Here is a 55,348-nt window from a genome sequence, read left to right on the forward strand (position 1 = left end):
GCGCTACCTGCTGTCGATGCTGCCGGACAACAACCGGCAGGTCCCTCCCGTCGTACCGGCCGGCGTCCCGGCCGACCCCTCGGGGGAGACGCTGCGCGGCCTGGTGCCCAGCGACGGCAGCCACCCCTACGACATGCGGCGCGTCATCGAGGAGATCGTCGACGACGGCGAGTACATGGAGGTGCACGAGCGCTGGGCGGCCTCCGTCGTCTGCGCCCTGACACGGCTCGACGGACACGTGGTGGGCGTCGTCGCCAACCAGCCGCAGTCGATGGCCGGGGTGCTCGACATCCACTCGTCGGAGAAGGCCGCACGCTTCGTGCAGTTCTGCGACGCGTTCAACATCCCGCTGGTCACGCTCGTGGACGTGCCCGGCTTCCTGCCGGGCGTCGACCAGGAGCACGGCGGCATCATCCGACACGGCGCCAAGCTGCTCTACGCGTACTGCAACGCCACCGTGCCGCGGATCTCGCTCATCCTGCGCAAGGCCTACGGCGGCGCGTACATCGTCATGGACTCCCGCTCGATCGGCGCCGACCTGTCCTTCGCCTGGCCCACCAACGAGATCGCGGTCATGGGCGCCGAGGGCGCCGCCAACGTGGTCTTCCGCCGCCAGATCGCCGCCTCGGACGACCCCGAGACCACCCGCGCCCAGCTGGTCAAGGAGTACAAGGCCGAGCTGATGCACCCCTACTACGCGGCCGAACGCGGCCTCGTGGACGACGTCATCGACCCCGCCGAGACCCGCGACGTGCTCGTCAGCGCCCTCGCGATGCTCCGCGAGAAGCACGCGCCCCTGCCCCTGCGCAAGCACGGGAACCAGCCGGCATGACGGACACCGAAGGCCCCTCGGTCTCCCGCCGGTCCCCCGGACTCCGCGTTCTGCGGGGACGTCCGAGCGACGAGGAGCTGGCCGCGGTGACCGCCGTGCTCGCCGCCCTCGCCGGCACCCGTCGACCCGCCGCGGCACGGACCGGAGGCCCACGCGGTGCGCTGTGGCCCGAACTCTGGCAGGGCGGCCGTTCCCCGCGCTCCTGGGCCACCCGACGGGGCGGACCGGCCGGGGACGGGCCGCCGCGCCCGCAGAGGTGACCGCATCCGTCTCCCCCGCGCGGGGGAGACGGATGGCCCCGTAGGTTGAGGTGCGGCGACGCCCCCGTGATGAGAATGGATCACATGCTGAGAGGGAACGTACTACCCGATGTCCCGCGCTGGGCCGCCCTCGCCGCCTACGCCGTGCCCCTGGCCACCCTGCCGTCGGGGTTGTGGCGGATCGCCCTGGTCGCCGGGGCCCCGGTGGCCTCGGATCCGGTCCGTACCGGCTGGGGCGTGCTGTACGTCCTGACCCTGACGGTGGTCTCCGAGGGGCTCGCCCTGATGACGCTCGGCCTGGTGCAGCCGTGGGGCGAGGTCGTGCCGCGCTGGATCCCGCTGATCGGCGGCCGTCCGGTGCACCCGCTCGCAGCGGTGATACCGGCGCTGCTGGGTGCGGCCGTGCTCTTCCTCCTGAGCATCGTGATCGGTGTCACCCAGTCCCACAGCCTGGCCTCGGGCAGTCTCACGGACTCCACGTCCCAGGAGGTCCTCCTCGTCGTCTGCTACGTCCCGTTGCTGGCCTGGGCCCCGCTGCTGACGGTGTCGGCGATCGCCTACTACCGGCGCCGGACGGCTGCGGCTCCCCTGCCGGAGCGCGTGCTCGAGCACCGCTGAGCGGTACCCCCGCGGCGCCGGGGTTTCCGGCGCCACGGTGAAACTCCATATCGAGGTATTCGATGGACGAATGCGCCACGACCGGTCGATATCTAGGGTCTCACCCATGTCGACTGAACTGCGCCGGCCCGAATTCCCCGTTCCCCGGGAGGGGGACGAGAGGATTTCGCACACCGCAGTGGCCCGGACCGAATACCTGTCGAGGAGGTCGGCCGGAGAGCGGACCGGCCCCCGCGAGGATGGAGTGGAATCCATGCAAGGACGCGTGCCGCCGTTCGCGGTGATTCCCGGCGCTCAGGTGGAACGGGCACTCTCCGGGAACGAGCAGCGGGTGACGGAACTCCACGTGGCCGCCGCCGGCGAACTGGTGGTCGCGCCGGACTTCTTCCACGAACGCAGCCGCTACGGGGCGGGGGGCTGAGACGTGCCCATCGTCGACGCCCCTGAGCAGTTCAACCAGGAAGACCTCTACCTCGACCTCCGCTCCACGATGGACCTCCCGGTCTACCTCAAGTGCGAGGGCGTCAACTTCGCCGGTTCGATCAAGCTGAAGGCCGCCACCTCCATGGTGGACGCCGCCGAGCGCCAGGGCCTGCTGAGCCCCGAATCCATCCTGATCGAGTCCTCGTCCGGAAACCTGGGCGTGGCACTCAGCATGATCGCCGCCAACCGGGGCTACGTCTTCGAGTGCGTCACCGACGCCCGGTGCAACCTGACCACGCGGCTGCTCATGGAGGCCATGGGCAGCCGGGTCAAGGTGATCACCGAGGCGCATCCGGAGCGCGGCCTGCTCGGTGCGCGGCTCGACTACGTGCGCGGACGCTGCGAGAGCGACCCCCGGTACGTGTGGCTGAACCAGCACGCCAACCCCAACAACTGGAAGGCGCACCACGAGGTCACCGCGCCCGCGATAGCGAGCAGGTTCCCGACGCTGGACGTCCTGTTCGTCGGGGCCGGCACCACGGGGACCCTGATGGGCTGCGCGCGGTACTTCCGCCGGACGCGGCCCGGCGTGACCATCGTCGCGGTCGACAGCGTCGGTTCCGTCACCTTCGGCGGTCCGGCGGGGCTGCGCATGATCCCGGGGCTGGGCGCCGGGGTGCGTCCGGCGCTGCTCGACGAGTCCTTCGTGGACCACGTCGTGCACGTACCGGAGGCGGAGACCGTCCGGGTCTGCCACCAGCTCGCCCGGACCGGCTTCCTGTTCGGCGGCTCCACCGGCACCGTGATCGCCGGCGCGCGCCGGTGGCTCGCGGAGCACCGGCCGACGGAACCGGTGACCGCGGTGGCGATCGCGCCCGATCTCGGCGAGCGATATCTCGACACGCTTTATCACAGCAATTGGGTGCAGGAATTCTACGGCCCCGACGTCCTGGACGGACTGAGCCCCCGCGAGCAGTACACGCATTGACGAAGAAGGAGACGAAAGACCATGACGAATCCCTTTGAGGACGACACGGCCGGTTACTACGTCCTGGTGAACGACGAGGGCCAGCACTCCATCTGGCCCGTGTTCATCGACGTCCCACGCGGCTGGACCATCGCCTACGGCCAGGAGTCGAGGCGGGCCTGCCTGGAATTCATCGAGCAGAACTGGACCGACATGCGCCCCAAGAGCCTCGTCGCCGCGTCGGCGCAGCAGGCGAGCTGAACCCCGTATTCATCGGGCCGGGCACGTCCGGGCGTACACCGACACCAGTCGGGTCACGCACCGACGTGCCCGGCCGCATGCGGGAAAACGGATTCACATGTCCCATCAGTGCCATTCATTTCGAAATTCTGGCACCCACCGGTCACGGAACACCATCATCGGCAGCGCGTGGAGCAGCATGAGGAATTCCGACCGTCTGAACGACAAGGGACTTCACATGCGCATATCGATCGCGGCCAAGGCCTCCGTGGCCGCCGCCCTGGCCGCCGCCTCCCTGGCCGTCGCCGTCCCGGCCGACGCCAGTGCCCGGGCGACGCTCACCGAGGTCCGGTGCAGCACCGACAAGGACCAGCTGACGTTCACCAAGTTCATGGGCTGGAGCCGCTGTTTCGAGGGCGTGGGCGACCTCGACGTGGAGCCCACCTTCAACACCGAGGCCAGCTGGGTGAGCACCGGCAACCACTCGGGCTGGTTCAGCTACGAGCCCACCCCCGGTGACGTGAAGGTCCAGTACTTCGGCAAGTACCAGTCCTTGACGGGCCGGTTCCACCCGCTCCGCCACATCCACGTGGACGGCTGAGCCGGCCGGTCCGCCGGCGCTCGGCCCCGCGGGGCCGAGCGCCGGCTCGTCCCCGTCCGGGACGGCGCCGGCTCACGCCTGGACGGGCTCGTCCGCCGGCAGGCTGTCCATGAAGGAGCTGACGGAGAAGACCGCGTTGCCGGCGCCGGGCGGGCCGTAGCCGGGGGGCGAGGAGAGGCCGAAGTCCTCCATGGTCTGCCGGTACGCCTGGAGCAGCCGGATGTGGTACTCCAGCGGAGCGCCGTCGGGGTTGGTCTTGCCGAGCGGGGTGGTGGGCTCGGGGCACCAGGTGGTGAAGCGGGGCGTGATGCCGTGCGACATGAAGAAGCGCAGGCCCTCGGTGGTGGAGGCGATGGCCTCGTCGACGGTCTTGAAGCCGAAGGGCTCGGCCATCTCGACGCCGGCGACGAAGTTGGGGATGACGTTGCGCGCGCCGAAGACCTCGGTGGAGTCGAGGATGCGCCGGTGCCACTCGTCGCGGCCGACGTAGCGCTCCTTGCCGGGGCAGTACATCTTGAACAGGTACTCGTCCCACACCTCGAAGTTGGGGTGGTAGATCTGCACGCCGTAGTCCTTGAAGCGCTGGACGTCCGGCTTGGGCAGGGCCTGGGCGACGACCTTGCCGATCCAGCGGCCGGGGAAGTGCTCCTCGATGGCCTTGGCGTACCGCCCGTAGAAGTCGGCCTCGTCCAGGCCCTGGACCTTCGACGTGATCGCGCCGCCGGTGAGCGTGTAGGCGGTGGAGATCTTCGCCGTGTCGTACTTGTTGATGATCTCCAGCGCCTCGAGGACCTCGTCGACGTCCTTCACACCGGTGTAGGGCCGCCCGGCCGCCTTGTGCTGGCGCCAGTTGTGGTTGATGTCGCAGTACTGGCACTCCTCCTTGGCGCCGAAGTACTGGCAGACGCGGAAGGCGGTCAGGTAGATCAGGTAGCCCCACTGGATGGTCGGGGCCACCTCCATGACCGACTTCCCGTTGGAGAGCTTGTGCCGGTAGTACTCGGGCATGGGCGGCACGCCGACGTCGGCGATCCGCCTGCCGTCGAGGTAGAGGCCGAGGACGCCGTCCTCGTTCGCGGCGACGCGGTAGGGGGAGGCCGGGTTCACGCGGACCGAGACCACGGTGCGGCGCAGGTCGTAGGGGCCGCCGGTGAGGATGATCTCCTCGGGCGGGCGGCGCAGCGCGGCCTCGCCCAGCTCGGGGAGCGTGCCGTGGTCGAAGGAGAAGATGAAGTACGACTTCGGCTTGACCTCGCCGTCCTCGTTGTCGCTCAGCGCGGAGGGGTCGAAGGCGACGCCGCCCCGCAGGAGGTCCTCCTTGAAGACGGCCTCGCGCGGCACGTGCGGGAACCGCTCCATCAGATCCTCGACCAGCGCGGTACGGCTGTCCATCCCGTTGTCTCCTCCCGGCTCAGGCGTTCGACTTCTCACGGTATGCCCCCGCCCGCGCGGCTTCCCGCCCGGGTCCCCTTCCGGCGCGCCAGGTAGGTTCTCCGGCGGAGGACTCCTGGTCCCCACGGATATGGAGGAAGGGCTGCGGGATGAACGACACCACCGTGACCAACTGGGCCGGCAACATCACCTACACCGCCGCGGAGGTGCTGCGGCCGGACACGCTGGACTCGCTGCGGGCCGCCGTGGCGCGGAGCCGGACGGTGCGGGTGCTGGGCAGCGGCCATTCCTTCAACGAGATCGCCGAGCCCGGTCCCGAGGGCGTCCTGTTGTCGCTGGCCTCGCTGCCGGCCGAGGTGGACGTGGACACGGCCGCCCGTACGGTGCGGGTGGGCGGCGGCGTCCGGTACGCGGAGCTGGCCCGGCTGGTGCACGCGCGCGGGCTGGCGCTGCCGAACATGGCGTCGCTGCCGCACATCTCGGTCGCCGGGTCGGTGGCGACCGGCACGCACGGCTCGGGCGTGGGCAACGGCTCGCTGGCGTCGGCGGTGCGCGAGGTGGAGCTGGTCACGGCGGACGGCTCGACGGTGACCGTCGCACGCGGGGAGGAACGATTCGGCGGCGCGGTCACCTCGCTCGGCGCGCTCGGCGTCGTGACCGCGCTCACCCTCGACCTGGAGCCCGCCTACGAGGTCGAGCAGCACGTCTTCACCGAGCTGCCGTCGGCCGGGCTGGACACGGCGACGTTCGAGACGGTGATGTCGGCGGCGTACAGCGTGAGCCTGTTCACCGACTGGCGGGAGCCCGGCTTCCGGCAGGTGTGGCTCAAGCGGCGCACGGACCGGCCGCTGCCCGGCTTCCCGTACGCCGTCCCGGCCACGGAGAAGATGCACCCGGTGCCGGGCATGCCGGCGGTGAACTGCACCGAGCAGTTCGGGGTGCCGGGGCCGTGGCACGAGCGGCTGCCGCACTTCCGCGCCGATTTCGTGCCCAGCAGCGGCGCCGAGCTCCAGTCGGAGTACCTGATGCCGCGCGAGCACGCCGTGGACGCGCTGCGCGCGCTGGACGCGGTACGGGACGTCGTCGCGCCCGTGCTCCAGACCTGCGAGGTGCGCACGGTCGCCGCGGACGAGCAGTGGCTGAGCCCCTCCTACGGGCGGGACACGGTGGCGCTGCACTTCACCTGGGTCGAGGACACCGCGGCGGTGCTGCCGGTGGTGCGGCGGCTGGAGGACGCGCTGGACGCCTTCGACGCGCGGCCGCACTGGGGGAAGGTGTTCACCACTCCGGCGGCGGTCCTGCGTGCCCGGTACCCGCGGCTCGACGACTTCGGGGCGCTGGTGAAGTCGCTGGATCCGCAGGGCACGTTCACCAACGCGTTCGTGCGCGAGGTGCTGGCCGGCTGAGGCGGCCGGCCCGCCGGACCGGGGGGCACGGGCCCGTACCTGTCCTAGGATGCGCGCTGGACATTCCGCGAACGCGAGCGCACCCGCCGGAGAGGTGGACCCATGCCCCGAGCCGGCCTCACGACCGAGCGCGTCGTCGCGGCCGCCGCGGACCTCGCCGACGAGGCGGGGCTCGAGAGCGTCACCGTCTCCGCGCTGGCCCGGCGGCTGGGGGTGAGGGACGCGAGCCTGTACACGCACGTCCGCGGCCTGCACGACCTGCGCGTGCGGATGGCGCTGCTGGCGGGCGGCGAGCTGATCGGGGAGATCGAGGCGGCGGTCGCCGGACGGGCCGGCAAGGAGGCGCTGGCCGCCTTCGCCGACGCCTACCGGGCGTACGCGCTGCGCCATCCCGGCCGGTACGCCGCGACCCAGATCCGTGTGGACCGGTCCCTCGCCGCCGATTCCCCCGCGCTGCGCCGCACCGCGGAGATCACCTACGGGATGCTGCGCGCGTACGGCCTCGACGAGCCCGACCTCACCGACGCCGTACGCCTGTTGCGCAGCACCTTCCACGGCTACTGCGCCCTGGAGGCCGCCGGGGCCTTCGGCGCCCCGCGGGACGTCCAGGCGTCGTGGGACAGGGCCGTGGACGCGCTGCACGCCGCGCTGGAGCACTGGCCGGCCGGCGGCTGACCCGCGGGCCCCGCGCCGTCGTGCTCAGGCCTTGCGCGCGACCCCGCAGACGGAGACCTCGACCGTGGGCTCCGGGGGCGCGGTGTCGTCCGGGCGCCAGGCGGCGGTCGCCACCACACCGGGTTCGACGAGGTCGAGCCCGGCGAACCAGCCGGCGATCTCCTGCGGGGACCGGAGGTGGTAGGTGTTGGCCGACTGCCCGTTGTAGGTCTCGACGGCCGTGTCGAGGGCGGCGTTGCCGCTCGTGCCGTCGCTCAGGGCGAGGTAACTGCCCGGCGGCAGTGCCGACATCAGCCGGGCGACCAGCTCCGCGGGCCGGTCCTCGTCGGCGACCTGTCCCATGATGCCCAGCAGGGTCAGGGCGACCGGCCGGTCGAGGTCCAGGGTCTTGGCGGCCTCGGCGAGGATCCGGTCGGGGTCGCGCACGTCGGCGTCGACGTAGGCGCACGCCCCCTCCTCGCTGCTGGTCAGGAGCGCCTCGGCGTGCGTCAGGACGAGGGGGTCGTTGTCGACGTAGACGATGCGGCTCTCCGGCGCGATGCGCTGGGCCAGCTCGTGCGTGTTGTCCGCGGTGGGCAGGCCGGTGCCGATGTCGAGGAACTGGCGGATGCCCGCCTCCCCGGCCAGGAAGCGCACGGCGCGCGCCAGGAACTTCCGTTGCAGCCGCGCGACCGCCGCGAACTCCGGGAAGGTGGACAGGATGACGTCGCCGACCTGGCTGTCGACGGGGTAGTTGTCCTTGCCGCCCAGCAGGTAGTTCCAGACACGGGCGGAGTGCGGGCGGTCGGTCTGCAGCCTGGCCCTGACTTCATCACGCGGGTGATCCATGGGGATAGCTTCACACAGTGCAATGCCCCAGGGGGTCAACTACCCAGTTTCCGCACGTCGTCGTAGGCCGGCACCATCCCTCCGGGAGCCCGCCCGGACCGGATGCCGGCCGCGGCCTCCAGCGCGGCGCCCAGCGCGCGCCGGTACAGCAGGGAGCCGAGGCTCACCCGGCGCACACCGAGGTCGGCGAGGTGGTCCGGGCTGGGACCGGCCGGCGTGTACAGGATGTTGAGGGGGATGTCGTCCAACTGCCGCACCAGGGAGGCGATCACGCGGGGATCGCCCAGGCCGGGGACGAAGACGCCGTGGGCGCCCGCCTCCCGGTAGGCGTCGAGGCGCCGTGACGTTCCCTCGCCGTCGCCGAGCCAGTACGTGTCGGTGCGGGCGTTGACGAAGAGGCCGGGGGCCGCCGATCTCACGGCGGCGATCTTCGCCGCGTGCCGGTCGACGGGGCCGAGTCCGTCCTCCAGGTTGATGCCGACGGCTCCGGCCGCCGCCAGCCGCCGCGCGAACTCCGCGACCCGGTCCGGGTCGTCGCTGAAGCCGTCCTCCGCGTCGACGGAGAGGAGGAAGGGCTGCGGGCCCAGCGCGAGGGCCAGCCGGAGCGTCTCGTCGCGGGTCGCCGACGCCCCGTCGGGCAGCCCGGCCGCGGCCGCGACGCCCAGGCTGGTCGTGCCGATCGCGGCGAAGCCCCGGTCGGCGAGCAGGAGCGCGGAGGCGTGGTCCCAGGCGCACGGCAGCAGCAGGGGATCCCCCGCGCGGTGCAGGTCCGCGAAGGCGGTCACGACAGGTCCCCCACGGCGTCGGCGTAGTACGCGGACTCCGTGACGTGCAGGGCGAGTTCGCGGAAGCTCCAGCCCTCCCCGGGCGAGTGGTCGAGCTGTTCGTCGGTGAGGGCGTCGAGCCGGACCGCCCAGATCCGGGCGAGCCGGGTGAGGCGGCTGCGGGCCTCGTCGAGGTCCTCCTGGGTGAACGGCGCGCGGTCCGCGTCCGTCGTGACCGCGGAGGCGTGCCAGTGGTCGGGCTGCGGCCGCCTCCCCGCCGACCGCGCCTCCATCTCCGCGAGATGGTCGATCAGGTGGTCGGCGACGCGCCGGACGGCTTTGTGCGGGGTGTAGACCCGGCCGTCGACGTGGGCGGGCTCCCCGTCCCAGGCGGTCCAGGTGGCGGCCAGGGCGAGGACGTGGTCGACCATGCCGGTGACGGCGTCGGCGGGCGTGCGGGGCGCGGTGGCGGTGTGCGTGTCGTTCATGTCCCCGACGCTAGGGGCCCGTTGCTTCGGTCCCCGCCGAAGTGTCCCGAGTCCCCGGGCGGGTATCCGGACGGTCGTCCGAAGTCGTCCGCTCCTTCGACCGACCGGAAGGTGGACATGGCAAGCACCGAACGACGCGACGGCCGCCCCGAGCGGCGGTGGCAGGACGGGTTATGGGTGATCGGGCTGTTCGCCCTGGCCGTCGGGTTCCTGACCCGCATGGCCTTCGGCGGGGCGTCGGGATGGCTGTCGGCCCTGGTGGGCGCCGCGCTGATGAGCCTCTACACCGTGTGGCTGGTACGCCGCCGCCGGCGGCACGACGCGCGGACCACCGGCGCCTGCCCGGACGACGTGCCCGCCATGGAACGCCGGATCCTCAAGGGCGCGCCGCCGCCCGAGGACCCCGGACGGCGGCGGGCGATGGCGGCGCTGGTCGACTCCCGCCAGCAGCGGCTGCGGCGCCACCGCTGGTGGTCGCTCCCCCTCCTCGCCGTGCTCTTCTTCGGCACCGCGGGCCTGTGGTTCGCCTCCGGCGAGAGGGTCGCGGGCGGCTGGATGCTGGCGGTCGCGGTCGTCTTCATGACGTGGATGGTCTGGTACCACTTCCGCTACGACCGCCGGCTGTCGCAGATGCGCCGCCGCCTCCAGGGCTGAGCCGCGCGCCTCGCCCCGCACCGCCCGCGGGAACCAGGCGCCGGGAGTTCGCGCGGGGTCTCAGGCGACCAGGCCGTGCCGGTAGGCGTAGACGACGGCCTGGACGCGGTCGCGCAGGCCGAGCTTGGTGAGGATGCGGGACACGAAGGTCTTGACGGTCTCGTGGCTGATCACGAGGACCGCGGCGATCTCGCTGTTGGACAGGCCGTCCGCGATGAGGCGCAGGACCTCCAGCTCACGGGGCGTCAGCGGGATGTCCTGCGTGCTTCCCTGCGCGGGCCGGATGCGGGCGGCGTACCGGCCCACGAGCCGACGCGTCACCTCGGGGTCCAGCAGCGCCGCGCCCAGGGCCACGGTCCGGATGCCGTGCAGCAGCCGGTCCGGCGGCGCGTCCTTGAGCAGGAATCCGCTCGCTCCGGCCCGCAGCGCCTCGTAGACGTACTCGTCCAGGTTGAACGTCGTCACCACGAGCACCTTCACGGGGTGCTCCACCCCGGCTCCGGCCAGCAGACGGGTGGCCTCGATGCCGTCGAGCACCGGCATGCGCACGTCCATCACCACGACGTCCGGGCGCAGCCGCCCGGCCAGTTCGACCGCGGTCCGCCCGTCCCCGCACTCGCCCGCCACCTCCATGTCGGGCTGCGCGCCGATGATCGTCGACAGCCCGGTGCGGATCAGCGCCTGGTCGTCGCAGACCAGGACCCGGACCGGCGCGCTCACACCGGGCTCCCCGCGGGTATCCGCGCCCGGACCAGGAAGCCCCCGCCCGCGCGGGGGCCCGCGCTGAAGTCGCCGTCCAGGACGCCGACGCGTGCGCGCAGGCCCTCCAGGCCCCGCCCGCTGCCGCCGGGGGACGCGTCCCGCGTCCCGGAACCGTCCGTGCCGACCTCCACGGTGATCTCCCTCTCGCCATGGCGCACCAGGACCGAGGTCCGGCCGCCGTGGTCGTGCTTGAGCGCGTTCGTCAGGGCCTCCTGCACGATCCGGTAGGCCACGAGGTCGGCGCTGCCGGTCGAGGCCGGCGGGGTGCCCTCCTCGGTGAACTCCACCGGCTGCCCGGCCAGTCGCGTCTGCTCGACGAGCGTGAGCACCCTGCCCACGGGCGGCGTCCGGTCCTCACCGCCGTGGCCGGTGCCGTGGTCGGGGTTGAGCAGGTCCAGCAGGTGCCGCAGATCGGTGATGGCGCGCCGGCCCGTGTCGCTGACGGCGGTCAGGGCCTGGTCGAGGCGGTCGGGCGCGGCGGTCAGGTACCGGGCCGCCTCGGACTGCACCACCATCGCCGTCACGTGGTGGGTCACGACGTCGTGGAGCTCGCGGGCGATCCGGGTGCGCTCGGCGCTGCGGGCGTCCTCGGCGACGCGGCGGCGGCGTTCGGCCTCCGCGGCCCGGACGGAGCGCATCCACGCGCCGATGCCCCACACGAGGGCCAGCACCAGGTAGAACGTCACGAACTCGATCGCCGGTTCGCCCGGCCCGCGACGGTGGAGCTCGACCGCCAGGGCCGCGAACGCCACGGTGGCCGCGACGAGGGTGGCGCGACGGTAGCGCTCCGTCCAGGACCCCGCGCTCAGCAGTGCGACGGGCAGCGCGGTGCCGGCGACGAGGTGGTAGCCGCGCAACTGGTCGAGGGCGAAGCCGCCCGACACCAGGGCGAGGCAGACGAGCGGCCACCGCCGGCGCACGGCCAGCGGGAGGCACTGCAGGACCGCCGCGAGGACCGCCGGCGCGTCGGCGGGCCGGGTCGGCAGGCCGCCGATCTGCGTGCCGTCGCCGTGGAAGACGGGCATGAGCGACGCGACGAGGAGCAGCGCCCCGAGCGGCAGGTCCCGGACCGTGACATCGAGGCGGTGCCACGCCTCCAGGAACCGTCGACGATCGATCACCGGGGCAGTGTAACGGCGGAGTCGGCCTTCGCGGCACGCCGGGCGCCGAACCGCACGATGTTCCCGCGCCGGTGGGCCAGCCACAGGAACACCAGGGTCAGCAGCGCCCCGAAGGCCACCGCGTACACGCTGCCCTCCGGGCCGAACTCGCCGCCGGTGAGCAGCTTCGGGCCCGACGTCGTGGTGTCCAGCAGCCCGTGGTTGGTGCCGTTGCCGGAGACCTCCGAGCTGAAGATGCCGGCCAGGGCGAAGTTCCAGCCGAAGTGCACGCCGATCGTCAGCCACAGGCTGCGGGTGGCTGCGTAGGCGGCGGCGAGCATGAAGCCGGCCTCGACGGCGATGGCGAGGGCGCCCCACAAGGTCGCGTGCTCGTTGAGCAGGTGGGAGAGGCCGAACACGAGGCCGGTCAGGCCCAGCGCGAGGTAGGTGCCGATGTGCTCCTCGATGATCCGGAACAGCACCCCGCGGTACACCACTTCCTCCGCCACGGCGGCTCCGGCCATGAAGCCGGCCAGCCCCAGCGCGCCCGTCACCGAGCCGAGGCCCTCGACCTCGGTGTACCCGGAGGAGAGGAGGTTCGTGATGACGGCGCTGAACATTCCGACACCGATCAGGACGCCCCAGGCGGTCTTGGACACGGCGCCCTCCCGGGCGACGTCCTGGGCGGGCCGGTGCTCGGTCCGCCGGACCACCCACGCGTACACCAGCACCACCAGCGCGGCCCCCGTGAAGCCGAGGACCAGCGTGAGTCCGTCGTTGTCCTTCACCGCGTTGATGGCGTTGCCGGTGATGGCGTACATCACCATCACGGCCAGGAACTGCCAGACAAACCTCACGGGGATCCCCTTTCCTCGGGCCCGCGGCCGAGTGCCGCGTGCTGTACCGGACGCTACGGATCCGGCGGCCGAAGATCGTCACCTCACGGTGGACACCTGGCTGTAGCTCGCACGGGGGACAAGCGCCCCCGGGAACGCCCGGGCACACTGGCTAACCTCGTCCCATGACCCACGACTTCGCCGACGCCCTCGTCCGTGGCCGGCCCCTCGTGCTCGACGGTGGCATGTCCAACCAGCTGGAGTCGGCGGGCCACGACCTGAGCGACGCCCTGTGGTCGGCGCGGCTGCTCGCCGAGCGGCCCGAGGCGATCACCGAGGCGCACCTCGCCTACTTCGAGGCGGGCGCGGACGTGGCGATCACGGCGAGTTACCAGGCGACCTTCGAGGGGTTCGCGGCACACGGCATCGGCCGGGAGCGGGCCGCCGGGCTGATGGCGCTCAGCGTGGAACTGGCTCGGGAGGCCGCCCGCCGGTCCGGCGCCGCCCGCCCGCTGTGGGTGGCGGCGTCGGCCGGACCGTACGGGGCGATGCTCGCGGACGGCTCCGAGTACCGGGGCCGGTACGGGCTCACCGTCGCCGAGCTGGAACGCTTCCACCGTCCCCGGCTGGAGGTGCTGGCCGCCGCCCGCCCCGACGTGCTCGCGCTGGAGACCGTCCCCGACACCGACGAGGCCACGGCACTGCTGCGGGCGGTGCGCGGACTCGGCGTGCCGGCCTGGCTGTCGTACACCGTCGCGGGCGGCCGCACCCGCGCCGGCCAGCCGCTGGAGGAGGCGTTCGGTCTGCCGGCGGAGGCGGAGGAGGTCGTCGCGGTCGGCGTGAACTGCTGCGCTCCGGCGGACGTGGACCACGCCGTCGCCGTCGCGGCCCGGGTGACGGGCAAGCCGGTCGTGGCGTACCCGAACAGCGGGGAGTCCTGGAACGCCGGCGCCCGGGCGTGGACCGGCCCGTCCGCGTTCGACGCCGGGCGGGTGCGGGGGTGGCGGGCGGCCGGGGCGCGGCTGATCGGCGGCTGCTGCCGGGTGGGGCCGGACTCGATCGCCGGGGTGGCGCGGGCTCTGGCCACCCCGGCGCCGTAGGGGCGTTCAGCCGAGGTCGACGGACTCCCCCGGGGTCAGTCGGTGGTACCGGGCGCCGATGCCGGGGCCCTGGTCGCCGAGGAAGCCGCCGACCATCGCGGTGCCGATGTCGTTGAGGGCGCCGTCGTGGACGGCGTAGGCGTCGCGCGGGGCGACCTCGCGGACGTAGTCGATCAGGTGGCCGACGGTGGACCAGGGGGCGTGGACCGGCAGCAGCAGTGTGCCGACGGGGGCGGCGGGGACGGTCAGGGCGTCTCCGGGGTGGAAGAGGGTGCCGTCGACGAGGAAGCCGACGTTGGGGATGCGGGGGATGTCGGGGTGGAGGGCCGCGTGCCAGGTGCCGTGGACCTGGACGTCGAAGCCGGCCGCGTCGAAGGCCGACCCCTCCCCGACGGCGGTGACCCGGGTGCCGAGGCCGTCGAGCCGGGCGGCGACGGCGGAGTTGGTCCAGATACGCAGGTCCGGGTTGTGCTCGGCGGCCCGGCGCAGGGTCTCCTCCGAGAAGTGGTCGAAATGTTCGTGAGTGACCAGGACCGCGTCGGCGCCGTCCAGCGCCCGCGGGTCGGTCAGCCCGCCCGGGTCGACGACCAGGCGGCGGCCGTCCCGCTCGACGCGGACACAGGCGTGGCCGAACTTGGTGAGCTGCATGACTGACACCTTCCAGAAGAATACAAGTAGGTTGTACAAATTAATTGTACGACTGATCTGTACAACTGACCTGTCCGTGTCTGCGTAGGCTGGGGGCATGGACGAGGACACACTGGCCGAGGAGCTGCGGCAGTCGATCGGGGAGCTGGTCCGGGCGGTACGGACCGTGGACACCATGTCGCCCGGGGAGGCGGCCGTCCTCGGGTTCCTCGACCGGAGCGGCCCGCTCACCACGGCGGACCTCGCCCACCGGCGCGGCGTCACGCACCAGTCGGCGGCCAAGTCCGTGAAGGACCTGACCAGCGCCGGCCTGGCACGCACCGAGCCGCACCCCGGTGACGGTCGCAAGCTCCTGGTACACATCACCGACGCCGGCCGCGCCCGCCTGCGGGACGAACGCGACCGACGTGCTCACACCCTGGACGCCGCCATCCGTGACACGTTCAGCCCCGAGGAACAGCGGCACCTGCGCCAGTGCGTCCCCCTGCTGTCCCGCCTGACGGCCCGTCTCACCGGCAGGATCCAGTGATCGTTTCAGGACCTTCGACGGGGAGTGTCCCGCCGGGCCCCCTGTGCCGTGGGTGGTCAGCCGCCCATGTCCACGCTGTTGTCGGGCGCCCCGTCGCCGAACGGGGGCAGGTCGCCGCGTTCCACGGGTGCCGTGGCGGCGGGCCGGGGCGAGGGCAGGGTGGCCGCGGCCTCGGCGGCGTCGGGCCGGTGGACGGCCTCGGCGGCCCGGTCCAGGACCTCGCGCGGCACGTCGTCCTCGGCGGACAGCCGGACCACGTGCCCGTTCTTCGGCAGGGCGTACTCGTGCTGTCCGCCGCCGGTGCGGTACCAGGCCTCGCCGTCGCGCTCGCACACGGCCCGCCCACCGGTGTCGTCGCCGACCGGCAGGCTGCGGCAGGTGCCCTCGGTCATCGAGCCCCGCTCGACGGACAGGCGCAGCAGCGCGCCCGAGCCGTCGACGAGATAGGTGGCGGAGAAGCCGTCGTCGCCGAGCACGCCGACGGACTGCCGGGCCAGGGTGAGGTCGGACGTTCTGGTGACGTACACCAGTTCGGGGGCGATGCCGAGCGCCTCCGCCCGGTTCCTCAGCTCGTTCGGGGTGAGGAAGACCTCCTCGGCCGCGGCGGAGGCGGCCTCGGCGGACGCCGCGGCGGCGACCGGGTCGCCGGCCGGCCCCTCCGTACCGCAGGCGGTGAGCAGCAGCGGGGCCAGCAACAGCGGCGGCAGGACGCGCACATGACGAATCATGTGGTCATCCTGCCGTACGGCCGCCGTCCGACCGGCCGTCGCCGGAAAGGTGCCGTGCGGTGCTCCGCCAGAACCCGAGCAGAGCCTCGGCGAGTGCTTCGGGCGCCTCTTCGGCGATGTGGTGGCCGGAGTCGATCGGGCCGCCGTGCGGCGGACCGGCCGTCCAGTCGCGCCAGACGGCCGGCACGTCACCGTAGAGGTCGGCCATGTCGTCACGGGTGGCCCACAGCACCTGGACCGGGCAACCGATGCGCCGGCCCGCCCGCCGGTCGGCGTCGTCGTGCTCCCGGTCGACCCCGAGTCCGGCCCGGTAGTCCTCGCACATGGCGTGCACGGTGTCCGGGTCGTGGATCGCGCGCCGGTAGTCGGCGTACGCCTCGGCGCCCATCTGCTCGGCGGTGGCCCTGTACCAGGCGTCGGGGTCGGCGTTGATGACGCGCTCGGCGGGCTTGTCGGTCTGCCCGAGGAAGAACCAGTGCCACCAGCTCGCGGCGAACCCGGCGTCGCAGCGCCGCAGCGCCTCCCCGAGGGGGACGGCGTCCAGCACGCTGAGCGCGGACACGGACCGCGGGTGGTCCAGGGCGAGCCGGGTGGCCACGTACGCGCCCCGGTCGTGGCCGACCACGGCGAACCGTTCGTGACCGAGGCGGCGCATGACCGCCAGGCAGTCGCCGGCCATGGCGCGCTTGGAGTACGGGGTGTGCCGCTCGTCCGTCGGGGGCTTGTCGGACTCGCCGTAGCCGCGCAGGTCCGGGCAGACCACCGTGTGGCCGGCCGAGGCGAGCAGCGGGGCGACGCGGTGCCAGGTCACGTGCGTGCGCGGATGGCCGTGCAGGAGCAGCACCGCCGGTCCGCTGCCGCCGTGCCGCACCCGCAGGCGGACGCCGTTCCCCTCGCACCGCGTCAGTGTGAAACCGTCGAACATGCGGCCTCCCGCTCCTCGGACGTCGCGGCACGCCTGCCCCGGACCGCCGTGCCCACACGTCGGCGCGGCCTCCCGCACCCGGCGGGCCGGGGGCAGGACGGCACCTCCGCGTCCGCGGCGCTCAGCCCTTCGACGCGACGGGGTCCGGTCCGTGCGCCGCCGCCTCCCTGGAGAGCAGGACGGCCGACAGCAGGCTCAGGCCGGGAGCCGCCTCGCGCAGGGCCTTGACGGCGTGGACGGAGTCGGCCGGGCCCTCGTACCCGGCGGCGGCGAGGCGCTCGCGGACCCAGCGGGCGCGCAGGTCGGCGTCGGGGGCGGCGGCCGCCCGCTCCACCAGGGCGACGGCGCGCTCCAGACCGGGCCGCTGCTCCGGGGGCGCGTCGGCGAGCGCCTCCCGAAGGCCCTCGGCGACGACTTCCGCGTCCCGCAGGACCAGGACATCGAGTTCCGTTCTTCCACGTCCGAACATGACGTCATGGTCGGCGCCCCGTGCCGTGCGCATCAAGGAACTTGAGGCCTTTCTGAGCTGCGCGGCCCGGCGGCCGGGGTGTCCGATTCCTTCAAGACGGGCCCCGGCCGTGCCGCCTACGGTGGCGCCATGACCGCACGATTCGACGCCATCGGCCTGGTCGTCTCCGACATGGCCGCCTCCGTGACCTTCTACCGCCGGCTCGGTTTCGCCTTCCCCGAGGGGGCCGGGGAGCAGCCGCACGCCGAGGCCGTGCTGCCGGGCGGGACCCGGCTGCTGCTCGACACCGAGGAGACCGTCCGCTCCTTCCACCCCGGGTGGCGGCCGCCGGCCGGCGGCGGACGGGCCTCGCTCGCGCTGCTGTGCGACGCGCCCGAGGAGGTGGACGCGCTGTACGAGGAGCTGACCGCCGCCGGACACCACGGCGAGCTACCGCCCTGGGACGCCTTCTGGGGGCAGCGCTACGCCGTCGTGCACGACCCGGACGGCAACGGCGTCGACCTGTTCGCCCCGCGGGCGCCCCAGTAGCGCGGCCGGGGACAGACCGGTCAGCTCCCGTACGTCCCGGGTCAGGTGCGCCTGGTCCGCGTACCCGGCCCGGGCGGCCGTCTCCGCGAGGGCCGTGCCGGCCCGGGCGAGGGCCAGGGCGCGTTGCAGCCGCAGTACGCGGGCCAGCGTCTTGGGTCCGTAGCCGAAGGCGGCCAGCGAGCGACGGTGCAGCCGGCGCGCCCCGACGCCGAGTGCGTCGGCGGTGGCGGCGACCGGGCGGCCCGCGTCGAGGGCGGCCACGATGCGGCTCAGCAGCGGGTCGGGGGGTCCGGCGCCGGCCGCCAGGGTCAGCGCCGCCTCCTCCAGGCCACGTGCCGGGTCGTGGGCGGCGTTCACCCGCGCGGTCAGGCGTCGCACCTCGGCGGCGGGCCGGAGGTCGGCCAGGTCGACGCGCCGGTCGCGCAGCGTGTGCGCGGGGACGCCGAGGAGGGCGGGGGCGGTGCCGGGGCGGAAACGGACGCCCGCCCAGGGGCTCGGGGCGCCGTCGGTGACGTGGGCGCGGGTGTCGGGGCCGGCCACCAGCAGCCGGCCGTCGTGCCACAGCAGGTCCATGCAGCCGTCGGGCAGGACCCGTCCCGGGCCCTCTCCGGTGGGGGTGTTGGTCCATACCACCGCGCCGGGCAGTCGGCAGGCGCGTTCCGCGTACACGCCGGTCAGATTACGACCTCAGGAGGCCTCGGGCTTGTCGTGGTCCGTGGGGGGCGTGTGCTTCGGGTGGGCGCGCAGGCGGGCCGTGACGTCCTCCGGGGGCAGGAACCGGGACCAGCGTTCCGGGAACTCGGACGGCATGTCGGGGTCCGCCTCGCCGCTCGCGGCGGCGCGGGCCACGTACTCGGCGACCTGCGCCTGCCGCAGCCGCTCGTTGGCCTCGCGGGCCGCGGCGGTGGCGGCGGCCGGCCAGACCCGGTCGATGGCCGCGTTGACCGCGGCCCCGACGAGCACGGCGAACGCGGACACACCGATCCACAGCAGCACGGCCACGGGCGCGGCGAGCGAGCCGTAGATGGTCGGGCCCTCGACGGTGCTGGTGAGGTAGATCCGCAGCAGGAAGCTGCCCAGCACCCACATGGCGAGGGCGACCAGCGCGCCGGGCACGTCCTCGATCCACGGGGAGCGCACGGGCACCGACACGTGGTACAGCGTGGTCAGGAAGGCCACGGACAGGACGATCACGACCGGCCAGTACAGGACCTGCACGACGGTCGTCGACCACGGCACGACCCGCACCACGGCGTCCGGCCCGGCCACCATCAGCGGCAGCGCCACCGACCCGATCAGCAGGGCCACGATGAACAGCAGGAAGGCCATCAGGCGGGTCTTGACGATCCCCCGGACGCCGTCGAGACCGTACATCACGGTGATGGTGTCGATGAAGACGTTGACCGCGCGGGAGCCGGACCACAGGGCGAACAGGAAGCCGATGGAGATGACGTCGGGCCGGCCGCCCTTCATCACGTCGTCCAGGATCGGCTCGGTGATCTGCTTGACGCCCTTCTCGGAGAGCACCGCGCGGGAGGCGTCCAGGATGTTGGTGCGCAGGCTCTCGGTGGTGTCGGCGCCGATCCACAGGTCGACGTAGCCGAGCAGTCCGAGGACGCTCAGCAGCAGCGGCGGCACCGACAGCAGGGTGAAGAACGCGGCCTCGGCGGCGAGGCCGAGGATGCGGTACTCCATGCACGAGTTGACGGTGTCCTTCAGCAGCAGCCAGGCGGTCCTGCGTTTGGAGACGTTCCGGTAGAGGACCCGGGCGCGATGGAGCCGGCCCGAGGGCCGTTCGGGGGATTCACTTGCTGGCTGCACGACCTAAAGGTATCCGTCGCGGACGCCCGCACTCACCCGCGGACCGTGGTGGGGACCGGCGGAGCCCGTGCCGTCCCCGGACGCGGTAGGTTCGCCGTCATGGCAGGCAGCACCCGCACCGTGACGAACCAGGCCCCGCCGCTGGCCGGTTACGACGTCTTCACCGCCGACCGGGCCCTCGTGGCGGCGGTCGAACGGCATCTGGCGCCGGAGCTGCGCGGGGAGGCGCTGGCCGAACTGTCCGGTCTCGGACGCGGCTGCGGCTCCGCCCAGGTGCTGGAGTGGGGCGCGCAGGCCGACGCCAACCCGCCGGTCCTGCGCACGCACGACCGCTACGGCCACCGCGTCGACGAGGTCGACTTCCACCCGGCCTGGCACCGGCTGCTGGGCAAGGGCGTCTCGGCCGGCCTCACCGCGGCCTGGACCCGGCCCGGCGGGCACGTGCGGCGCGCCGCCGCCTTCCTGCTGTGGACGCAGGCCGAGGCGAGCATCGGCTGTCCGCTGTCGACGACCCACGCCGCGGTGCCCGCCCTGCGCGCCGACCCGGACCTCGCCGCCGAGTGGGAACCGCGGCTGACCTCGCGGGTGTACGACCGCGAGTTGCGGCCGGCGCACCTCAAGGCCGGTGCGCTGTTCGGGACGGGCGCGACGCACGAGCGGGACGGCGGCGGCGTCCGGGCGGGCACGACCTCCGCGCGGCCGCTGGCGCAGGACGGGACGTACGAGCTGACCGGGCACGAGTGGTGCTGCTCGGCGCCCATGTCCGACGGCTTCCTGGTGCTGGCGCGGGCGCCGGGCGGACTCACCTGCTTCCTGGTGCCGCGCGTGCTGGCGGACGGCACCCGCAACGTGTTCCTGATCCAGCGGCTGAAGGACCGGCTGGGCAACCGGTCCGGCGCCTCCGCCGAGGTCGAGTTCGCCGGGACCTGGGCGCGCCGGGTCGGCGAGGAGGGGCGCGGGGTGCGCACGGTGGCCGGCACCGTGGCGGCGATCCGGCTGGACCGCGTGCTGGCCTCGGCGGGGCTGATGCGGCAGGCCGTCGCGCAGGCGGTGCACCACTGCGCGTACCGGGAGGCGTCCGGCGGGAAGCTGGTCGACAGGCCGTTGATGCGCAACGTCCTGGCCGATCTCGCGATCGAGTCGGAGGCGGCCACCACGCTCGCGCTGCGGCTGGCGGCGGCGTACGACGACGGGGGCGAGCGGGAGCGGGCGCTGCTGGGACTGGCGGTGCCGGCGGCGAAGTACTGGGTGACCAAGCGCTGTGCGCCGGTGGCGGTGGAGGCCGCCGAGTGCCTGGGCGGCGACGGGTACGTCGAGGAGTCCGGGCTGCCGCGGCTGGTGCGCGAGTCGCCGCTGAACTCGGTCCGGGCGGGCGCCGGCAACGTGCAGGCGCTGGACGTGCTGCGTGTGCTCGGGCGGGAGCCGTCGGCCCTGGACGCGTATCTGACGGAGGTGGGCCTCGCCCGGGGCGCCGATCACCGGCTGGACGCGGCGATCAGGGGCCTGCTGACGGAACTCGCCGATCTGGAGGCCGCCGAGGGGCGGGCACGGCGGCTGGTGGAGCGGCTGGCGCTGGTGCTCCAGGGGTCCCTGCTGGTGCGGTACGCGCCGCCGGAGGTCGCCGACGCGTTCTGCGCCTCGCGGCTGGGCGGCGACGGGGGCGCGGCCTTCGGCACGCTGCCGCCGACCCTGGATCTGGCGTCGGTCGTGGAGCGGGCCCGTCCGGTGACCTGATCCGGTCCCGTCGGTTCCGCCCCGCGACACACGGCCGTGCGGCACGGGGGTGATGCTGCGCCGACACGGCACCACCCCCGCCACACGGGCCTGTTCGGGCCGCGTACGCCGCTCGGGACGGCGTGACCTCGATTTTCGGACACCGGCACGGCCGTCCACCAGGGTTGCAAGGGGTTGCAACTCGCTGTCGTCTGTGTGCGGACTGTGTCCGTCCGCCAGGGGAAGGCGGTCAGTATGAGACAGAACATCCGGGACGCTCACGGGCCCGCCGACGGCCGGCCGGGCGCTCGTCCCGGCCCCTGCTTCCGGGAGGACGAGGACCAGTGGCGCTCTCGCCGATGGACGTGACGCAGTTCGCCGCCGTCGACACGGCGCGTGCGGCGCGGCTGCTCAGCGAGGTCCGTTCCGCCAGGCTCTCGGGCGGGCGTGCCCCGGCGGCGCCGCGCCCGGTGATCGAGCAGTCCTGGGAGCGGATGCTGCGCAGCGGCGTCGACCCGGACCGCGACGTCCGCTCCGGGCTGCTGTCCCCGGAGGAGGTGCGGCGCCGGCGGGAGGCCTCGCCGCTGCGGCACGTGCTGCCGGTGCTGCGGGAGGGGCTGCTGTCGGTCGCGGACGTCGCCCACCACATCATGGTGGTCGCCGACGACGAGGGCCGGGTGCTGTGGCGGGAGGGCAGCACGCCGGTGCTGCGGAGGGCCGACGGGCTCGGTTTCGAGCTCGGCGCGGACTGGCGGGAGGACGTGGTCGGCACCAACGGCGTGGGCACGCCGGCGGTCACCCGGCGGCCGGTGCAGGTCTTCGCCTCCGAGCACTTCGTGCGGTCCCAGGCGACCTGGACCTGTGCCGGGGCGCCCATCACCGATCCGCGCAGCGGCCGACTGCTCGGCGTGGTCGACGTGAGCGGGCCGCTGGAGACGATGCATCCGGCCACGCTCGCCTGGGTCGACTCGGTGGCCAAGCTCGCCGAGGCCCGGCTGCGCGAGCTGCACTCCCGGTCGCTGGAGCGGCTGCGGGCGGTGGCGGCGCCGGTGCTGGCCCGGCTCGGCGGGCGCGCGCTGGTGGTGGACCGGGACGGCTGGACGGCCGCGGTGACGGGGATGCCGTACCTGGAACGGGTGGTGCTGCCGGGATCCCCGGCGACGGGCCCGAGGTGGCTCCCGGTGTTCGGGGCGTGCGTGGTGGAGCCGCTGGACGAGGGCTGGCTGGTGCGGGCCGCCGCGGAGCCGGTGCCCCACGGCGCCCCCCGGATCCTGCTCGACCTCGGGCAGCCGCGCCGCTGGTCGGTCCGGGTGCTGGACGGTGTGGGGTCCTGGGAGCGGGAGCTGAGCCCGCGCCACGCCGAGCTGCTGTACCTGCTGGCCGTCCGGCGCACCGGCCGCAGCGCCGCGGGGCTGGCGGAGGACCTGTTCGGCGACCCGGCGCGCACGGTGACGGTGCGGGCCGAGATGTCCCGGATCCGGCGGTACCTCGGGGCCTATCTGCGGCACCGGCCCTACCGTTTCCGGGACGACGCCGAGGTCGAGGTGGTCCTCCCGGACGACCCTCGCGACCTGCTGCCCCACTCGACCGCGCCGGCGGTGACGGAGCGCCGGGCCGGGGCCCCGGTCCGGACACCGGCAGCCGAGGCCCCGGCCCGGACACCGGCACGGACCCCGGCACCGTCGCCCTGAGTGGCGGACGGCCCCCTCCCCCCGAAAGGGGGGCTCGTTTCCGCATATTTGCCATGTCCCGCTCCGCGGGCCCCTCCGCCTGTCGTAGCATCCTCCACGGACCGCCCCCTCTGCTCCTCCGTCAACGCACGGAACGACGGGCGCAGTTGGATCGGGGCCCGTGGAGGTTCTATGAAGCAGCGCGGCAGGCACCGCCGGCGCAGTCGGGGCAGGGCGTTGCGCGCGGCCCTGGCCGGGGCGGCACTCGCACTGACCGGCGCCGCCACGATGATCAGCGCCTCGCAGGCCACGGTCGCCGGGGACCCCGGCGCCCTGAAGCCGATCGCGGCGACCGGCTCCCTGCGGCTGACGGAGCACCGGGTGCCGGAGCCCTGGCTCGACCGGCTCTCCGCCGCGATGGGCGGACGGGTGGGCGTCGACACCGTCCTCGCCTCCGCCGACCACACCCTGCGCGACGCCGCCGACTGCACGGCCGGGGAGCGCGAGGCGCTGCCGGTCTCCCCCGCGGCCACGCGCGCCTACTGCTGGGACGCCGAGGACACGCGGGGCTGGCGGCCGGGGGCGGTCACCACCTCGGGGGACGCCGGCGAGGACGGCCGCTGGGGCTCCCACCGGGTCGTCCTGTCCGCCTGGAGCCGCGACGACGGCACGCCCGGGGGCGGGCCCGCCCGGGTCTCGTTCGTCGACGCCGACGATCCCGGCCGTCTCGGTTACGCCTCGGCGCTCCTCGCCGTCCCGGTGGACGGCGGACGCGACTACCGGGCGCTCGCCTCCCCCGTCTCCGGCATGGTCTGGTACCGGGACAAGCTGCTGGTCACCACGGGCGCCGGGGACCGCAACGCGCTGTACGTGTACGACGTGGACCGCGTCCAGCGCGCCACCGCCGACGTCGACGCGGTCGGCCGGGTGCCCGGCGGCTGGGCGGCGTACGGCCACCGGTACGTGCTGCCCGCCGTCGCCTCCTACCGCCTCGCCGACGCGCCGGACGCCGCGCGCCCCGCCGCGCTCTCCCTGGACCGCGGCACGGTCCCCGCCGGTCTGGTGGCGAGCGAGTACGTGCCCGCCGGCGCCGACCGGCCCACCCGCCTGTGGCGTTACACGCTCGGCACGGACCCGGCCCGCGCCGGACTGCCGGCCGCCGACCCCGCCGGGCACGTGGACGCGCGGGAGGCGTACGAGACCGAGGCGGCCGAGGTCGCGGGCGTGCTGTCGCACCGCCCGGCCGGCGCCGGACACGCCGACTGGTACCTGGGCCGGCCGGCCGGCGACGGGGGCGGGCACGGGACGCTGTGGCGGCAGGACGCGGAGGGCGCGCGGGCCGTGGAGTGCGGCGCCGACGGGTCGCACCAGTGCTGGAGCGGGCCGCCGGGCTCCCTGTCGTACTGGGCGGGGACCGGTGAGGTCTGGTCCCAGTCGGACCACATGCTCTTCGCGCTGCCGCTGGCCTCGCTGGACGAGGCGCTCGGCTGACGACCGCGACCCGCGGCGGCCGCGCGTCCGGGCCGTGCGGGCGCGGAACCGGGATCGACAGATCTCGGGATCGGGTGATTCCCTGACCGGCATGACCGACATCGCCGTGACCACCTGGTCCCTGGAGCAGACCGCGCCGACCGATCTGCGGCCGTCCGCCGCCCCGGAGGGGGACGTGCGGATCGTCCGCGCCGAGGTGCCCTCGCCCGAGTTCAGCCGCTTCCTGTACGCCTCCGTCGGGGGCGACATCCGCTGGACGGACCGGCTGGGCTGGACCCACGCGCGGTGGCGGGAGCACCTCGAGCGGCCCGGGGTGGAGACCTGGGTGGCCTACGAGCGGGGCACACCGGCCGGGTACGTGGAGCTGACGCCCGGGGACGACGGCGTCGTGGAGATCGAGTACTTCGGCCTGATCCCGGCCTTCCGCGGCCGGCGCATCGGCGGGCACCTGCTGTCGTACGGGACCGCACGCGCCTGGGACCTCGCGGACCGCTGGCCGGGGCTGGCCACGACCAAGCGGGTGTGGCTGCACACGTGCAGCAAGGACGGCGAGTTCGCCCTGGACAACTACCGGCGCCGCGGCTTCCGCCTCTTCGACACCAAGGTCGAGGAAGAGCCGGAGGTGGAGACTCCGGGGCCTTGGCCCGGGGCCTTCCCGTCCTGACCTGCGCCGAAGCGTCCGTTTTCGGCCTGTGTGACCCACGACACCCCTGTCTCGGTCTGCGGGACAGGGGCGTCCGCATCGTGGACGAAGCTGGACTGTGTCCAGATCGCCGTGCCACGCTTCCGTCATGTCTGGAACTGGAATCGCCTTGGTGAGTCGGCGGCACGTCGACCTCGGCCGCATGTCCAGCGCCATCTGTCCGGCGCGCTGAGAGACCTCTCCAGCACCACCGGATTTCTGCGTTCCCCTCCTCCTGCGCAATGAAGCGCACGCATGCCCATGCGCCGTAAGCGCAGGTCAGAGCCGCATTCCGCCTGTATTGAAGGACGTGTCCACCATGGCCGCCACCCCGCCGAAGCCTGCTGCCGCGACTCCCCGCCGCAAGGTGAGCCGTCACCGTGGCGAGGGTCAGTGGGCTATGGGTCACTTCACCCCGCTCAACGGCAACGAGCAGACCAAGAAGGACGACGACGGTCTCAACGTACGGACACGCATTGAGACGATCTACTCCAAGCGGGGATTCGACTCCATCGACCCCGGCGACCTGCGCGGACGGATGCGCTGGTGGGGCCTGTACACCCAGCGCCGACAGGGCATCGACGGCGGCAAGACCGCGATCCTCGAGCCCGAGGAGCTGGACGACAGCTACTTCATGCTGCGCGTGCGCATCGACGGCGGCGCGCTGACCACCGCTCAGCTGCGCGTCATCGGCGAGATCTCCCAGGAGTTCGCGCGCGGCACGGCCGACATCACCGACCGGCAGAACGTCCAGTACCACTGGATCCGGATCGAGGACGTGCCCGAGATCTGGAACCGCCTGGAGGCCGTCGGCCTGTCCACCGTCACCGCCTGCGGCGACACGCCCCGCGTGATGATCGGCTCCCCGGTCGCGGGCATCGCCGAGGACGAGATCATCGACGGCACGCCGGCGCTGGAGGAGATGAAGCGCCGGGTCCTGAACAACCCGGCGTACTCGAACCTGCCGCGCAAGTTCAAGACCGCGATCTCCGGTTCGCCGGTGCAGGACGTCGTGCACGAGATCAACGACGTGGCGTTCGTCGGCGTCGAACACCCCGAGCACGGGCCGGGCTTCGACCTGTGGGTCGGCGGCGGCCTGTCCACCAACCCCAAGCTGGGCGTGCGGCTCGGTGCCTGGGTGCCCGTCGAGGACGTGCCGGACGTCTACGAGGGCGTCATCTCGATCTTCCGCGACTACGGCTACCGGCGCCTGCGCAACCGCGCCCGCCTGAAGTTCCTGGTCGCCGACTGGGGCGCGGAGAAGTTCCGCCAGGTGCTGGAGGACGAGTACCTGAAGCGGAAGCTGACCGACGGCCCCGCGCCGGCCGAGCCCACCAGCCGCTGGCGCGACCACGTCGGCGTGCACCGGCAGAAGGACGGCCGCTACTACGTCGGCTTCGCCCCGCGCGTCGGCCGCGTCGACGGCACCACCCTGACGAAGATCGCCGACCTCGCGGAGGCGCACGGCTCGGGCCGGGTCCGCACCACCGTCGAGCAGAAGATGATCATCCTCGACGTCGAGGAGGGCCGGGTCGACTCCCTGGTGGAGTCCCTGGAGGCGCTGGACCTCAGCGCCAGGCCCTCGACCTTCCGGCGCGGCACCATGGCGTGCACCGGCATCGAGTTCTGCAAGCTCGCCATCGTCGAGACCAAGGCGCGCGGCGCCTCGCTCATCGACGAACTGGAGCGCCGCCTGCCGGACTTCGACGAGCCCCTCACCATCAACCTCAACGGCTGCCCGAACGCCTGCGCCCGCATCCAGACCGCGGACATCGGCCTCAAGGGCCAGCTGGTCCTGAACGACCGGGGCGAGCAGGTCGAGGGCTACCAGGTGCACCTGGGCGGCGCGCTCGGCCTCCAGGCCGGCTTCGGCCGCAAGGTGCGCGGCCTGAAGGTGACGGCGGCGGAGCTGCCGGACTACGTGGAGCGCGTGCTGAAGCGCTACCAGGCCGAGCGCGAGGACGGCGAGCGGTTCGCCACCTGGGCGGCCCGTGCCTCGGAGGAGGCGCTGTCGTGAGCGAGCGCGCCGCGCCCTTCTACTGCCCCTACTGCGGCGACGAGGACCTGCGCCCGAGCGAGGAGGGATGGGGGTCCCCCCGCGCGAGCGGAGCCGAGCGTGGGGGAGGCGCTTGGGAATGCGGCGCGTGCAACCGCGCATTCCAGTTGAAGTTCCTCGGGCTGATCGCCCGGGGTCTTCGGCCCGACTCCACGGGAGGGGAAGCGATATGACGGCCACTCAGGAAGAGCGGACGACCGACGAGCTGAAGGCGCTGGCCGAGCGGGCGGGCCGCGAGCTGGAGGACGCCTCGGCGCTGGAGATCCTCCGGTGGGCCGCGGAGACCTTCGGCGGGCGCTTCTGCGTGACCTCCTCCATGGAGGACGCGGTCGTCGCCCACCTCGCCTCCCGCGCCCTGCCCGGCGTGGACGTGGTGTTCCTCGACACCGGCTACCACTTCCCGGAGACCATCGGCACCCGGGACGCGGTGGAGGCCGTGATGGACGTGAACGTCATCACGCTCACCCCGCGCCAGACGGTCGCCGAGCAGGACGCCGAGTACGGGCCGAGGCTGCACGACCGCGACCCCGACCTGTGCTGCGCGCTGCGCAAGGTGAAGCCGCTGGAGGAGGGGCTGAAGGGCTACCAGGCGTGGGCGACCGGGCTGCGCCGCGACGAGTCCGAGACGCGGGCGAACACCCCCGTGGTCGGCTGGGACGAGAAGCGGGGGAAGGTCAAGATCTCCCCCATCGCCCGGTGGACGCAGGAGGACGTGGAGGCGTACGTCGCCGAGCACGGGGTCCTCACCAACCCGCTGCTGATGGACGGTTACGCCTCCGTGGGCTGCGCGCCCTGCACCCGCCGTGTGCTGGAGGGCGAGGACGCGCGGGCCGGCCGCTGGGCGGGCCGCTCCAAGACCGAGTGCGGACTGCACGGCTGACATGACGACCACCGAGATTCAGGAGAACCACGTGACGACCGGAGCCACCGTCTGGCTCACGGGTCTGCCGAGCGCCGGCAAGACCACCATCGCGCACGAGCTGGCCGGCCGACTGCGCCGGGAGGGCCGGCGCGTCGAGGTGCTCGACGGCGACGAGATCCGCGAGTTCCTCTCGGCGGGCCTCGGCTTCGGCCGCGAGGACCGGCACACCAACGTGCAGCGCATCGGCTTCGTCGCCGAACTGCTCGCCCGCAACGGCGTCACGGCGCTGGTCCCGGTGATCGCGCCGTACGCGGACAGCCGGGACGCCGTGCGCAAGCGGCACGAGGCGAACGGCACCGCGTACGTGGAGGTGCACGTGGCCACCCCGGTCGAGGTGTGCTCCGTGCGCGACGTGAAGGGTCTGTACGCCAAGCAGGCCGCGGGTGAGCTGACGGGGCTCACCGGGGTCGACGACCCGTACGAGGAGCCCGTCGCGCCCGACCTGCGCATCGAGTCGCAGGACCAGACCGTCCAGGAGTCCGCCGCGGCGGTGTACGCCCTGCTCAGCGAAAGGGGACTGGCATGACGACGACCGTCGCCACGGTCGAGGAGGGCGAGGGCGCCGCGAACAGCCCGTACGCCCTCTCCCACCTCGACGCCCTCGAGTCCGAGGCGGTGCACATCTTCCGCGAGGTGGCGGGCGAGTTCGAGCGGCCGGTGATCCTGTTCTCCGGCGGCAAGGACTCCATCCTCATGCTGCACCTGGCGCTGAAGGCGTTCGCCCCCGCGGCCGTGCCGTTCTCCCTGCTGCACGTCGACACCGGGCACAACTTCCCCGAGGTCCTGGACTACCGCGACCGCACGGTGGAGAAGCACGGGCTGCGCCTGCACGTCGCCTCCGTGCAGGACTACATCGACCGGGGGGTGCTCAAGGAGCGCCCGGACGGCACGCGCAACCCGCTGCAGACGCTGCCGCTGACCGAGAAGATCCAGGCGGAGAAGTTCGACGCCGTCTTCGGCGGCGGGCGCCGCGACGAGGAGAAGGCCCGCGCCAAGGAGCGGGTGTTCTCGCTGCGCGACGAGTTCTCCCAGTGGGACCCGCGCCGCCAGCGTCCCGAGCTGTGGAACCTGTACAACGGCCGGCACGCCCCCGGCGAGCACGTCCGGGTCTTCCCGCTGTCCAACTGGACCGAGCTGGACGTGTGGCAGTACATCGCCCGCGAGGGCATCGAGCTGCCCGAGATCTACTACGCCCACGAGCGCGAGGTCTTCGCGCGCGCCGGCATGTGGCTGACCGCCGGCGAGTGGGGCGGCCCGAAGGACGGCGAGACGGTCCAGAAGCGGCGGGTCCGCTACCGCACCGTGGGCGACATGTCCTGCACCGGCGCGGTCGACTCCGACGCCGACACCATCGAGAAGGTGATCGCCGAGATCGCCGCCTCCCGGCTCACCGAGCGCGGCGCGACGCGTGCCGACGACAAGCTCTCCGAGGCCGCGATGGAAGACCGCAAGCGCGAGGGGTACTTCTAGACATGACCAGCACCACCGAGCCCACCGAGCCGCTGTCGGCCGCGCAGCTGTCGGAGACCACCCTGCTGCGGTTCGCCACCGCGGGGTCCGTCGACGACGGCAAGTCCACCCTGGTCGGCCGTCTGCTGCACGACTCCAAGTCGGTCCTCGTGGACCAGCTGGAGGCCGTGGAGCGCGCCTCCGCGAGCCGCGGCCAGGAGGCCCCGGACCTGGCGCTGCTCACCGACGGCCTGCGGGCCGAGCGCGAGCAGGGCATCACCATCGACGTGGCCTACCGCTACTTCGCGACCCCCCGGCGCCGGTTCATCCTGGCCGACACCCCCGGGCACGTGCAGTACACCCGGAACATGGTCACCGGCGCCTCCACGGCCGAGCTGACGGTGATCCTGGTCGACGCCCGCAACGGCGTCGTCGAGCAGACCCGCCGGCACGCCGCGATCGCCGCGCTGCTGCGGGTGCCGCACGTGGTGCTCGCCGTCAACAAGATGGACCTGGTCGAGTACCGGGAGTCCGTGTTCGCCGCCATCGCCGAGGAGTTCACGGCGTACGCGACCGAGCTGGGCATCCCCGAGGTCACCGCGATCCCGATCTCGGCGCTCGCGGGCGACAACGTGGTGGAGCCGTCGGCGGTCATGGACTGGTACGGGGGGCCGACCGTCCTGGAGCACCTGGAGACCGTCCCGGTCAGCCACGACCTGGCGCACTGCCACGCCCGGCTGCCCGTGCAGTACGTGATCCGTCCGCAGACCGCCGAGCACCCCGACTACCGGGGTTACGCGGGCCAGATCGCCGCCGGCACCTTCCGCGTCGGCGACGAGGTCACCGTGCTGCCGTCGGGCCGCACCTCGAAGGTGTCCGGCATCGACCTGCTGGGCGTGCCGGTCGACGCGGCCTGGACGCCGCAGTCGGTGACGCTGCTGCTGGAGGACGACATCGACGTCTCCCGCGGCGACCTGATCGTGCCCAGCAAGGACGCGCCGGCCACCACCCAGGACGTCGAGGCCACGGTCTGCCACGTCGCCGACGCGCCGCTGACGGTGGGCCACCGCGTGCTGCTCAAGCACGGCACCCGCACGGTCAAGGCGATCGTCAAGGACATCCCGGCCCGGCTCACGCTGGACGACCTGTCCCTGCACCCGCACCCCGGCCGGCTCGTCGCCAACGACATCGGCCGCGTGAAGATCCGTACCGCCGAGCCGCTGCCCGCGGACTCCTACGCGGACTCCCGCCGCACCGGTTCGTTCATCCTGATCGACCCGAGCGACGGCACCACGCTCACCGCCGGGATGGTGGGCGAGTCCTTCGCCGCGCCGGAGCCGGTCAAGGACGCGGACGACGACGGGTGGGACTTCTGAGCATGAACTCCCCCGACTTCTGGTCCACGTTCGCGAAGGAGGGCGGCCGCGTCGGCAGCGGTGCCCTCGGCAGCGGACAGGGAGGAGTGGGGCGATGTGCGTGCTGACGTACGCGCACCGCACGCGCGCCCGCACCCCCCACCCGCACAGCCGAAGACCTGCCGACCTCCCGGCCACGACCTGACCCCTCGGACCATCCGACAGGCGTGACCGCCGGGCCAACGAGAGGACCACCTCCCGTGCCTGCCACCTCCGCCCTGCGCCGTACGCTGGCGGTCATCGCCGCGCTCCCCCTCCTGACCCTGGCCGCCTGCGGGTACGGCTCCCAGGCCAAGGACGACGACACCGTCAAGGTCGCCGCGGGTGCCGAGAAGATCGACGGTCTGGACTCCGTCCGCATCGGCTACTTCGGCAACGTCACCCACGCCACCGCCCTGGTAGGCAACCGGAAGGGCTTCTTCCAGAAGGCGCTCGGCGGGACCGAGGCCAAGTACGCGACCTTCAACGCGGGCCCGTCCGAGATCGAGGCGCTGAACTCCGGCTCCATCGACATCGGCTGGATCGGCCCCTCCCCCGCGATCAACGGCTACACCAAGTCCGACGGCAAGAACCTGCGGATCATCGGCGGTTCGGCCTCCGGCGGCGTGAAGCTGGTGGTGAACCCGGACAGGATCAAGTCCCTGAAGGACGTCAAGGGCAAGCGCATCGCGACCCCGCAGCTGGGCAACACGCAGGACGTGGCGTTCCTCAACTGGATCGCCGAGCAGGGCTGGAAGGTCGACGCGCAGAGCGGCAAGGGCGACGTCACGGTCGTCCGCAGCGACAACAAGGTCACCCCGGACGCCTACCGGTCCGGTTCCCTGGACGGCGCCTGGGTGCCCGAGCCCACCGCCTCCAAGCTGGTCGCCGCGGGCGGCAAGGTGCTCCTCGACGAGTCGACGCTGTGGCCCGACGAGAAGTTCGTGATCACGAACATCATCGTGTCGCAGAAGTTCCTGAAGGAGCACCCGAAGGCCGTCGAGGCCGTCCTGAAGGCCTCGGTCGACACCAACGCGTGGATCGGGGCCCATCCGGAGGAGGCGAAGGCCGCGGCCAACGCGCAGCTGGAGAAGGACACCGGCAAGGCACTGCCGGCCGAGGTCCTGGACCCGGCCTGGAAGTCGATCCAGCTCACCGACGACCCGCTGGCCGCCACCCTCGACGCCCAGGCGGAGCACGCCGTGAAGGCCGGTCTGCTGGAGAAGCCCGACCTCGACGGCATCTACGACCTCACGCTGCTCAACAAGGTCCTCGAGGCCAAGGGCGAGCCCGCGGTCGACGACGCCGGTCTCGGCGTCGAGTAAGCCCGGATCCGACCATTCCCAGGAGGTGACGACCATGGCCACGACCCTCGCCAAGGCCGCCGACGGTACCGAGGCGGCCACGCACGCCGCCCGGATCGAGCACGTCTCGAAGTCGTTCGCGGGCCCCGCCGGACAGCAGCTCGTGCTGGACGACATCACCCTCGATGTCGCGCCCGGCGAGTTCGTCACCCTCCTGGGGGCCTCCGGCTGCGGCAAGTCCACGCTGCTGAACCTGGTGGCGGGCCTGGACAGGCCCAGCGCCGGCGCCATCACCACGGACGGGCGCCCGGCCCTGATGTTCCAGGAGCACGCCCTGTTCCCGTGGCTGACCGCGGGCAAGAACATCGAGCTCGCCCTGAAGCTGCGCGGCGTGCCCAAGTCCGAGCGCCGCGACAAGGCCGAGGAACTGCTCGAACTCGTCCGGCTCAAGGGCGCGTACGGCAAGCGGGTGCACGAGCTGTCGGGCGGCATGCGCCAGCGCGTCGCGATGGCACGCGCCCTCGCGCAGGAGAGCAAGCTGCTGCTGATGGACGAGCCGTTCGCGGCGCTGGACGCGATCACGCGGGACGTGCTGCACGACGAGCTGACCCGGATCTGGCGGGAGACGAAGCTGTCCGTCCTGTTCGTCACGCACAACGTGCGCGAGGCCGTGCGGCTCGCCGAGCGCGTGGTACTGCTGTCCTCCCGTCCCGGGCGCGTGGCGCGCCAGTGGACGGTGGGCATCGAGCACCCGCGCCGCATCGAGGACACCGCCGTGGCGGAACTGTCCGTCGAGATCACCGAAGAACTGCGTGGGGAGATCCGCCGCCATGGCCAGCACTGAGACGACCAGCCCGGCGAAGGACGGCGGCGACCTCGCCGGTCTGGAGGCGGGCCTCGACGCACTGGAGACGGTGCAGCAGGGCCGCAGGCCCTTCCGGCAGACCTTCGTCGAGAAGATCCTGCCGCCCACCGTCGCAGTGCTCCTGGTGCTGGCGACATGGCAGGGGCTGGTCTCCTTCGACGTCGTCGACGACCCGACCAAGCTGCCCGCCCCGTCCGCCGTGTGGGACGTCGTCCACCAGGCGTGGCTCCAGGGCGAACTGCTCGGCTACATCTGGACCAGCGTCTCGCGCGGTCTGCTCGGCTTCTGCTTCGCCCTGCTGATCGGCACCCCGCTGGGGCTGCTGGTGGCGCGGGTGAAGTTCGTGCGGGCGGCGATCGGCCCGATCCTGTCCGGCCTCCAGTCGCTGCCGTCGGTGGCCTGGGTGCCGCCGGCCGTGATCTGGCTGGGCCTGAACAACACGATGATGTACGCCGTCATCCTGCTGGGCGCGGTGCCGTCCATCGCCAACGGCCTGGTGTCCGGCGTCGACCAGGTGTCCCCGCTGTTCCTGCGGGCGGGCCGCACGCTGGGCGCGACGGGGCTGAAGGGCACCTGGCACATCGTGCTGCCGGCCGCGCTGCCCGGCTACGTGGCGGGGCTGAAGCAGGGCTGGGCCTTCTCCTGGCGGTCGCTGATGGCCGCCGAGATCATCGCGTCCTTCCCCGACCTGGGCGTGGGCCTCGGCCAGTTGCTGGAGAACGGCCGCAACGCCAGCGACATGGCCATGGTCTTCGAGGCCATCCTGCTGATCCTGATCGTCGGCATCGCCATCGACCTGCTGATCTTCAGCCCGCTGGAGCGGTGGGTGCTGCGCAGCCGCGGTCTGCTGGTGAGGAGCTGAGGTACGCCATGCACCGTCCGGTCCGCCCCGCCCGTCACGCCCGTCCCGTCCTGCTGGTCGTCGCCCACGGCAGCCGCGATCCGCGGCACGCCGCGACCGTGCACGCCCTGGTCCGCCGGGTCAGGTCGCTGCGCCCGGGGCTGCGGGTGGAGACCGGCTTCCTGGACTTCAACGTGCCCTCCGTGCAGGGCGCGCTGGAGTCGCTGGCGGAGGAGGGGGTGCGGGACGTGGTGGTGCAGCCGCTGCTGCTGACCCGCGCCTTCCACGCCAAGGCCGACATCCCGGCCGTCCTCGCGGACGCGCCGGCCCGGCTGCGGATCCGGCAGGCAAAGGTGCTCGGCCCCTCCCCGCTGCTGCTGGCGGCGCTGGAACGGCGGCTGTACGAGGCGGGCCTCACGCCCGCCGACAAGTCCTCGACCGGGGTCGTGCTGGCCTCGGCGGGGTCCTCCGACCCGGAGGCGATCGCAGTGATCGCAGAAATCGCGCGGGAGTGGCGGCACACCGGTTGGTGCGCCGTGCGGCCTGCGTTCGCCTCCGCATCCCTTCCCCGTACCGAGGACGCGGTCCGCGAGCTGCGCGCCGCCGGCTGCGCACGCGTCGCCGTCGCCCCGTACGTGCTGGCCCCCGGCTTCCTGCCGGACCGCATCGCGCGGGGTGCGGCCGGGGCGGACGTCCTGGCGGACGTGCTGGGCCCGGCGCCCGAGGTGGCGCGGCTGCTGCTGGAGCGGTACGACGCGGCGCGGTCGCCGCTGCCGGCGCTGGTGGCGGTCGGCGCCTGACGCCGGACCGGCCGGGCGTCAGGCGCCGGGGGCGGTCAGTTCCACCAGTTTGACGACCGTGTTCCAGTTGCGGCTGGTGGCGATCACGCCCTTGGTCACACGAGGCCTGGCGAGCGCCTCGGCGAGCTTGGAGCGGCCGAGGCCGTCCGGCGCGTACAGGTACAGGGCGCGGTCGCCGAGGCGGAACTCCTCGGGGAGGAAGGCGGCCCGGTCCACGGACGCGAAGCGCTCCTCGTCGACCGGCGCGGAGAAGTAGGTGACGTGGAGCTGCCTGGCCTCGAGGTCGGCGGCGGGGAAGGGGCAGGAGTCGGCGACGGCCCGCAGATAGGCGTGGTCGCGCACGATCACGTCCACCGGGAAGCCGAAGTGCTCCTCGATCGCCTGCGCCACCTCGGCGGCCAGGGACTCCTCGTCGCCGTGACCGGACGTGAACACGGCCTGTCCGCTCTGGAGGTGGGTGCGCACGGCGTCGTGGCCGAGACCCTCCAGGAGGGTGCGCAGTTCGGCCATCGGGACCTTCCTGGCGCCGCCCACGTTGATTCCGCGCAGCAGCGCCGCGTACGTCGTCGTCATGCGCACACCCTAGGGTGGCCGTCGCGCCCCGTGGGGGCGGGCGCGACGGCCGCGTCCGCCGGGGCGGACGTGCGCGCCACTCTCGCCGATCCGCGGGGCGGGATTCAACCACTGCGCGCGCGTGTGACCTGTTCAACAACCCCACGGAAGGGAACCTGGCGGAATCCGTCCTCCGGCCGCACCCCGACCGCCGTCCCCGACGGTCCCGGGTAGATGTAAGGGACCGTCGTCCTCCCCAGCGGTGAGACCGGGCGTCCGAGGGGATGAGCCGGACCCGTCCCGCTTCACCAGTCAGCACGACGTGACCGGCTTTTCCGGGCCATAGCGTCGAAGCGTCAGGTGGTGGCAGGGGGCCTCCACCGCGGACGAGGGGGCAAGCCCGTCATGGGGAACGCAGACACACGGGTGCGGGGCGTCGCCGCCCGGGCCGGCGGCTGGAGCGCCCGGCACCGATGGGCTGCCGTCGGGATCTGGGTACTGTTCGTCGTCCTGGCGATGGGGCTCGGTTCGGCGGCCGGCCGCGTCGACGTCAAGGACAGCGAGCAGATGGGGGGCGAGACGCGCACCGCCGCCCGGATCGTCGAGGACGCCGGGATCGACGAACCGGCCGGTGAGAGCGTCCTGATCCAGGCGAGGGACGGGAGGCTGACGGCCACGGACGCCGAGTTCCGCGCCGCCGTCACCGCGGTCGTCGAGGCGGTGGAGGGCACCGGCGAGGTCACGGGCGTGACCTCCCCGTACGAGACGAGGACCATCTCGCAGGACGGCCGCAGCGCGCTGGTGCAGTTCGACATGCGCGGCGAGGCGGACACCGCGGGCGAGCGGGTCGAACCGGTGCTGAAGGCCGTCGAGGGCGTCCAGAAGGAGCACGGGTCGCTGCGGATCGAGGAGATCGGCGGCGCCAGCATGATGAAGACGTTCGACGACGCGTTCGGCGACGACTTCCAGAAGGCCGAGTACTCCGCGGTGCCGGTGGCCCTCGGCATCCTGCTCGTCGCGTTCGGCGCGCTGGTGGCCGCGCTGGTGCCGGTGGCGCTGGCGATCACCGCGATCATGGCGACGATGGGTCTGATGGGCCTGGTCAGCCACTTCCAGCCGATGAGCGACACCGCCAACTCCGTGATGCTGCTGGTCGGTCTGGCGGTCGGCGTCGACTACTGCCTGTTCTACCTGCGCCGTGAGCGCGAGGAGCGCGCCGCGGGCCGGGACGCGCAGACCGCGCTGCGGATCGCCGCCGCCACCAGTGGCCGGGCGATCGTCGTCTCCGGTGTGACGGTGTGCGTGGCGATGGCGGGCATGCTGTTCACCGGCATCGCCGAGTTCGAGGCGATGGGTCTGGCCTCGCTGATGGTGGTCGCGGTCGCCATGGTCGGCTCGGTGACGGTGCTGCCGGCGCTGCTGTCCCTGCTGGGCGAGCGGGTGGAGAAGGGGCGCGTCCCGTTCCTGCGCCGGCGTCGGCGCCGGGCCACCGGGGAGGGCAGCCGGTTCTGGACCGCCGTGCTGCGGCGCGTGCTCGCCAGGCCGGTGCTCGCCGCGGCCGTGGCGGTCGGCGCCCTGCTGGCCGTCGCCGCCCCCGCCGTCGGCATGAAGACGCAGAACCTCACCCTGGACCAGGAGTTCGGCGACTCGCTGCCCCTCGTGCAGACGTACGACCGGGTCAACGAGGCCTTCCCGGGCGGCTCCGACCCGGCCGAGGTGGTCGTGAAGGCCGACGACATCAACGCGCCCGAGGTGCGGGCCGCGCTGGCCGACTTCCGTACGCAGGCGGTCGGTTCGGGCGCCTCGCGCGGTCCGGTCGACATCACCGTGCACGACGAGCAGAACGTCGCCCTGATCCACGTCCCGCTGGTCGGCGGCTCCGACCAGGACGAGGCGGGCGAGAGCCTGGACAAGCTGCGCGACGAGGTCCGGCCCGCCACGCTGGGCAAGGTCGACGGCGTCGAGGCCCCGATCACCGGGCAGGTGGCCGGCAACAAGGACTTCAACGACCAGCTCGTCGGCTCGGTCGCGCCGGTCTTCGCGTTCGTCGTGGTCTTCGCCTTCCTGCTGATGCTGCTGTCGTTCCGCTCCCTGACAGTGGCGATCACCTCGATCGTGCTGAACCTGCTGTCGGTGGGCGCGGCGTACGGCATCCTCGTCGCCGTCTTCCAGCACGGCTGGGGCGCCTCGCTGGTGGGCGCGGAGGGGGTCGGCGCCATCGTCACCTGGCTGCCGCTGTTCCTCTTCGTGATCCTGTTCGGCCTGTCGATGGACTACCACGTGTTCGTGGTCTCGCGGATCCGCGAGGCGCGGCTGCGCGGCCGCACGACGAGGGACGCGATCCAGCACGGCGTGGTCACCACGGCCGGGGTCGTCACCAGCGCCGCGGTCATCATGGTCGCCGTGTTCGCCATCTTCGGCACCCTGTCCATGCAGTCCATGAAGCAGATGGGCGTGGGCCTGGCGGCGGCGGTGCTGATCGACGCGACCGTCATCCGGGGCGTGCTGCTGCCGGCCGTGATGGCCCTGCTGGGCGAGCGCAACTGGTACCTGCCGAAGTGGCTGCACCGGCTGCCGGACCTCACCCACGACGAGTCGCCCGAGGCGGTCGCTCCGCCGGCCCGGGACGACGAGGGCGAGCGGGTCGGGGTCTGAGCGGCCCGGGAAGTGGTGAGGGCCCGTCGGTCCGGGGGAACCGACGGGCCCTTCGCCGTCGCCGGCGCACGCCGTCAGGGGCGCCGCGCCGCCGCCAGTTCGGCCTCGATCAGGTCGGCCGCCCGCCGGGTGCCGCCCTCCTGGGCCATCTGCTCCCGGATCTCCCTCAGGCGCGCGGCCGCCTCCGGATCGTCGACCAGGGCGAGGGCGGCGGTGCGCAGCGCCTCGGCGGTGGCCTCCTCGGTCGCGAGCCTGCGGGCGACGCCGAGGCCCTCGAGCATGTCGGCGTTGACGAACTGGTCGGCCGCCTGCGGTACGGCGATCATCGGCGTGGCGGTCGCCAGGCCCTCCTGGCTGCCGCCGGCGCCCGCGTGGGTGACGAACAGGTCGGCCTGCTGGAGGATCGCCAACTGCGGCACCCAGGAGCGGACTTCCACGCTGTCCGGCACGTCGCCCAGCTCGGCGGGGTCGACGTGCGCTCCGACCTGGAGCACGGTGTGCCAGCCGGGCAGTTCGCCGAAGGCCTTGACGCACTCCCGGTAGAACGCGGGCTGCTTGGTGAAGGCGGACCCGAGGGAGACGAGGACGACCTTCTCTGCGCCCTCGGGGCGCGTCCAGTCGCCCTCGGTGGAGCGGTCCCCCTGGCAGGCGCCGACGAAGGTGTACACCTTCTCGTCCACCCGGTCGGCGTTGGGCTGGAGCGCCTTGGGGATCAGCACCAGGGAACGGTCGGGGCGGCCTGTGAACGGGTCGGGGTGGTCGGTGATCCCGTTCTCCTCCAGCCAGGCGTGGAAGCGGGCGTAGTAGGCCTGCCCCCGCTCGGTCTTCAGCGGCTCCTCCCACATCGGCTCGGCGACCTCCTGCTCGTAGCCCTCCCAGGCGACCATGCAGGGCGACAGGGAGATCACGGGCACGTCCCAGCGGCGGCCGAGGACGCGTGCGGCGTAGGAGGCGATGTCGTGCAGGACCAGGTCCGGCTCGTCCCCCTCGTACGCCTCGGCGAGCTGCGGGAGCGACTGGATCGCGTCGTCGAGGAAGGGCTCCACGTTGTCCAGCAGGGTGCTCCCCCACGCCTCCGGGTCGGCGTCGGGGCCGGGCAGCGTGCTGTTCCAGAGCTTGGGTTCGGCGCCCGTCCCGGCGACCTTGTCCGCGAGGAGCGGCGGGATCGCGTACGTCACCCGGTGCCCCCGCGCGACGAGCTCGCGGATCACCTCCAGGCTGGGGTTCACGTGGCCGTGGGCGGCGATGGAGAACATGGCGATGTGGGCGGGGCGACTGGTCATGTCCGCACCGTATGCGAGACGAGACGTCTCGTGCAACCCTGTTGCGGTGCCGCCGCCCCACCGGTCCGGCGGCACCGTCAGCGCTGGTAGCGGGCGAGTACCAGGTTGCCGTCCTCCTCCAGCCTCTCGCGCAGCTCCGCCATGCCGATCGCTCCGCTGTAGTACTCCTGGAGCGCGGGGGTGGCCACCTTGTCCTTCCACTCGGCGTAGCCGCGGACGGACTGCGCGGGCGCCGGGCGCAGGTGGGCGGCGAGGGCGGTACCGGTGGCCCAGCCCTTCCCGGGCGTGTGCAGGGCGGGGTCCTCCAGGGCCCGGGTGCCGGTGGGCAGCATCCAGTCGCCGAGGGCGAGGCGGACCATGTTGTCCGGCTGGAGGAGGAAGTCGACGAACGCGGCGGCCTCCTCCTTGTGCGGGCTGTCCTCGGCGATCGACAGGGTCTGCGGGCTGACGCCCTGGGCGAGCCCGTCGGCGCCGGCCGGGGCGGGCAGGACCTGCCAGTCGAAGCCCTCGGGGGCCTGCTGCTCGATCTGCTGGCGGTAGGAGAAGCCGAGCGGCACCATCGCGTACCTGCCCGCGAAGAAGCCGGGCAGGGTGTCCGAGCCGCCGCTGCCCAGGGTGGAGGCCGGGGCGCTGCGGTCGCGGCCGACCTGGTCGTGGATCGTGCGCGGCACCACCTGGTCGGCCTCCTCGAACCGGACGGTGACCCTGCCGTCCGCGTCCCGGTGGAACAGCCGGCCGCCGGCGGACAGCGACAGGTTGAGCGTGGCGGACACGGGCTCCTTGAGCGGCCAGGCCACGCCGTACGTCCCGTCGCCGCTCAGCCGCTCGGTCACCTGCCGGAACTCCGGCCAGGTCCAGGGGCGTTCGGGCGTCGGGATCCGGACGCCGGACTTCTCCAGCAGGGCCGTGTTGGCGATCAGGACGCGGGGTTCCTGGAGGAACGGCACGCCGTAGACGCCGTCGCCGAAGGTGACCGTCTCCCAGCTGTGCGGGGGAATGTCGTTCTTCAGCCGCCGGGGCAGCAGGTCGGTGAGGTCGGCGAGGTAGCCGCCGTAGGCGAAGTCCGCGAGGTCGTCGGAGGCGTCGTGGATGATGTCGGGCGCCTCGCCGCCCTCGAAGGAGGTGAGGAGCTGGTCGTGGACGCTGTCCCAGCTGCCCTGGACGTACTCGACCCGCACGTCCGGGCGGGCCGCGTTCCACTCCTCGACCAGTTCCTTGTTGGCCTCGACGGACTCCTCCTGCCAGGCCAGGGACTGGAAGCGCAGGGTGATCCGGCCGTCGTCGGCGTCGCCGCCCGCGCCGGTGCAGGCCGCGAGCAGCAGGGCGAGCGCGACGAGCACGGTGGTGGTCCTGGTGCGCATCAGCTCTTCACCGCCCCGGCGAGCATGCCGCCCGTGATCCGCCGCTGGATGAGCGCGAACACGACCAGCGAGGGCAGTGTCGCGAGGAAGGCCGCCGCCGCCAGCGGACCGAGGTCGGCGACGCCCTCGGCGCCGATGAAGTGGGTGAGCACGACCGGCAGGGTCTGTTTCTCCGGTGTCTTCAGCAGCACCAGCGCGAAGAAGAACTCGTTCCACGCGGTGATGAACGCGAACAGCGCCGTCGCCACGATCCCCGGCGCGAGCAGCGGCGCGGTCACCGAGACGAGGGTGCGCAGCCGCCCGGCCCCGTCGACCGCCGCGGCCTCCTCCAGCTCGGCCGGCACGGCGCGGACGTATCCCGCGAGCATCCACAGCGCGAACGGCAGCGACCACACGACGTACACCATCACCAGCCCGGGCACGGAGTTGATCAGCCGGAGGTTCTTCAGGACCAGGAAGAGCGGGATGATCAGCAGGACGAAGGGGAAGGCCTGGCTGACCACGACCCATCCGGTGGCCGCCCGGGTGAGCCGGCCGCGGCGGCGGGCCATGACGTACGCCATCGGCGTCGCGATCAGCACGGCGATCACGGCGGCGCCGAGCGCGGCGACCAGGGAGTTGAGCGCGGCGTGCAGCAGCGGCTGCTCGTCGAAGGCCTGCCGGAAGTTGTCGAGGGTGGGGTTCTCCGGGATCCAGGTGGGGTGCAGGCTCGCCAGCTCGCGCGGCGGTTTGAACGCGGTGGACAGCAGCCACAGGAACGGGAAGGCCAGGAAGACGAGATAGGCGAGCAGCGCGGCGTACTGGCCCGCGCGGGCTCCGGTCGAGGTCCTCACGCGTCGTCACCTCCCCTGAGCCGGCCGACGAGGAAGACGGCCAGCAGGACCGAGATCACGGCGACCATGACGCAGCCCATCGCCGCCGCGTAACCGAACTGCCCGTACCGGAAGGCCTCCTCGTAGGCGAAGAGCATGGGCAGCCGGGTCCGGCCGCCGGGACCGCCGTTGGTCAGCACGTAGACCAGGGCGAAGGAGTTGACGTTCCAGATGAGGTTGAGCGCGGTGACGGCGAGCGCGACCGGTCTCAGGGCGGGCCAGGTGACGGTGCGGAAGCGGCGCCAGGCTCCGGCGCCGTCGACCGCGGCGGCCTCGTGCAGCTCGCGGGGGGTGTTCTGCAGGCCGGCGAGCAGGGCGACCGTGGTCTGCGGCATGCCGGCCCAGACGCCGACGACGATCACGGCGGGCAGGGCGGTGGCCAGACCGCTGAGCCAGTCGCGGCCGTCGCCGAGCCCGAGGTCGCGCAGGGTCTCGTTGAGGATGCCGGCGTCCGGGTTGTAGACGAGCCGCCACATGATGCCGACGACGACCTCGGGCATCGCCCAGGGGACGATCGCCAGGGCGCGGGCCAGCCAGCGCAGTCGCAGGTTCTGGTTCAGCAGCAGGGCGAGGCCGAGCGCGAGCAGGAACTGCGGCACGGTCACGCCGAGGGCCCACACCAGCCCGATGCGGAACGACTCCCAGAACAGCGTGTCGTGCAGCAGGTCCTGGAAGTTCAGGGCGCCGATCCACCGGGTGGGCTCGGTGCGGCCCGACTGGGCGTCGGTGAACGCCAGCAGGATGCCGTAGAGCAGCGGTCCGACGCTGAGCACCAGGATGGGGATCAGCGCGGGCAGCACCAGGAACCAGGCGCCGTGGTCGGGGCCGCGCGGTGGCCGGTCCCCGCCGGGCGCGCGGCGCGCCGGTCCTCTCACCTCGGTCACCGATGTCACGTGGTCAGCCCCTTCGCACGGCTCGGACGGGCCTGGTCATGGTCGTCAAGGCGCTGTGCCCCGTCAAGGGACCGCGCACACGCTCCCACCTGTGCGAATGCGACACTGGCCGTCGGATGGCGGGATTTCGGCGGTGGACGCGCACGGCCGGCGTGTGCCGTACCCCGGCGGAGTCCCGGGCCGTCCCCGGCGGCCGCACCGGCTCAGGCGCTTCGCACCTGCCCGGGCGACGGCGGGGCGGCGACGACGGACCGGAGCGGACACGGAGGACGGACGATGGACGAGGCACGGGCGCGGGAGGTGCTGGCCGCGGCGGAGGTGCTGCCCGGCCCGGCGCGGGAGGCGCGGCTGCTCGCCCTCGGCGAGAACGCAGTCTTCGCCGCCGGCGACCTGGTGGTCAAGGTGGGCCGCGACGCCGAACTCCTCGGGCGGGCCGGCCGGGAACTGGCCGTCGCGGTGTGGCTGGAGGAGGCCGGTGTGCCGGCGGTGCGGGCGGCCCGGCCGGAGGCGCTGACGGTCGACGGGCATCCCGTGACCGTGTGGCACCGGCTGCCCGACGCGGTGCGGCCCGCCGAGCCGCGGGACGTGGCGGAACTGCTGCGGCTGGTCCACGCGCTGCCCTCCCCCTCCTTCGCGCTGCCGCCCCGCGAGCTGCTGGGCGGGGTGGAACGCTGGCTGCGGCTCGCCGGTGACGCGATCGCCCCCGCGGACGCGGCGTACCTGCGCGAGCGCCGCGACGGCTTCGCGACGGCCGCCGCCGCGCTCACCCCCCACCTGCCGCCCGGCCCGATCCACGGCGACGCGCTCCCCCGCAATGCGCACGTCGGCCCCGACGGTCCGGTCCTGGTCGACCTGGAGACCTTCTCCGCCGACCTGCGCGAGCACGACCTGGTGGTGATGGCCCTCAGCCGGGACCGCTACGGGCTGCCCGCCGAGGCGTACGACGCCTTCACCGCGGCCTACGGCTGGGACGTGCGCGAGTGGGACGGCTGCGCGGTGCTGCGCGGGGCCCGCGAGACGGCCAGCTGCGCCTGGGTGGCCCAGCACGCGCCGAGCAACCCGAAGGCACTGGCCGAGTTCGAACGCCGGGTGGCGTCGCTGCGGGACGGGGATCCGACGGTGCGCTGGTACCCGTTCTGACGGCCGGGCGGGCGGGGCCGGGTCGGACCGGCTCGCCGGCCGGTTGGCGGACCGGCCACGCCCCGTCGACGACGGCCGCGGCGGCGCCCTTGCGGCGCAGGAAGCTCTGGAAGTCGGCCGCCCACTCGGCGTACCACTCGATCTGGCGGTGGTGCGGCTCCACCGGTCCGAGGGCGGCGACCTCGGGGTGGCGGCCGGCTGTCGCGAAGGCCGGCCGGGCCGCGGCGAGGGCGTCGGCCGAGGCGTCGTGGGTGGCGTCGAGCGGGACGCCGTTCAAGTACTACGAGAGCTCACGGCGCACCGGCCCTGGGCGGCAGGCGTCCGTCCGTGACAACCGTGCGGTGGAGAAGGCCGCCAAGCGTGGAAACGCCAGGTTTCTCTCTGTGCCTCGGTATACAGCCTTCCGCGACGTCGGATTGCGCGGCTTGTCTCCCGACGGGACCGCGGATGTGTCCTTCCGGGGCCGTAATACCGAGCGGAATCCCGTCATGGCGGAAACCAGCGGCTCTCCCAGGCAGCCAACCGAAACGATCGCGTCACTCGCATCGATCGCCGCTGATCGATGCGGCCTGATGCAGCACGGTATCCCGCTTGCAGAAGGTGATCGCGATGGCCATCCTCAAAGGCGGCGATGCGCCGGCCCTCGCCCTACGCTCCCGATCACGAGATCGACTGCTGAGCGAGCATCGTCAACAATTACGGGGAGCAACGTGCCGCCTTTCGTCTACCGGATCGCCAAGTACGACCCTGCCGACCGCAACGAGCACGGCAGCTACGTCGGCGCTGAGGACACGACCGACGACCACGGACCGGTCGAGACTGCATATCTGCAAGCGGTTGCCGCCTTCGCCGAGGACACCGGCGTCAACCACCTGGCCATTCGTGAGCCGGGGATCTCCGGCCTTGCCCACTTCGGTCTGGAGCCGGCGGTCGACGGTCACGGCCTTGCCGAGCTCTTCCCACCCGACCTCAGCGGGTTCCACGACGGTGCGGAGGTGCCCCTCTCCGTCGGTCTGGAGCTGGTCCGTGTCATGCTCCGCGAAAACGGTGCCTGGTGCCGTCTGGCGGTGGAGGACACGTTCGACGTGCAGGTCGGCTGGGACCAGTACCTCTACGTCAGCAGCGACAAGCCCTGCGAGCGCGCCGTTGCCCACACCCGGGCGCTCGGTCTCTTCCCGGAGCGGCTGGAGGCCTCACCCTACGACGCGGACTTCGACGAGCCCGGCGTGCAGCGGCCCGCCGACGAGGACTTCTGGGCCCTTCTGCGCTGGTCCATCGTCATGCGGCACGCAGCGATACTGGAGGAGGGGTACATCCACAATGCCTCCCGCTGGCACCGCCTCACCGAAGACACACTCGATGCGGTACGCGCCCGACTCACCCCGCGTGCTCAGTTGACCGTCTGGCCCGACCTGTCCACCGATGTCGACGCGGTCCTCGCCTCGCTTCCCGAGGAAGGTCCGGTGGAGTTCGTGTGGGAGGACGAGAACGGGGCTCTCTCCAGCACGACGGCCGACGAGTCCGACTACAAGGAGCTGGCCGCCCGCGTGGCAGGCGCCCGTGCCGCCATGGCCCTGTCTTTGACCCTCGACGAACGCCACCCGCTGTTCACAGCCGTCCTGCCCGACAGCGACGGCGTCCTGCGCGCGCGGTGGCGGACCGAGCCGACGCCGAGTGACCGGAACTGGGCCTTTCTGAAGAGTCTCCGCCGTGGACAGACCCTCACCGGCACAGTCACAGAAATCGCCAGCTTCGGTGTGACCTTTGTGGACATCGGCGGCTTCACCGCGATGATCAACATTCCCGAGCTGTCCTGGCGCCGTTTCGATCACCCCTCCGACGTCGTCAGTGTCGGCCAGGAGATCTCGGCCGAGATCCTCGACGTCGACCTCGTGAGGGAGCGCGTGTCGCTTTCCCTGAAGGCATTGCAAGAGGACCCGATGCCGCAGTTCATTCAGCAGGTCGGCCAGATCACGAACGGCATCGTCACCAAACTCGTCCCGTTCGGAGCCTTCGTCCGTATCGAAAACGGGGAGGACGGCCTCGAAGGCCTGGTGCACCTTTCCGAGCTGGCGGAAGGACGCGTGAACCGGCCCGAGGACGTGGTACAGGTAGGAGACACCCTCACCGTGAAGATTGTGGACGTCGACCTTCCACGGCGTCGGATCACCCTCTCCCACCTCCAGGCTCTCGCACCCGGAGAGGGCTGACCCGCGCGGTCATCGCCTCCGGGGTATGAGTGGCCAGGCCGGCTCGACGACTGCCTTCGGATCCGCAGTCCGCCGCAGATAGGCCTGCAAAGAGAGCGACTGTTCAGCCGCCGCGCGCACCTGGAGGTCATGCAGATCCGTCAATGGCATCAGGCCGACGGGCTGGTGCTTCTCCCCCATGCGTCGTACCACCCGAGCAGCGGCCACGGCATCGGCCCTCGCGTTGTGCGCGTCATCGAGCGACACGCCGTAGTGAGCGCACAACGCGTGGAGGGCCCGCTTGCCCTTCCGGTACTTGTCGACATGCTTGTCGATCACCAGCGGATCGATGACGGGCGCAGGCACACTGCCCAGCCGCTCGCTGACCGACTCGACCTCGTAGCGCCGACACTCGCGGTCCAGCAGTGACAGGTCGTAGCGTGCGTTCATCACCACCAGCGGCGTCCCAAGACGCAGCCCCTCGGCGACGGTCTGCGCGATCTCCTCGATGGCGGAGGCAGCAGGTGCCCCGTGCTCGCGAGCGTGGGCCGTCGAGATGCCGTGGATCGCCGACGCCTGTTCCGGTATCGCCACTCCTGGATCGAGCAGCCAGGTCCGTTCCTCTACGACGGCTCCGTCCGGATCCAGCTGCACGACCGCCGCCGTCACAATGCGGTCGGTCTCGACGTCGGTGCCCGTGGTCTCCAGGTCGAAGGCCATCAACGGCCCACTGATCCAGCTCATCAGGCGGCCCTCGTTCCAGCATGGGCTGCCGGCCGGTGTCGCGCCTCGCCATGAGACGCCCGAGACGTGCCTGGCGTGCGGGGACAAAAGGCCCCGTCGTAGGCGACGACCGGAACGCCCGCCTTCCAGTGGCCGGTGAGGACGTCGGCGACGGCGTCGGCGACCTGGTCGGCGGGGCGGCCCTCGGTGGCCGCGCGCTCGTTGCTGATGCCGTGCACCGCGACCGCGTCCGCCGGGATCTCCACGCCGGGATCGGCCGGCCATTCACGGCGGCCGAGCGGCGTCCCGCCCCTGACCTCGATCACGGCGCCGGTGACGATGCGCGCCTCGCGCGGATCGGTGCCCGTCGTCTCCAGGTCGAAGCCGATCAGCAGCTCCCGGTGCCAGCCCATGGGCGGTCCCCTCCTCGGTGGTGCGTTCCCCCAGTGGTTTCCACCTTCGCACGGGCCACTGACAATCCGGGGATCACCTTCCGTCCGCACCGGCGCCGGCCCTCCGGCGGCGCTCAGGACACCGGTCGCGAATCCGCCCACATCGTCTCGAACTCCTCGCGATAGGTGGGGAAGAGTCCGCCTTCGTCGGCCTGGTCCGACTTCACGACCTTGCCGCCGTTGCGTCCGTTGCGCAGGACGAGCACCGGCGCCTCCATCCCCCGCGTCCGGCGCAGGTAGGACTGCACGACCGCGATGCCGTCGGCGCCGTCGCCGTCCACGAGGTAGGCCGTGAAGCGGGGGGTCTCGTCGAAGACCTGGATCTCGAAGGCGCCCGGGTCCCGCAGCCGGGAGCGCACCCGGCGCATGTGCAGGATGTTCGTCTCGACGGTGCGGCTCAGCTCGCCGCGCTTGATGCCCAGTTCGCGCTCGCGGCGTTTGATCGCGCTGGAGGCGGGGTTCAGGAACAGCAGCCGCACCCGGCTGCCGGACTCGGCCAGCCGCAGCAGGCGGCGGCCGGAGAAGTTCTGCACGAGCAGGTTGAGGCCGATGCCGAGGGCGTCCAGGCGGCGGGCGCTGCCGAAGATGTCCTCCGCGGGGAACTGGCGCAGCAGCCGGACCCGGTCCGGGTGCACGGCGACCACGTCGGCGTACCGGTCGCCGACCAGGTCCTCCACCGCGTCGACCGGGAGCCGGCGCGTGGACGGCAGGTCGCTGCCCGCGCCGAGGACCTCCAGCAGCCGTGCCGAGGCCCGCTCGGCCTGGTTCAGGACCGCCTCGGACAGCGCCCGGTTGCGGGAGACGACGTTGCGGGTGACCTCCAGCTCGTCCAGGGCCAGTTCCACGTCGCGGCGTTCGTCGACGTAGGGCTCGAAGCAGGGCCAGTGCTGGATCATGAGCTCGCGCAGCTGCGGCAGCGTGAGGAAGCTGAGGACGTTGTCGTCGGCCGGGTCGAGGAGGTAGCCCTTGCGGCGGCTGACCTCGCGGACCGCGACAGCGCGCTGCACCCACTCCTGACCGGCGGGGCCGGCCGCGGCGACCACCCAGTCGTCGCCGTGGACGGGTTCGTAGACCGGCCGCAGCACGGCGGCGACGACGGCGCGCAGCCGCTGCTCGACGAGGTTCAGCCAGATGTAGGCCCGGCCGGCCCGCTGCGCGCGCGTGCGCACCTCGTGCCAGGCGTCGGCGTCCCAGTCCAGTTCCGGACCGATCGCGCCCGCGTTCATGGGCCGCGCCAGGGACACCGCACCGGGCGGGACGTCCGTGGAGGTCCCCTCGTGACCCTCGTCACCAGGGGGCAGCTCCAGCCCTCCCGAGCCCACCCGCGCACCGCCTTCCGCTCCCCCGGAGCATCACCGGGGAGACCCCGTCCCAACGATCAAGGAAGGGTACTCCGCGAGCGGTGCGCGGTGCAGCCCGATGGGCAGGCTGGTTGCACCAACGCCCTTGGGGTACGGGGCCGTTCCGCCCCTTCCCCCTCCGGCGAGTGAGCCGTTTCATAGCGGTGACGTGGTACGGCGCGAGGCCGGCGACCGGAAACCCGCCGGGAACGGATCGGCGCGCGGTGGGTAAGAGGCACGTGAGTGCTAGGTGGTCGCCTCACTTTCGGGGAGACTCGGAGCCCAGGCGTCCGCACCGGCGCCGCACACCTGAAAGAGTCGTGTCCATGCAGGTCTGGCCTGGAGAGGCGTATCCGCTCGGCGCCACGTACGACGGCGCCGGTACCAACTTCGCGGTCTTCACGGAGGCCGCGGACCGAGTAGAGCTGTGTCTGCTGCACGACGACGGCTCGGAGACGGCGGTGGAACTGCGGGAGAGCGACGCGTTCGTACGGCACGCGTACGTGCCGGGCGTGATGCCGGGGCAGCGGTACGGCTACCGCGTCCACGGCCCCTACGCGCCGGAGCGCGGGCTGCGCTGCAACTCCGCGAAGCTGCTCCTCGATCCGTACGCACGTGCGATCAGTGGCTCGGTCCAGTGGGGGGAGGAGGTGTACGGCTACCACTTCGACGACCCCGACCGGCGCAACGACCTGGACTCGGCGCCGCACACGATGTCGTCGGTCGTGGTCAACCCGTACTTCGACTGGGGCGACGACCGGCGCCCCCGGACGGAGTACCACCACACGGTGATCTACGAGGCCCACGTGAAGGGCCTCACCATGCGCCACCCGGGGCTTCCCGAGGAGCTGCGCGGCACCTACGCGGCGCTCGCGCACCCGGCGGTCATCGAGCACCTGACCGAGCTGGGGGTGACGGCGCTGGAGCTGATGCCCGTCCACCAGTTCGTCAACGACCACCGCCTGGTCGACATGGGGCTGAACAACTACTGGGGCTACAACACGATCGGCTTCTTCGCCCCGCACAACGCGTACGCCTCCTGGGGCGACCGCGGCCAGCAGGTGCTGGAGTTCAAGTCGGCGGTGAAGGCGCTGCACGAGGCGGGCATCGAGGTCATCCTCGACGTGGTCTACAACCACACCGCCGAGGGCAACCACCTGGGCCCGACGCTGTCCTTCAAGGGCATCGACAACCCGTCGTACTACCGGCTGACCGACGACCCCCGGTACTACATGGACACCACGGGCACGGGGAACTCGCTGCTCATGCGGTCCCCGCACGTCCTGCAGATGATCATGGACTCGCTGCGGTACTGGGTCACCGAGATGCACGTCGACGGGTTCCGCTTCGACCTCGCGGCGACCCTGGCGCGCCAGTTCCACGAGGTGGACCGGCTGTCGTCGTTCTTCGACCTGGTGCAGCAGGACCCGGTGGTCTCGCAGGTGAAGCTGATCGCCGAGCCGTGGGACGTGGGCGAGGGCGGCTACCAGGTGGGCAACTTCCCGCCGCTGTGGACCGAGTGGAACGGCAAGTACCGGGACACGGTGCGGGACCTGTGGCGCGGCGAGCAGCGCACCCTCGCGGAGTTCGCGTCCCGGCTGACCGGCTCGTCCGACCTCTACCAGGACGACGGCCGCCGCCCGCTGGCCTCCATCAACTTCGTCACCTGCCACGACGGCTTCACCCTGCACGACCTGGTCTCCTACAACGACAAGCACAACGAGGCCAACGGCGAGGACAACCGGGACGGCGAGAGCCACAACCGCTCCTGGAACTGCGGCGCCGAGGGCGACACCGACGACCCGGCGGTGCGGGAGCTGCGGGCGCGGCAGATGCGGAACTTCATCGCCACGCTGCTGCTCTCCCAGGGCGTGCCGATGATCAGCCACGGCGACGAGTTCGCCCGCACCCAGCGGGGCAACAACAACGCCTACTGCCAGGACAACGAGCTGGCGTGGGTGGCCTGGCCGGAGGGCGAGGACGCCGACACCGGGCTGCTGGAGTTCACGCGCGCGATGGTGTGGCTCCGCAGGGACCACCCGGTCTTCCGCAGGCGGCGCTTCTTCCACGGCCGGCCCGTGGAGGGCACCCACGACGAGCTGTCGGACATCGCCTGGTTCACCCCGGAGGGCGCGGAGATGACCCAGCGGGACTGGGACTCGGCGCGGGCGTCGGCCCTGACGGTGTTCCTCAACGGCAACGCGATCTCCGAGCCGGGCCCGCGCGGCGAGCGCATCGCCGACGACTCGTTCCTGCTGATGTTCAACGCCTCGCCGAAGACACTGGACTTCGTGGTGCCGGTCGACCACGGCCGGCAGTGGGAGGTGGTGGTCGACACCGCCCGCACCGAGGGCGTACCGGCCCGGACGGGGACGAAGGTCCAGGCCGGGGACCGGCTGACGCTGGTGGACCGGAGCCTGACGGTACTGCAGCGGCCCGTCTAGGGCCTGTTGCGAGAGTGGCCTCGTCGCCCGGAGGGCGGCCACGCACGGGTGCTCCGGGGAGGGGCCGGTGACACGAAAGCCGACGAGGCGGGTACGTAGCTCTGCATGACACCTGAGCGACCCGACCCGGGGCCCGCGCCCCTCCCGTCCCGGCCCGCCTCCCCGGCTCCCCTCGCCACGTACCGGCTGCAGCTGCAGCCCGATTTCCCGTTCGCGGCCGCCGCGGCGGCCGTGCCGTACCTGGCCTCGCTCGGCGTGACCCATCTGCACCTGTCCCCCGTGCTCGAGGCGGTCCCGGGCTCGCTGCACGGCTACGACGTGGTGGACCCCGAACGGGTGCGCGAGGAGCTGGGCGGCGAGGAGGGACTGCGGGCCCTGGCGCGCACCGCGCGGGAGCACGGTCTCGGACTGGTGGTCGACATCGTGCCGAACCACATGGCGATGTCCCCCCGGCACAACCGCGCCCTGTGGGAGGTGCTGCGGGAGGGGCCGAAGTCGCCGTACGCGCGGTGGTTCGACATCGACTGGGAGGCGCAGGGCGGCCAGGTACTGCTGCCCGTGCTCGGCGCACCCGTCGGCGAGGTGCTGGACGAGCTGCGGGCCGACGGCGACGTGCTGCGCTACCACGACCACGTCCTCCCCCTCCGCGAGGGCACCGCGGACCTGCCGCTGCCGCAGCTCCTGGACGCCCAGTGGTACCGGCCGGTGTGGTGGCGGCTGGCCCGCACCGAGCTGAACTACCGGCGCTTCTTCAGCATCTCGGAGCTGATCGGGGTGCGGGTGGAGGACCCGGAGGTGTTCGAGGCCACGCACGCCACGGTCCTGCGGCTGCTGCGCGAGGGCGTGGTCGACGGGCTGCGCGTCGACCACCCCGACGGCCTCGCCGACCCCGGCGCCTACCTGGCGCGGCTGCACGAGGCGAGCGGCGGCCGGTGGACGGTCGTGGAGAAGATCCTGGCGGACGGGGAGCGGCTGCCCGCGGCCTGGCCCGTCGCGGGCACGACCGGCTACGACGCCCTGCGGCACGTCGACGGGCTCTTCACCGACCCGGTGGGGCACGGAGACCTCCTCGAGCGGTACCGCGCGTTCGCCGCCCCGCGGCCGGACCGCGGCGGGGACTGGGCGGCCACGGCGCGGCGGGCGGCGTACGAGGTGCTCACGCACGAGCTGGCGACCGAGACGGACCGGCTGACCCGGGTGGCGCACCGGCTGTGCGTCGCCTCCCCGCACCCCGCGCTGCGCGACCGGGCGCCGTGGGCGCTGCGCACCGCGCTGCGGGAGTTGCTGGTCCGGCTGGAGGTGTACCGGCCCTACGCGTCGGTGGACGCGGCGTCGGTCGTCACCGAGGAGGCGGCGGCCGAGGCACGGCGCGCGTTCGCGGTGCCGGAGGAGGCCGGTGCGGTGGACGTGGTGCGGGACCTGCTGCTGGGGCGGTTCGGTGACGGGCCGGACCACGTGGAGTTCCGGACGCGGTTCGCCCAGACGGCGTCGGCGCTGCGCGCCAAGTCGGTCGAGGACACGGCGTTCTACCGCTACGTGCCGCTGCTGTCGGCCACCGAGGTGGGCGGGAACCCGGGCGGTCCGGCGGTGTCGCCCGAGCTGTTCCACGCGTACTGCGCGCGCGTGCAGCGCGACTGGCCCGTGACCGGCACGGTCGTGTCGACCCACGACACCAAGCGCAGCGCCGACGTGCGCGCCGCGCTGGCGGTGCTCACCGAGTGCCCGGAACGCTGGGCGGACCTCCTGGCGGAGGTCACCGGCGCCGGTGAGGCGGCGCCGGACGGGCAGCTGGCGTGGGCGGCCTGGCAGACGGTGTTCGGACTGGGTCCCGCGGACGGCCGGCGCGTGGAGCAGGCGCTGCTGAAGCACGTGCGCGAGGCGAAGACGCACACCAGCTGGACCGAGCAGGAGCCGGAGTACGAGGAGGCGGTGGCCCGGTTCGTGGCGAAGGGGCCGTGCGGCCCGCCCGGCGAGCGCGTGGCCGCCTTCCGGGCCGCGCTGGAGCCCCACGTCCGGGCCAACGTCCTCGGCACGGCCCTGACCCACCTCACGATGCCGGGCGTGCCGGACCTCTACCAGGGCACCGAGGGCGAGTACCGGGCGCTGGTGGACCCCGACAACCGGCGTCCCGTGGACTTCCCGCCCGCCGGTGCCGGGGACAAGGACGCGGTGACCCGGGCGGCGCTGGCGCTGCGGGCGCGGCGGCCCGGCGCGTTCGGCGGCACGGCGACGTACGAGGCGCTGCGGGCCGACGGCCCCGCGGCGGCGCACTGCGTCGCGTTCGTCCGCTCCGGCCAGGTCCTGACGGCCGTGACCCGGCTGTCCCTGCGGCTGGCCGGGTCGGGCGGCTGGCGCGGGACGACGCTCGCGCTGCCGCCGGGCCGCTGGACCGACGCGCTGGGCGGCGGCCGGGAGTTCGAGGGCCACACGCGCGTGGAGGACCTGTTCGCGGACCTGCCGGTGGCGCTGCTGGAGCGGGCCGGGACACCGGCGGAGACCGACTGACAGGGTCCGGGCCCGGCGCCCGGCACGTGCACACCCGCCCACCCTGTCGGAGGCGGTCGGCGAGGCGTTCCTGGCCCTGGCGGGCCGCGGGCTGCACCGGCAGTGACGGCGGGCCCGTCCGGTCACCGGCCCGCCCGGCTCACCCCCGCGGGCCCTCCCGCGTCTCGTCCAGAGCGAACACCGCCCCCGTCCGCGCCGTCATGACGCAGGTGTTGGGGAAGGTCCGCGAGTACTCCACGGCCCGGCCCCGCCACTGCCCGTGGGCCTGCGCGGTCACCGGTGCGTAGACCATCGGGCAGTACGTGTCCCGCAGCGGGATGCGGCCGGGGTCCCCGTCCGCCGCGGCCAGCTCCGCGCACGCCTCGGCCGCGCGGGCGTGTCCCCGGGGCGGGTCGCACCGGAGCACGGCGCTGCGGGTGGCGCCGGAGGAGGTGTCGCCCCGGGTGAGCGTGACCTGGAGCCAGTCGCCCGCGGGCTCCGTCGGTGCGGCCGCCCGCGCGGGGGCCGCGCCGACGGCGAGGAGGGCGGCGGTCAGGAGGAGGCCCGTCCGGGCCGCCGCGGTGGTGATGATGTGGGTCATTCCCGGTGCATCGGCACGGCGGGCTCGGATCCCCAGCCCGGCTCACCCGAACGGGAGACCTCGGTCGTGCGCCGCCCGGCCAGGTCGAACGCGGCGAGCACGACGCGGCTCTGGTACTCCGCCTGCCGGGCGACGGGTATCCAGCGGGCCCCGCAGCCGTCGAGGTAGTCGGCGCACCACTCGTCGACGAGCCGGTCCAGCTCCGGCAGCACACCTGCCGGATCGTTTCCGCTGCGGGTCACCAGCTGGTGCAGCAGGCCCGCCGTGCGCAGGGCGAGGCGCCGGCCGGCGATGCGCAGGGCGACCAGGTGGGCGGTGCTCATGGGCGGCAGGGGGCGGCCCGTCCCGTCGTCGGTGTCGGGGTCCCACGCGTCGGCGAGTCCGGGGCAGACCAGCAGGTAGTCGTCGACCGGCGCGAGCAGGCGGGCCGCGTCCGGGCCGTCCGCCGCGTGCGGCCGGAGCCGGGCGAGGAGGCGGTGCAGCCGGCGGGTGTCGTGGCGCAGGGCGCGGCTGACGGAGCGCAGCACCGCGTCCCGGTCGGGCGGGGGCGAGTCGTCCGCGACGGCCGCCACGCCCCACATGGGCGCCTCGACGACCGCGGTGACCGTGCCGTACCGCCGCGGGTGGCACCAGGTCGAGTCGACGGCGGCCTCGGTGATGGCCTGGGTGAGGTCGCCGCGGCGGGGCGGCGGTATCCGGTAGAGGGCGGGGCCGAGGCCGGGCCAGTACAGGGTGTCGTAGGAGCCGAGTTCGCGGGGGATGCCGAGGCGGGACGCGGCGTGGGCCATGCGCTGGGCGAGGCCCGGCAGGTCGTGGGTCAGTTCGGCGAAGCCGCCGCCGACGTCGACGCCGTGCAGGGAGCAGTGCAGGAAGGGCCGCAGCTCGTCCTGGAGGGCGAGCAGGGTGCGGGTCTCCGGCAGCGTGGCGCGGTCGGGGCCGTCGGGCAGCCACTCGGGCTGTTCCAGGAAGCCGGGCCGGAAGAAGTTCCGGGCGTAGCGGCCGAGGGTGTACGGACCGGACAGCCAGCCCTCGTTGCGGCGCAGGCCGTCGGGGTCGGCGCACAGCAGCAGGTTCCAGGTGGCGTCGGCGCCCTCGGTGAGCCGGGGGTCGGCCAGGGCCCGCTCGGCCAGCCGCAGCACGGTGGCGCCGCCCACGGGCTCGTTGGCGTGCGGCCCGGCGACGACCAGGGCCTGCCGGGTGCCGTGGCCGACGGAGAGCAGCAGCAGGGGGGTGCCCGCGCGGGAGGTGCCGACGCGGCGCAGCCGGGCGCTGCGGGGGTGGCGGGTGACGAGCGCGGCGGCCCGGACGCCCAGTTCGTCCACGGTCGGATAGCGCAGGAGGGGCGGCAGGACACACCTCCTCGACGGGGCCCTTCGGTTCACCTGACGTGCGCGGTGTACGCACAGTCAGTCACGACTTCAGGGGTACGTCAACACCGGGAGAAGCAAAGGTGTTTGACCCGCATCGAGGCAGGCCACACGGCGTGAGGTCCAGGCCAGTACTGTGCGGGGGGTCAGTGGGCGGCGAGGCGGAACGACATCTGCCCGAAGCCGATCTGGTCGCCCTCGCGGACCACGG

The 55,348-nt window shown here is 73.0% G+C and carries 56 protein-coding genes and 2 pseudogenes (1 of these 58 cut by a window edge); 33 read left to right on the forward strand and 25 right to left on the reverse strand.

All coding sequences use genetic code 11. From position 1 onward, the window contains the following. The 7 genes from JHAT_RS10615 to JHAT_RS10640 form a co-directional block, all read left to right on the forward strand. Positions 1-832 (forward strand): acyl-CoA carboxylase subunit beta (locus JHAT_RS10615; protein ID WP_290439802.1); only part of this gene is annotated, 832 nt, incomplete at its 5' end. Beyond that, on the forward strand, positions 829-1,092 hold the full coding sequence (locus tag JHAT_RS10620) for an acyl-CoA carboxylase epsilon subunit (protein WP_077797842.1): 264 nt from the start codon (positions 829-831) through the stop codon (positions 1,090-1,092). The genes JHAT_RS10615 and JHAT_RS10620, both read left to right, overlap by 4 nt. 84 nt (positions 1,093-1,176) lie before the next feature. Continuing rightward, positions 1,177-1,710: a hypothetical protein gene (locus JHAT_RS10625; protein WP_077797843.1), complete on the forward strand. Its 534-nt coding sequence runs from the start codon at positions 1,177-1,179 to the stop codon at positions 1,708-1,710. Between the two features lie 106 nt (positions 1,711-1,816). After that, positions 1,817-2,131 carry a hypothetical protein gene (locus JHAT_RS34340; RefSeq protein ID WP_143660395.1) on the forward strand — a complete coding sequence of 105 codons (315 nt, stop codon included), beginning with the start codon at positions 1,817-1,819 and terminating at the stop codon, positions 2,129-2,131. Positions 2,132-2,134: 3 nt separating this feature from the next. Then, the gene (gene sbnA / locus JHAT_RS10630) at positions 2,135-3,121 is read left to right on the forward strand and encodes a 2,3-diaminopropionate biosynthesis protein SbnA (protein WP_077797844.1); all 987 of its coding nucleotides are present in this window, start codon (positions 2,135-2,137) and stop codon (positions 3,119-3,121) included. A gap of 21 nt (positions 3,122-3,142) precedes the next feature. Further along, complete coding sequence (locus JHAT_RS10635; RefSeq protein ID WP_077797845.1) at positions 3,143-3,361, forward strand: MbtH family protein; 219 nt, start codon at positions 3,143-3,145, stop codon at positions 3,359-3,361. 178 nt (positions 3,362-3,539) lie between these two features. Further along, the gene (locus JHAT_RS10640) at positions 3,540-3,941 is read left to right on the forward strand and encodes a hypothetical protein (RefSeq protein ID WP_143660398.1); all 402 of its coding nucleotides are present in this window, start codon (positions 3,540-3,542) and stop codon (positions 3,939-3,941) included. A 72-nt stretch (positions 3,942-4,013) separates the two neighbouring features. On the opposite strand, the gene JHAT_RS10645 is transcribed toward JHAT_RS10640, so the two are convergent. Continuing rightward, entirely contained in the window at positions 4,014-5,333 is a 1,320-nt protein-coding gene (locus tag JHAT_RS10645; RefSeq protein ID WP_077797847.1) for a radical SAM protein, read from the reverse strand. A gap of 149 nt (positions 5,334-5,482) precedes the next feature. Between JHAT_RS10645 and JHAT_RS10650 the strand changes: the two genes are divergently transcribed. Beyond that, positions 5,483-6,739 (forward strand): D-arabinono-1,4-lactone oxidase, encoded by a 1,257-nt coding sequence (locus tag JHAT_RS10650; RefSeq protein WP_077797848.1) that lies wholly within the window; start codon positions 5,483-5,485, stop codon positions 6,737-6,739. Positions 6,740-6,841: 102 nt separating this feature from the next. Further along, positions 6,842-7,414, forward strand: a complete 573-nt coding sequence (locus JHAT_RS10655; RefSeq protein ID WP_077797849.1) for a TetR/AcrR family transcriptional regulator — start codon at positions 6,842-6,844, stop codon at positions 7,412-7,414. Positions 7,415-7,438: 24 nt separating this feature from the next. Here JHAT_RS10655 and JHAT_RS10660 read toward each other — a convergent pair whose 3' ends face one another. The 3 genes from JHAT_RS10660 to JHAT_RS10670 are packed head-to-tail and all read right to left on the reverse strand — an operon-like array spanning position 7,439 to position 9,494. After that, positions 7,439-8,242, reverse strand: a complete 804-nt coding sequence (locus JHAT_RS10660) for an SAM-dependent methyltransferase (protein WP_077797850.1) — start codon at positions 8,240-8,242, stop codon at positions 7,439-7,441. 35 nt (positions 8,243-8,277) lie between these two features. Further along, complete coding sequence (locus JHAT_RS10665) at positions 8,278-9,027, reverse strand: isocitrate lyase/phosphoenolpyruvate mutase family protein (protein WP_077797851.1); 750 nt, start codon at positions 9,025-9,027, stop codon at positions 8,278-8,280. Beyond that, a complete protein-coding gene (locus tag JHAT_RS10670; protein WP_077797852.1) occupies positions 9,024-9,494 on the reverse strand; it encodes a hypothetical protein in 471 nt (156 codons plus the stop codon). Before JHAT_RS10670 ends, JHAT_RS10665 begins: the two co-directional genes overlap by 4 nt. Before the next feature lie 117 nt (positions 9,495-9,611). On the opposite strand from JHAT_RS10670, the gene JHAT_RS10675 reads away from it, so the two are divergent. Beyond that, positions 9,612-10,148, forward strand: a complete 537-nt coding sequence (locus tag JHAT_RS10675) for an LPXTG cell wall anchor domain-containing protein (protein ID WP_253195456.1) — start codon at positions 9,612-9,614, stop codon at positions 10,146-10,148. Positions 10,149-10,208: 60 nt separating this feature from the next. Here JHAT_RS10675 and JHAT_RS10680 read toward each other — a convergent pair whose 3' ends face one another. Genes JHAT_RS10680 through JHAT_RS10690 form a run of 3 tightly spaced genes read right to left on the reverse strand, consistent with a single transcriptional unit; the run spans position 10,209 to position 12,867 of the window. Beyond that, entirely contained in the window at positions 10,209-10,868 is a 660-nt protein-coding gene (locus JHAT_RS10680; RefSeq protein WP_077797854.1) for a response regulator transcription factor, read from the reverse strand. Further along, positions 10,865-12,031 (reverse strand): sensor histidine kinase, encoded by a 1,167-nt coding sequence (locus JHAT_RS10685; RefSeq protein WP_077797855.1) that lies wholly within the window; start codon positions 12,029-12,031, stop codon positions 10,865-10,867. The genes JHAT_RS10680 and JHAT_RS10685 overlap by 4 nt, the downstream gene beginning before the upstream one ends. After that, the gene (locus tag JHAT_RS10690; protein WP_077797856.1) at positions 12,028-12,867 is read right to left on the reverse strand and encodes a CPBP family intramembrane glutamic endopeptidase; all 840 of its coding nucleotides are present in this window, start codon (positions 12,865-12,867) and stop codon (positions 12,028-12,030) included. Before JHAT_RS10690 ends, JHAT_RS10685 begins: the two co-directional genes overlap by 4 nt. 164 nt (positions 12,868-13,031) lie before the next feature. Here JHAT_RS10690 and mmuM point away from each other — a divergent pair, with 164 nt between their 5' ends. Then, the gene (gene mmuM, locus JHAT_RS10695) at positions 13,032-13,946 is read left to right on the forward strand and encodes a homocysteine S-methyltransferase (RefSeq protein WP_077797857.1); all 915 of its coding nucleotides are present in this window, start codon (positions 13,032-13,034) and stop codon (positions 13,944-13,946) included. 6 nt (positions 13,947-13,952) lie between these two features. Here the strand turns inward: mmuM and JHAT_RS10700 are convergent, their stop codons facing one another. Further along, positions 13,953-14,594, reverse strand: a complete 642-nt coding sequence (locus JHAT_RS10700) for an MBL fold metallo-hydrolase (protein WP_171990830.1) — start codon at positions 14,592-14,594, stop codon at positions 13,953-13,955. Positions 14,595-14,691: 97 nt separating this feature from the next. Between JHAT_RS10700 and JHAT_RS10705 the strand changes: the two genes are divergently transcribed. Continuing rightward, positions 14,692-15,123: a MarR family winged helix-turn-helix transcriptional regulator gene (locus tag JHAT_RS10705; protein ID WP_077797859.1), complete on the forward strand. Its 432-nt coding sequence runs from the start codon at positions 14,692-14,694 to the stop codon at positions 15,121-15,123. A 56-nt stretch (positions 15,124-15,179) separates the two neighbouring features. On the opposite strand, the gene JHAT_RS10710 is transcribed toward JHAT_RS10705, so the two are convergent. The 3 genes from JHAT_RS10710 to JHAT_RS10720 form a co-directional block, all read right to left on the reverse strand. Then, complete coding sequence (locus JHAT_RS10710) at positions 15,180-15,851, reverse strand: hypothetical protein (RefSeq protein WP_077797860.1); 672 nt, start codon at positions 15,849-15,851, stop codon at positions 15,180-15,182. Between the two features lie 4 nt (positions 15,852-15,855). After that, the gene (locus JHAT_RS10715) at positions 15,856-16,776 is read right to left on the reverse strand and encodes an alpha/beta hydrolase (protein ID WP_077797861.1); all 921 of its coding nucleotides are present in this window, start codon (positions 16,774-16,776) and stop codon (positions 15,856-15,858) included. 121 nt (positions 16,777-16,897) lie between these two features. Beyond that, positions 16,898-17,245 (reverse strand): hypothetical protein, encoded by a 348-nt coding sequence (locus JHAT_RS10720; RefSeq protein WP_077797862.1) that lies wholly within the window; start codon positions 17,243-17,245, stop codon positions 16,898-16,900. Between the two features lie 129 nt (positions 17,246-17,374). Between JHAT_RS10720 and JHAT_RS10725 the strand changes: the two genes are divergently transcribed. Next, positions 17,375-17,773 carry a VOC family protein gene (locus tag JHAT_RS10725; protein WP_077797958.1) on the forward strand — a complete coding sequence of 133 codons (399 nt, stop codon included), beginning with the start codon at positions 17,375-17,377 and terminating at the stop codon, positions 17,771-17,773. On the opposite strand, the gene JHAT_RS10730 is transcribed toward JHAT_RS10725, so the two are convergent. Together JHAT_RS10730 and JHAT_RS10735 are read right to left on the reverse strand one after the other, a co-directional pair. Then, positions 17,675-18,442, reverse strand: a complete 768-nt coding sequence (locus tag JHAT_RS10730; protein ID WP_077797863.1) for a helix-turn-helix transcriptional regulator — start codon at positions 18,440-18,442, stop codon at positions 17,675-17,677. The two genes, JHAT_RS10725 and JHAT_RS10730, sit on opposite strands and share 99 nt — an antisense overlap. A gap of 18 nt (positions 18,443-18,460) precedes the next feature. Further along, a complete protein-coding gene (locus tag JHAT_RS10735) occupies positions 18,461-19,594 on the reverse strand; it encodes a YihY/virulence factor BrkB family protein (RefSeq protein WP_107481896.1) in 1,134 nt (377 codons plus the stop codon). A gap of 99 nt (positions 19,595-19,693) precedes the next feature. On the opposite strand from JHAT_RS10735, the gene JHAT_RS10740 reads away from it, so the two are divergent. From JHAT_RS10740 to JHAT_RS10805, 15 genes are all read left to right on the forward strand, one after another. Further along, entirely contained in the window at positions 19,694-21,328 is a 1,635-nt protein-coding gene (locus tag JHAT_RS10740) for an acyl-CoA dehydrogenase family protein (protein WP_077797865.1), read from the forward strand. A gap of 338 nt (positions 21,329-21,666) precedes the next feature. Next, positions 21,667-22,998 carry a GAF domain-containing protein gene (locus tag JHAT_RS10745; protein WP_171990831.1) on the forward strand — a complete coding sequence of 444 codons (1,332 nt, stop codon included), beginning with the start codon at positions 21,667-21,669 and terminating at the stop codon, positions 22,996-22,998. A gap of 171 nt (positions 22,999-23,169) precedes the next feature. Continuing rightward, a complete protein-coding gene (locus tag JHAT_RS10750; RefSeq protein WP_077797867.1) occupies positions 23,170-24,468 on the forward strand; it encodes a hypothetical protein in 1,299 nt (432 codons plus the stop codon). Positions 24,469-24,559: 91 nt separating this feature from the next. Next, positions 24,560-25,132: a GNAT family N-acetyltransferase gene (locus JHAT_RS10755; RefSeq protein WP_077797868.1), complete on the forward strand. Its 573-nt coding sequence runs from the start codon at positions 24,560-24,562 to the stop codon at positions 25,130-25,132. A 127-nt stretch (positions 25,133-25,259) separates the two neighbouring features. Next, positions 25,260-25,343 carry a putative leader peptide gene (locus JHAT_RS35930; protein ID WP_310591794.1) on the forward strand — a complete coding sequence of 28 codons (84 nt, stop codon included), beginning with the start codon at positions 25,260-25,262 and terminating at the stop codon, positions 25,341-25,343. A 126-nt stretch (positions 25,344-25,469) separates the two neighbouring features. Further along, positions 25,470-27,167, forward strand: coding sequence for a sulfite reductase SirA (gene sirA, locus JHAT_RS10760; protein WP_077797869.1), 1,698 nt, complete (start codon positions 25,470-25,472; stop codon positions 27,165-27,167). Further along, positions 27,164-27,379, forward strand: coding sequence for a hypothetical protein (locus tag JHAT_RS35230; RefSeq protein ID WP_077797870.1), 216 nt, complete (start codon positions 27,164-27,166; stop codon positions 27,377-27,379). The genes sirA and JHAT_RS35230 overlap by 4 nt, the downstream gene beginning before the upstream one ends. Beyond that, positions 27,376-28,086 carry a phosphoadenylyl-sulfate reductase gene (locus JHAT_RS10770; RefSeq protein WP_077797871.1) on the forward strand — a complete coding sequence of 237 codons (711 nt, stop codon included), beginning with the start codon at positions 27,376-27,378 and terminating at the stop codon, positions 28,084-28,086. The genes JHAT_RS35230 and JHAT_RS10770 overlap by 4 nt, the downstream gene beginning before the upstream one ends. 1 nt (position 28,087) lies before the next feature. Continuing rightward, positions 28,088-28,654, forward strand: a complete 567-nt coding sequence (gene cysC / locus JHAT_RS10775; RefSeq protein ID WP_077797872.1) for an adenylyl-sulfate kinase — start codon at positions 28,088-28,090, stop codon at positions 28,652-28,654. Then, on the forward strand, positions 28,651-29,598 hold the full coding sequence (gene cysD, locus JHAT_RS10780; RefSeq protein WP_077797873.1) for a sulfate adenylyltransferase subunit CysD: 948 nt from the start codon (positions 28,651-28,653) through the stop codon (positions 29,596-29,598). Before cysC ends, cysD begins: the two co-directional genes overlap by 4 nt. Positions 29,599-29,600: 2 nt before the next feature. Beyond that, on the forward strand, positions 29,601-30,953 hold the full coding sequence (locus tag JHAT_RS10785) for a sulfate adenylyltransferase subunit 1 (protein WP_077797874.1): 1,353 nt from the start codon (positions 29,601-29,603) through the stop codon (positions 30,951-30,953). Between the two features lie 239 nt (positions 30,954-31,192). Continuing rightward, entirely contained in the window at positions 31,193-32,296 is a 1,104-nt protein-coding gene (locus JHAT_RS10790; protein WP_077797875.1) for an aliphatic sulfonate ABC transporter substrate-binding protein, read from the forward strand. Positions 32,297-32,330: 34 nt separating this feature from the next. Beyond that, the gene (locus tag JHAT_RS10795) at positions 32,331-33,119 is read left to right on the forward strand and encodes an ABC transporter ATP-binding protein (RefSeq protein WP_077797876.1); all 789 of its coding nucleotides are present in this window, start codon (positions 32,331-32,333) and stop codon (positions 33,117-33,119) included. Next, on the forward strand, positions 33,106-34,002 hold the full coding sequence (locus JHAT_RS10800) for an ABC transporter permease (protein ID WP_077797877.1): 897 nt from the start codon (positions 33,106-33,108) through the stop codon (positions 34,000-34,002). Before JHAT_RS10795 ends, JHAT_RS10800 begins: the two co-directional genes overlap by 14 nt. Before the next feature lie 8 nt (positions 34,003-34,010). Further along, on the forward strand, positions 34,011-34,781 hold the full coding sequence (locus JHAT_RS10805; RefSeq protein ID WP_077797878.1) for a sirohydrochlorin chelatase: 771 nt from the start codon (positions 34,011-34,013) through the stop codon (positions 34,779-34,781). A gap of 18 nt (positions 34,782-34,799) precedes the next feature. Here JHAT_RS10805 and JHAT_RS10810 read toward each other — a convergent pair whose 3' ends face one another. Further along, positions 34,800-35,354 (reverse strand): DUF1697 domain-containing protein, encoded by a 555-nt coding sequence (locus JHAT_RS10810; protein WP_077797879.1) that lies wholly within the window; start codon positions 35,352-35,354, stop codon positions 34,800-34,802. A gap of 384 nt (positions 35,355-35,738) precedes the next feature. Between JHAT_RS10810 and JHAT_RS10815 the strand changes: the two genes are divergently transcribed. Beyond that, a complete protein-coding gene (locus tag JHAT_RS10815; protein WP_077797880.1) occupies positions 35,739-37,988 on the forward strand; it encodes an MMPL family transporter in 2,250 nt (749 codons plus the stop codon). A gap of 74 nt (positions 37,989-38,062) precedes the next feature. Here the strand turns inward: JHAT_RS10815 and JHAT_RS10820 are convergent, their stop codons facing one another. From JHAT_RS10820 to JHAT_RS10835, 4 genes are all read right to left on the reverse strand, one after another. Beyond that, positions 38,063-39,271 carry a glycosyltransferase gene (locus JHAT_RS10820; protein WP_077797881.1) on the reverse strand — a complete coding sequence of 403 codons (1,209 nt, stop codon included), beginning with the start codon at positions 39,269-39,271 and terminating at the stop codon, positions 38,063-38,065. A 77-nt stretch (positions 39,272-39,348) separates the two neighbouring features. Continuing rightward, positions 39,349-40,632 (reverse strand): ABC transporter substrate-binding protein, encoded by a 1,284-nt coding sequence (locus JHAT_RS10825; protein WP_107481897.1) that lies wholly within the window; start codon positions 40,630-40,632, stop codon positions 39,349-39,351. Further along, on the reverse strand, positions 40,632-41,465 hold the full coding sequence (locus JHAT_RS10830) for a carbohydrate ABC transporter permease (RefSeq protein WP_077797882.1): 834 nt from the start codon (positions 41,463-41,465) through the stop codon (positions 40,632-40,634). The genes JHAT_RS10825 and JHAT_RS10830 overlap by 1 nt, the downstream gene beginning before the upstream one ends. Further along, positions 41,462-42,397, reverse strand: a complete 936-nt coding sequence (locus tag JHAT_RS10835; protein WP_077797883.1) for a carbohydrate ABC transporter permease — start codon at positions 42,395-42,397, stop codon at positions 41,462-41,464. The genes JHAT_RS10830 and JHAT_RS10835 overlap by 4 nt, the downstream gene beginning before the upstream one ends. A 276-nt stretch (positions 42,398-42,673) precedes the next feature. Here JHAT_RS10835 and JHAT_RS10840 point away from each other — a divergent pair, with 276 nt between their 5' ends. After that, entirely contained in the window at positions 42,674-43,537 is an 864-nt protein-coding gene (locus tag JHAT_RS10840; protein WP_077797884.1) for a phosphotransferase enzyme family protein, read from the forward strand. A gap of 25 nt (positions 43,538-43,562) precedes the next feature. Here the strand turns inward: JHAT_RS10840 and JHAT_RS35235 are convergent. After that, a pseudogene (locus tag JHAT_RS35235) lies at positions 43,563-43,808 on the reverse strand (3'-5' exonuclease); the annotation flags it as partial. Between the two features lie 439 nt (positions 43,809-44,247). On the opposite strand from JHAT_RS35235, the gene JHAT_RS10850 reads away from it, so the two are divergent. Continuing rightward, entirely contained in the window at positions 44,248-45,747 is a 1,500-nt protein-coding gene (locus JHAT_RS10850) for a S1 RNA-binding domain-containing protein (protein ID WP_077797885.1), read from the forward strand. A gap of 9 nt (positions 45,748-45,756) precedes the next feature. Here the strand turns inward: JHAT_RS10850 and JHAT_RS10855 are convergent, their stop codons facing one another. From JHAT_RS10855 to JHAT_RS10865, 3 genes and pseudogenes are all read right to left on the reverse strand, one after another. Next, entirely contained in the window at positions 45,757-46,470 is a 714-nt protein-coding gene (locus tag JHAT_RS10855) for a 3'-5' exonuclease (RefSeq protein ID WP_077797886.1), read from the reverse strand. A gap of 86 nt (positions 46,471-46,556) precedes the next feature. Continuing rightward, positions 46,557-46,862, reverse strand: a pseudogene (locus tag JHAT_RS10860) (exonuclease domain-containing protein); the annotation flags it as partial. A gap of 113 nt (positions 46,863-46,975) precedes the next feature. Beyond that, positions 46,976-48,223, reverse strand: a complete 1,248-nt coding sequence (locus JHAT_RS10865) for an SAV2148 family HEPN domain-containing protein (protein WP_077797887.1) — start codon at positions 48,221-48,223, stop codon at positions 46,976-46,978. A gap of 344 nt (positions 48,224-48,567) precedes the next feature. Here JHAT_RS10865 and glgX point away from each other — a divergent pair, with 344 nt between their 5' ends. Beyond that, entirely contained in the window at positions 48,568-50,685 is a 2,118-nt protein-coding gene (gene glgX, locus JHAT_RS10870) for a glycogen debranching protein GlgX (protein ID WP_077797888.1), read from the forward strand. 105 nt (positions 50,686-50,790) lie between these two features. Further along, complete coding sequence (treY, locus tag JHAT_RS10875) at positions 50,791-53,190, forward strand: malto-oligosyltrehalose synthase (protein WP_077797889.1); 2,400 nt, start codon at positions 50,791-50,793, stop codon at positions 53,188-53,190. 139 nt (positions 53,191-53,329) lie between these two features. On the opposite strand, the gene JHAT_RS10880 is transcribed toward treY, so the two are convergent. The 3 genes from JHAT_RS10880 to JHAT_RS10890 form a co-directional block, all read right to left on the reverse strand. Next, positions 53,330-53,770, reverse strand: a complete 441-nt coding sequence (locus JHAT_RS10880; protein WP_077797890.1) for an SSI family serine proteinase inhibitor — start codon at positions 53,768-53,770, stop codon at positions 53,330-53,332. Next, positions 53,767-55,092, reverse strand: a complete 1,326-nt coding sequence (locus JHAT_RS10885) for a M14 family zinc carboxypeptidase (RefSeq protein WP_077797891.1) — start codon at positions 55,090-55,092, stop codon at positions 53,767-53,769. Before JHAT_RS10885 ends, JHAT_RS10880 begins: the two co-directional genes overlap by 4 nt. A 191-nt stretch (positions 55,093-55,283) precedes the next feature. Further along, positions 55,284-55,348: the 3' portion of a DUF1707 and FHA domain-containing protein gene (locus JHAT_RS10890; RefSeq protein WP_077797892.1), read on the reverse strand. The gene runs 487 nt beyond the window's last position; 65 of the gene's 552 nt are visible here — the last part of the coding sequence; its start codon lies off the right edge, out of view — the gene reads right to left on this strand; it ends in the stop codon at positions 55,284-55,286.

It is taken from the genome of Streptomyces sp. JHA26 (assembly GCF_002005565.1).
Classification (GTDB): domain Bacteria; phylum Actinomycetota; class Actinomycetes; order Streptomycetales; family Streptomycetaceae; genus Streptomyces.

Coding starts and splice junctions, on each gene's coding strand:
- JHAT_RS10620 (WP_077797842.1), top strand. CDS start 829: ATGACGGACACCGAAGGCCCCTCGGTCTCCCGCCGGTCCCCCGGACTC.
- JHAT_RS10625 (WP_077797843.1), top strand. CDS start 1,177: ATGCTGAGAGGGAACGTACTACCCGATGTCCCGCGCTGGGCCGCCCTC.
- JHAT_RS34340 (WP_143660395.1), top strand. CDS start 1,817: ATGTCGACTGAACTGCGCCGGCCCGAATTCCCCGTTCCCCGGGAGGGG.
- JHAT_RS10635 (WP_077797845.1), top strand. CDS start 3,143: ATGACGAATCCCTTTGAGGACGACACGGCCGGTTACTACGTCCTGGTG.
- JHAT_RS10640 (WP_143660398.1), top strand. CDS start 3,540: ATGAGGAATTCCGACCGTCTGAACGACAAGGGACTTCACATGCGCATA.
- JHAT_RS10645 (WP_077797847.1), bottom strand. CDS start 5,333: ATGGACAGCCGTACCGCGCTGGTCGAGGATCTGATGGAGCGGTTCCCG.
- JHAT_RS10650 (WP_077797848.1), top strand. CDS start 5,483: ATGAACGACACCACCGTGACCAACTGGGCCGGCAACATCACCTACACC.
- JHAT_RS10655 (WP_077797849.1), top strand. CDS start 6,842: ATGCCCCGAGCCGGCCTCACGACCGAGCGCGTCGTCGCGGCCGCCGCG.
- JHAT_RS10660 (WP_077797850.1), bottom strand. CDS start 8,242: ATGGATCACCCGCGTGATGAAGTCAGGGCCAGGCTGCAGACCGACCGC.
- JHAT_RS10670 (WP_077797852.1), bottom strand. CDS start 9,494: ATGAACGACACGCACACCGCCACCGCGCCCCGCACGCCCGCCGACGCC.
- JHAT_RS10675 (WP_253195456.1), top strand. CDS start 9,612: ATGGCAAGCACCGAACGACGCGACGGCCGCCCCGAGCGGCGGTGGCAG.
- mmuM (WP_077797857.1), top strand. CDS start 13,032: ATGACCCACGACTTCGCCGACGCCCTCGTCCGTGGCCGGCCCCTCGTG.
- JHAT_RS10700 (WP_171990830.1), bottom strand. CDS start 14,594: ATGCAGCTCACCAAGTTCGGCCACGCCTGTGTCCGCGTCGAGCGGGAC.
- JHAT_RS10705 (WP_077797859.1), top strand. CDS start 14,692: ATGGACGAGGACACACTGGCCGAGGAGCTGCGGCAGTCGATCGGGGAG.
- JHAT_RS10710 (WP_077797860.1), bottom strand. CDS start 15,851: ATGATTCGTCATGTGCGCGTCCTGCCGCCGCTGTTGCTGGCCCCGCTG.
- JHAT_RS10715 (WP_077797861.1), bottom strand. CDS start 16,776: ATGTTCGACGGTTTCACACTGACGCGGTGCGAGGGGAACGGCGTCCGC.
- JHAT_RS10720 (WP_077797862.1), bottom strand. CDS start 17,245: ATGTTCGGACGTGGAAGAACGGAACTCGATGTCCTGGTCCTGCGGGAC.
- JHAT_RS10725 (WP_077797958.1), top strand. CDS start 17,375: ATGACCGCACGATTCGACGCCATCGGCCTGGTCGTCTCCGACATGGCC.
- JHAT_RS10740 (WP_077797865.1), top strand. CDS start 19,694: ATGGCAGGCAGCACCCGCACCGTGACGAACCAGGCCCCGCCGCTGGCC.
- JHAT_RS10745 (WP_171990831.1), top strand. CDS start 21,667: ATGGACGTGACGCAGTTCGCCGCCGTCGACACGGCGCGTGCGGCGCGG.
- JHAT_RS10750 (WP_077797867.1), top strand. CDS start 23,170: ATGAAGCAGCGCGGCAGGCACCGCCGGCGCAGTCGGGGCAGGGCGTTG.
- JHAT_RS10755 (WP_077797868.1), top strand. CDS start 24,560: ATGACCGACATCGCCGTGACCACCTGGTCCCTGGAGCAGACCGCGCCG.
- JHAT_RS35930 (WP_310591794.1), top strand. CDS start 25,260: ATGTCTGGAACTGGAATCGCCTTGGTGAGTCGGCGGCACGTCGACCTC.
- sirA (WP_077797869.1), top strand. CDS start 25,470: ATGGCCGCCACCCCGCCGAAGCCTGCTGCCGCGACTCCCCGCCGCAAG.
- JHAT_RS10770 (WP_077797871.1), top strand. CDS start 27,376: ATGACGGCCACTCAGGAAGAGCGGACGACCGACGAGCTGAAGGCGCTG.
- cysC (WP_077797872.1), top strand. CDS start 28,088: ATGACGACCACCGAGATTCAGGAGAACCACGTGACGACCGGAGCCACC.
- cysD (WP_077797873.1), top strand. CDS start 28,651: ATGACGACGACCGTCGCCACGGTCGAGGAGGGCGAGGGCGCCGCGAAC.
- JHAT_RS10785 (WP_077797874.1), top strand. CDS start 29,601: ATGACCAGCACCACCGAGCCCACCGAGCCGCTGTCGGCCGCGCAGCTG.
- JHAT_RS10795 (WP_077797876.1), top strand. CDS start 32,331: ATGGCCACGACCCTCGCCAAGGCCGCCGACGGTACCGAGGCGGCCACG.
- JHAT_RS10800 (WP_077797877.1), top strand. CDS start 33,106: ATGGCCAGCACTGAGACGACCAGCCCGGCGAAGGACGGCGGCGACCTC.
- JHAT_RS10805 (WP_077797878.1), top strand. CDS start 34,011: ATGCACCGTCCGGTCCGCCCCGCCCGTCACGCCCGTCCCGTCCTGCTG.
- JHAT_RS10810 (WP_077797879.1), bottom strand. CDS start 35,354: ATGACGACGACGTACGCGGCGCTGCTGCGCGGAATCAACGTGGGCGGC.
- JHAT_RS10815 (WP_077797880.1), top strand. CDS start 35,739: ATGGGGAACGCAGACACACGGGTGCGGGGCGTCGCCGCCCGGGCCGGC.
- JHAT_RS10820 (WP_077797881.1), bottom strand. CDS start 39,271: ATGACCAGTCGCCCCGCCCACATCGCCATGTTCTCCATCGCCGCCCAC.
- JHAT_RS10825 (WP_107481897.1), bottom strand. CDS start 40,632: ATGCGCACCAGGACCACCACCGTGCTCGTCGCGCTCGCCCTGCTGCTC.
- JHAT_RS10840 (WP_077797884.1), top strand. CDS start 42,674: ATGGACGAGGCACGGGCGCGGGAGGTGCTGGCCGCGGCGGAGGTGCTG.
- JHAT_RS10855 (WP_077797886.1), bottom strand. CDS start 46,470: ATGAGCTGGATCAGTGGGCCGTTGATGGCCTTCGACCTGGAGACCACG.
- glgX (WP_077797888.1), top strand. CDS start 48,568: ATGCAGGTCTGGCCTGGAGAGGCGTATCCGCTCGGCGCCACGTACGAC.
- treY (WP_077797889.1), top strand. CDS start 50,791: ATGACACCTGAGCGACCCGACCCGGGGCCCGCGCCCCTCCCGTCCCGG.
- JHAT_RS10880 (WP_077797890.1), bottom strand. CDS start 53,770: ATGACCCACATCATCACCACCGCGGCGGCCCGGACGGGCCTCCTCCTG.